This window comes from Acidobacteriota bacterium, assembly GCA_039030395.1.
In the GTDB taxonomy this organism is placed as follows: Bacteria; Acidobacteriota; Thermoanaerobaculia; order Multivoradales; family JBCCEF01; genus JBCCEF01.
In genome coordinates, this window is record JBCCEF010000010.1 from 1 (window position 1) to 57,671 (window position 57,671).

A 57,671-nucleotide genomic window follows, 5' to 3' on the forward strand; every position below is an offset into this window, starting at 1 on the left:
TGCTCGCGGCACACATCCTTCACCGACTTGTCCGACTCCACCTCCTGGAGCACCCGGATGATCTTCTCCTCGCTGTAGCGACTCTTGCGCATATTGCCCTCCTCCTTTCAGCCCAGATTGCTCAAAGTCTACTGGGCCGAATTACGGGGAGCACGTCACGAGTGCCTCAGATCACTTCGCAAATCTGGTGCTGTTTTGACGCGACGACTATCGAAACTTCTCCAATAGTACTTGTGAGTACGTAGAGGATTCCGAGGCTCTTGCTGTCGTAAGGTGACGCCACCCAAACCTCTTTGCATAGTCTAGGAAGCTGCGAATCGTGTACCGGGTTGAGCTTGCCAGGATGACTTCTTTCGAGTCTCTTCCATTGTCGACATTTGTGAAGAAGACTGCCGTTCGAGAATGAGGAACTTCGCTGAGAGGATTCTCATGATGTTCTCCAATCAGCTTGACTTCTACAGCGCAATCATTGTTCTTGTCTGTTTCCTCAAGTCGTCCTAGGAGTGGCGTCAGAAGGAGGGAGTCTAGTTCCTTGCTTTTGTACTGGGACACCATGCGATCTGCTAGTTCTTCATCTGTTTCCTCGGAAAAGGTGTCGATGCCGACAATAAGTAGGTCTCCAGTTCTTGAGGGGCCATTAATGGAGCGAAAGAAGTCGCGCTCATTCGGCACGTTACCCATCGAACCACCCACCAGTACCCAAATTACTGACTCCCAGCTCTCGGCTCGAGGCATTTGCTCATCTAGCTTTAGGAAATCGTATATTTTGTACTGAGGTATTAGGCGATCTTCAAGGCTCATTTTGGAAATACGGCGTTGCAAGACTCGTGCTGAGTCTTTGAGCATGTATAAGCTTATGTCAGTAATGTAGAGGTCGAGTCGATCCGTCGCTCGAAGTAGACTTTTGGCAATGATCCAGTCCTTTTCAGGTGATCCTCCACCGCCCAGGACAATAGCGACGTTGTGTCTCCCATCGCTAATCCTCTCAAGCCAAATGTCAGACTCGCTCACCATTTCGAGGGACACCAGGCAGTCTAGATACAATCGGTAGTTCTCGGAGTCGACTAGCTTCTTCCAGGCCATGGCAGCCTCAGGGACGGTGTAGAATTGGAAATGCTGTATCTGTCCCTTGGGTATTCCTGTATGTGGTCCTTCGAAGGTAACGTTCTCGCTGAGATTGAATGTGTATTCTGGAAAGAGCTGAGCGTTATAGAGACCTTTCCCTTCGAAGTCCTCTATGAATCGTTTTCTGAGTATTCTCCGCGTCTGATTGTCAAGTTCAGATCTTGGGTCATCAATGAGTTGTCCTACAGCGATTCCGACGTCAGCCTCAGAGGGTGGAAAGTAAGATATGAACTGAGAAATTGAGCAGGTCCAGAGCTGTGGTGCGCGAACGTTCAAGCAGTGATTCTTAATAATCCAGTCCCAAAAGTCTTGGGATCTCCTCGATGTCGGTCGACTATCTCCCCACCGGCGGAAGGTGTCGTAGAATTGGTTGGTGACATCTTTCTTCTCATGCTTCTCGACCCAGTTGTCTACTACGCTGGCAACAAGTCCGGTGTCAGTGACTTCATTGTAGATTCCTCGCAAGAATGACCTTTTTGCCGGCCAGTCACGAATACCCTCTCTAATCCTATTGTTGGACGATCGTTTCATACGGCAATCCTTGATCTCGATGAGGCAGCTATACTTCGCGTCGGCGCTTAGCTGGTGAATTCGAGGGCGAAAATAGGTAGTTGGTCAGGAGGCCTACAGAGAAGCCGATGGCTGCCTCATTCAGATTTTCCGAGAGTCCGCTGATCTTCCAGAGAATGGCTGAGCTGAGGCCTAGGGCAATAGATAGTGAAACAGAGGAAGTCGAGTGTGGCCATCGGAGCACTTTAATTGCGACAACTGGTGCTAGTCCCGCAGCCATCAGAGAAACCGACGAGATCGCGATCTCAAAGACCGAGGCGTTGGATCCAAGTTGGCTGGAGAGAAAGACTGTCACTATGCCGAAGCCCATTGTTAGAGCCGAGAAGGGTACTTTGAGGCTGAGCCTTGGTCCAAGAAGTCCCCTCGCGGCTTGAGCCATTGCTACCAGCAGGCTGTTGGCGGTACTGGCAATGGCACCGAAGATGTCTCCAATGATAATTCCTGCTAAGAGCGGGGGTAGAGCAGAGACCAAGAAGATAGTCAGTCCTTTCTCCGGGTCGGGAATATCGGGCGAGACACCTCTTAGGATGACACCAAAGATCGTCATGGTGGCCCAAGTGCTTTGCACGTAGAGGATGTAGATCCATCGTGCAGCTCTGGTTTCTGCCGGGCTCTGTCCGGCTAGGTACCTGCTTGTGACTTGGGGTTGTCCGAGTCCGAAACCTAGGGAGGCCGCAGCGTAGCCAACAACCACGCCTATGGCTGTTGTGAGGCTCCCTGTTCCGAGGATACTCAGAAATCCGCTTCCGGCAGACGTAATGTTGAGTGAAAAGATGTCTGGTTTGCTAAAGGCAGCCCAGGAAACCGTAACCAGTGCGATGGCTGTACCAGCCAGTCGTGTGATTGCCTGGAATGAGTCTGCATACACAGACCCACGGAATCGCCCAATCGTGGTGTAGGCGATGATAAGAGCCGCGAAGACAAGCAGGGATATGGTATTAGAAGCGCCGAATGCTCCTTCGAGGAATTTTTGGCCAGCGACCCATTGTGCCAGAGTGTAACCTCCTAAACAGAGTAGGACCAACAATGTTGTCACAACTACTAGCGGGTGCAGGCGAGAGATTCCTAGTTGGTGGGAGATTAGATCTGAGAGTGTACTGGCTTTCGCTGCTCTGCCGAAATCATTGATTCTATGAGGGAAAGAGTGCCAGAAAAGTAGGTCGCCGACGAACCAACCCAGAGGTAGGAGTAGCCAGTAGACGCCTTGAGAGTAGCCTAGGCCTACTGCTCCTGTGACAACGAATCCGCTGTTCGCTGTTGCACCTGCACTCAGTCCGATCAACCAGCGGTTTAGGCCTTGCTCAGACAGATTGCGCTCGGCACTTTCATTGGAGTGCTTCCTTCCTAGGTATGCGGCAAGGAAGCTGCCTATGACTACTACGCAGAACCCTAGTACCGACGCGTTGTCCAACTCGGAGTTCATGACCCGTCTCCCGTTTGAAGTATACGAAATACGCTTTTACTACTGTAAACCGTCGCAGCGTTGCGGTGTTTGCGTCAAGGGAGACGATCGGCTTCGGCCGGAAAGTACGTGAAAGTCCGTGTCGGGTTTGGGAACGGACCTTCCGTTTCGAGTCACCTCTCTCCATCGCCTGGATGGTGCAGCGCATTCTAGGGTTGGCGCAGTGACCGCCTGATGGGGAAGCTTTTGGTGAGAAACGGGGGTAAGAGATGCAGATTAGCGAATCGTTCTTTTGGGGGTTTGGTGGAAGTGTCGCCGTTGAGATGGTTCGATACTCATGGTATGCAGGGCGAGGCGAGGTGCCTCGTCGCTATCGGAGTGCGTCATTCTGGGTTACGCGAATGGTTTTGGCACTCATTGCCGGCGCGATGGTATACGCATACGGTATTGAGAGCCGTATGCTCGCGATCAATATTGGTGCTTTGGCGCCAATGATTGTCTATGCCGTTCATCTAGTCGACGGCGCGGAAACATTGAGAATGCGGAGCCATTCAGTCGAGTCCATGCAGCAGGACTCATTGCACTTCCCAGCGCTGGGTTTGGTTTGGAGGTGTAGTTGCGGATCTTCTCTACTAGTACTCGTTCGAGATCAGAATCTAGAGCAAGATGAGTGCCTCCGCTCGGAGAATTTTCAAGCTCGAAGCTTCGCCGAAGCCGAGCCGAGAGGTCACCGCCGTGCTCAATCTAGGCATTTCGATGGCGGAGCTGGATTTGATACTCGCTGCCTAGTGGTCTTCTAGGCTAGGGAGGGCGGTGAGGTTGCGGGCAGGAGCTGGCGCTAGAGATGCAGGGCTGACATCTGGCCGAGATGGCTCAATGGAGGTGGCTGTAGATGGGGTTGAAGGCTCAGAAGTTGGGAGCAAGGACAGTGCTGTCGGCTCCCACGAGCCTAGGGGAACAGGCGCAGCCAGGGGGCTGCTGATGCCCAATCTGCCGCTGTCCTTCGAATTCGGCACCATGCCCGTTCCTCGGCTGCGCCGGCGGGCGATTCCGCAGGCGGCGGCGAGCTCGCGTTCGCGTTTGTGATCTATTACGACATGTCGCCTTGCCGATATGTCGTCCTCGCTAAACTTTTCCGAGAGACGGACGTACTACGGCTGCGGTAGAAGCACGGGGCTGTCCCGTGACCACCCTGTCCAGCGACAAGGAGAATGACCATGAAAACCAATTGGAGAATCGTGGGTTTCGCAGCGACCGTCTTCTGTCTGCTACTGCTCTTCTCGGCGGCTCCGAGTCTCGCCCAGTGTGGTCCCGGGGGCGCCGGATGCGAAGGATGCGCTGGTACCTGCACCGGGCTCGCTTGCGCGGTTCCCTACCAGTCCCCTCCGAGTCCGGGCGCATGCACTCCGGCGCAGCAAGCGGCGGGGGGATGGGAAATCTCCACCGTCAGCAACTGTGCGGGGAGCCTCGCGGGCGTGTGCAAATGCTATCTGCCTTCGTTCTACCAGATCACTCAGTCGAATTGCGTCCGGGTTTACTACTCGTCGCTACCCTGGGAAGAACCGACGGCGATCGCCACTTCGGCCACGTGCGCGACGTCCGAGGCCCCAATGTCGTCGGCGACGCCTGCCAAGCTCACCGAAGCGCCCGACGAGAACCAGGCAGAGGCCCTCTGAGGGACGCCGATCAGGGCAGGTCGGTTCTGCTCGAGGTGCTCGTTCTCGGCGAATCAGCGCCCGAGGGCTAGGCCCCCGCAATCACCCGCAAGATCTGCCCGCACATCCACGCCGCGTAGGTGCCCAGGGCGTAGCCGAAGACGGCCAGCAGCACGCCCACCGTCGCGAGGGCCGGGTGGAACGCCGAGGCCACCACCGGCGCCGAGGCGGCGCCGCCGACGTTGGCTTGGCTGCCGACGGCTAGGAAGAACACCGGTGCCTTGATGATCTTCGCCACCACGATCATCAGGGTGGCGTGGATCAGCATCCACAGGCCGCCGACGGCGAAGAGCTGTGGGTACTCGAGGATCGCCTTGAGGTCCATCTTCATGCCGATGGAAGCGATCAGGAAGTAGAGAAACACGGTGCCGATGCGCGAGGCGCCGGCGCCTTCGAGGTTTTTGAGCTTGGTGTTCGAGAGGATCAGCCCGGCGGTGGTGGCGAACACTACCAGCCAGAAGAAAGTGCTGGTCAAGCTGAAGCGGGCGAGGATCGGCGCGACTTCGCCGAGCCACGGGGCGATGCGTTCCGCCAGGAAGTGCGAGGCGCCAGTCACTCCGACGCCGACGGCGACGATCATCATCGTCTCGGTGGTGGTGGGAATGCGGGCGTGCTTTTTCTGGAAGGCCGAGACGCGCTCTTTCAAATCCTCGATCGCCGAGGCGTCGGCGCCGGTCTTGGCGTCGATTTCCTTCGAGCGGCCGGCGGCGATCAGCAGACAGGCCATCCAGATGTTGGCGACGATCACGTCCACCGCCACCCACACCGAAAAGATGCGGTCGCCTACGCCGAAGACCTCTTTCATCGCCGCCTGATTGGCGCCGCCACCGATCCAGCTACCGGCGACGGTGGTCATGCCGCGCCACACGGCGTCCGGGCCGTCCACTCCGAGGAGGTCCGGCGAGATCCAGGAGAAGAGCAGCAGCGCCAGCGGACCGCCGACTACGATACCGACGGTGCCGGTGAAGAACATGATCAGCGCTTTCGGTCCCAGGCGGATGATGCCGGGAATGTCGATGGACAAGGTCAGCAGCACCAGGCTCGCCGGCAGCAGGTAGCGCGAGGCGACGAAGTAGAGGTTCGAGGTCTCGCCGGAGATGATGCCCAGGGTGCTCAGCACCGACGGCAGAAAGTAGCAGGCGAGGACCGACGGGAAGAAGACGTAGAATTTCTTCCAGAACGGACTGTCGCTCGAAGAGGTCTTGAAGACGAAGGCCAGAATGACGCTCAGAATGCCGAGCACCACGGCGTCATTGGTGATCAAAGGGGTCGATTCCATCGCTACCTCCCGATAGTCCACAGCGGGGTCACCGCAGCGGAGTGGCTGATTCGAGTCGCCTGACTTCATCACGCCTCGCCGCCGGAGACAAATCCAGGCCGCGCCGGGGTCCGCAAAGGCTTCCCCTGCGGGCCTCGGCCCGGTCTCCGCAACCTGGTACCATCACCGCATCATCGAGTCGTCGGACTCACTTCGAATCAACTCTCCAAAGTAGGTTTTTCATGAATACTCCTCCTGATTTGTCATCTATGAACCCGTCCCATCTCAAACCTTCCGATCGGCGGCCACAGCGCATTGCGATCATTCCCGGCGACGGCATCGGCAAGGACGTCACGGCCGAGGCCGTCAAGGTGCTCGATGCGGTGAAAGGGCGCTGGGATCTGCCGCTCGAGCTGGTCCACCTGCCGTGGGATGCGGACCGCTATCTGGACACCGGCGAAACCCTGCCGGAAGGCGCTCTCGAAGACTTCCGGGACCACTACTCGGCCATCTTCATCGGCGCCTACGGCGACCCCCGGGTGCCGGACATGAAGCACGCGGCGGACATCCTGCTGGGCATCCGCTTCGGCCTGGATCTGTTCATCAACCTGCGGCCGATCAAGCTGTTCGACGAGCGCCTCTGCCCGCTCAAAGCCAAGGGTGTGGCGGACATCGACATGGTGGTCTTCCGGGAGAATACGGAGGGGGCCTACGTCAACGTCGGCGGCAACTTCAAGCGCGGTACCGCCGACGAAGTGGCGCTGCAAGAAGAGGTGCACACCCGCAAGGGCGTTGAGCGCATCATCCGGGCGGCCTTCGACTACGCCGTTGCGCACGGCCGGCGGGAGGTCTGCATGGCGGACAAATCGAACGTCATGCGCTACGGCCACGACCTCTGGCAGCGCGCCTTCGCCGAAGTGGCGGAGGAGTACCCCTCGATCGAGACCAGCCACTACTTCGTTGACGCCTTGACCATGCAGATGATCCGCAAGCCGGAGTCCTTCGACGTGATCGTCACCAACAACATGTTCGGGGACATCATCACCGACCTTGGAGCGGCCCTCCAGGGCGGCCTGGGTGTCGCCGCTTCGGCCAACCTCCACCCGGGCCAGACCTCGATGTTCGAACCGGTCCACGGATCCGCGCCCAAATACGCCGGCACCGACCGCGCCAACCCCTTCGGCGCCGTCCTCTCGGCGGCCCTGATGCTCGACTCGATCGGTCACGGCGAGGCCGCCCAGGCGATGGAGAACGCTGTCAAAGAGATGATCGCCAGCGGCCGCACCACGGCGGACCTCGGCGGGTCGATGGGGACGAAAGCGGTGGGGGATGCGCTGGCCGAGGCGCTGGCGGTGGGGGAGGCGGTTCTGGGCTGAGGAGAACGGGTAGCTGGAATCGCAACGAAAAAGGCCGTCGGGTAGCTACCCGACGGCCTTTGAACGTTTGGTGGATTCCTTGCGACCTCAGTCGAGGTCGAAGCGATCCAGGTTCATCACCTTGCCCCAGGCCGCCACGAACTCTTGGACGAAGATCTCCTTCGCGTCGTCCGAGGCGTAGACCTCGGCCAGGGCGCGAAGCTGGGAGTTTGAGCCGAAGACGAGATCGACCCGCGTGCCGGTCCATCGGACGGCGCCGGTGTGGCGATCGCGGCCTTCGAACACGCCCTCGTCGGTCGCGGACGGCGCCCACTGGGTGTTCATGTCCAGCAGGTGGATGAAGAAGTCGTTGGTCAGCGTCTCGGGCCGGTCGGTGAAGACCCCGTGGCCGTCCGGCTCGGTATTGGCATTCAAAACTCGCATGCCGCCGACCAGCACCGTCATCTCCGGAGCGCTCAAGGTCAGCATCTGGGCTCGGTCGACCAGCAGTTCCTCGGCCGGCCGAGTATTGCCGTTGCCGAGGTAGTTGCGGAAGCCGTCCGCCGTCGGTTCGAGGTAGGAGAAGGATTCGGCGTCGGTCTCTTCCGCTGAGGCGTCGGTACGACCCGGTGAGAAAGGCACCGCTACATCGTGTCCGGCATTCTTCGCCGCCTGCTCGACGGCGGCACAGCCGCCCAGCACAATCAGGTCGGCGAGGGAGACTCGCGTGCCGCCGGTCTGCGAGTTGTTGAATTCGCTTTGTATTTTTGCCAGGGCGGACAAGGCATCCAGCAGTTCTTTCGGGTCGTTGACCTCCCAATCCTTCTGCGGGGCCAAGCGGATGCGGCCGCCGTTGGCGCCGCCGCGCAGGTCGGTACCGCGGAAGGTGGCCGCCGACGCCCAGGCGGTCAACACCAGACGCGAGATGGAGAGACCCGAGTCGAGGATCTTCGCCTTCAGGGTGGCGATGTCGTGGTCGTCGATCGACTCATGGTCCACCGCGGGGATGGGGTCCTGCCAGAGCTGCTGTTCCTGCGGCACCCAGGGGCCGAGGTAGCGGGAAACGGGACCCATGTCGCGGTGGGTCAGCTTGAACCAGGCCTTGGCGTAGGCGTCGGCGAATTCGTCCGGATTCTCGTGGAAACGGCGCGAGATCGGCTCGTAGATCGGGTCGAAGCGCAGGGCGAGGTCGGTCGTGAGCATCATCGGCGCGTGGGTCTTCGACGGATCGTGGGCGTCCGGCACGGTGCCCTGGGCCTCCGGATTCTTCGGCGTCCACTGGTGGGCGCCGGAGGGGCTCTTGGTCAACTCCCACTCAAAGTTAAACAGGTTGTCGAAGAAGCCGTGGTCCCACTTCGCCGGCTGGCTGGTCCAGGCGCCCTCCAGGCCGCTGGTGATGGTGTCGGCGCCCTTGCCGGTGCCGTGGCTGTTCTTCCAGCCAAGGCCCTGCTCCGCTAGATCCGCGCCTTCCGGTTCGCGGCCGACGTGAGCGTCCGCATCGGCGGCGCCGTGCACCTTGCCGAAAGTGTGACCGCCGGCGATCAGGGCAACCGTCTCCTCGTCGTTCATCGCCATACGGCCAAAGGTCTCCCGGATGTCCCGGGCGGCGGCCACCGGGTCCGGCTTGCCGTTCGGTCCCTCGGGGTTGACGTAAATCAGGCCCATCTGCACCGCGCCGAGGGGCTTCTGCAGGTCGCGGTCGCCACTGTAGCGCTGGTCTCCGAGCCACTCCGTTTCGGGTCCCCAGTCGATGTCCTCTTCCGGTCCCCAGACGTCTTCGCGACCGCCGGCGAAGCCAAACATCTTCAAGCCCATCGACTCATGGGCGCAGTTGCCGGTGAGGATCATCAGGTCGGCCCAGGAGAGCTTGCGGCCGTACTTCTGTTTGATCGGCCACAGCAGGCGACGGGCCTTGTCGAGGTTGGCGTTGTCCGGCCAGCTATTGAGGGGTGCGAAGCGAAGGGTGCCGGAGCCCGCGCCGCCGCGGCCGTCGCCGAGGCGGTAGGTGCCGGCAGCGTGCCAGGCCATCCGGATGAAGAGCGGCCCGTAGTGACCGTAGTCCGCCGGCCACCAGTCCTGCGAATCGGTCATCACCGCCATAACGTCCGCTTTGACGGCGTCCAGGTCGAGGGTCTTGAACTCCGCGGCGTAGTCGAAATCGTCGCTCGTCGGACAGCACTGAGGCGGGTTCTGATGCAGCACGTTCAGATTCAACAGCTTCGGCCACCAGCGCTGGTTGGCGGCGGTGCCGCGCGCCTGCGCACCGTGTGTCACGGGACACTTCATCTCGGACTCGTTGCCTTCAAATACATCAGGATCGGTCATGTCACTCCTCGTCTGGGATCGGTGGAAACGGTGAAAGATCGCGGTGCGGGCTCGCTTGGCTCAGGTGCTTGTAGACGCCTCTCGGCAAGCTGGACAGTAGCCCCAGAAGATGATCTCGGCCTCATCGATCTCGAAGCCGTGGTCGTCCTTCGCGACGAGACAAGGCGCCGATCCCACGGCACAGTCGATATCGAAGGTCTTGCGGCAACCTCGGCAGATCAAGTGGTGGTGGTTGTCGTCCACCCGGTCCTCATAGCGAGCCGCGGATCCCGCCGGCTGAATCCGGCGGATCAGATTCTTTTCGACCAGCACGTTGAGGGTGTCGTACACCGACTGGCGGGAAATCGCACCGATGACCTCTCGCACGTCGCAGATCAGCTCATCAACGGTTGCGTGGGGGTGCGACGAAACGGCTCGCAGGACGGCGATCCGCTGCGCGGTGACCTGCAGGCCGTTGGCGCGGAGAAGGTGGTCGGAAGGGTTTGTCATACCCCTCATGAGATCATGAACTCTGTACTGAGTCAAAAATTTGTAGATGACCAGACAGGCCGTGAGCTGATTCGAGCTTCCCGAGTGATCCTAGCCGGGCGGCGGTTATGCTCGGCGGACCACGACGAGCGACGACAAGATCGACCGTTCCGCCGCCTACTGGGACTCCCACAACCTGCGGCCGGAGGAGGACATCCGCTATTGGCTGGCGGTGATGGCGGTCCGCCGGGAGGTCAATCGCCAGCTCACCGGCGATCCCGACCAACTGTTTATCGCTCGATTCCTTGAACGACTCTCCGCTCCCGCGGAGAGAGCGCTGTCGGTGGGCTGTGGCACCGGCGAGCTGGAGCGCGGCGTGGCGAATCTCGGAGCGGCTCGGCAGGTGGAGGGCGTCGACGTTAGCGCGGCCTCCTTGGCGGAGGCTCGCCGCCAGGCCGAGGTAGAGGGGTTGGCCGATCGAGTGACCTACCACCAGGCCAGCGCCGGCGACTGGCTCGGTCGGTGCGCGCCTGGCTCCTACGGCCTGATCTTCTTTCACGGCAGCCTGCACCACATCGAGGACCTGGAAGTCGTGCTCGCTGGTGCGGCGCGGGCGCTTGCCGGAGCGTCGCCGGGCCTGCTCTATGTGGATGAGTACGTGGGACCGTCGAGAGATGAGTGGCGAGACGAGCACTTGGCGGCTGCGCGCCGCCTCTTCGAGAGGATCCCAAAACGCTTGCGCCGGACCCCGGCGGTCTGGCCGCCGATCGCGATGGAAGATCCCACCGAGATGGTTCGCTCCTCGGAAATCCCCGAACTGCTCCGTGAGCGGTTCGAAGTCCTCGAAGAACACCCTTACGGCGGGCCGGCGCTGCTGCCGCTGGTTTCGGCGATTCGTGGCAGCGCCCTCGAGCATCCTGAAGTCGCTCCGGTACTACGCGAAGCGCTCACGGCTGATCCTGCTCTTTCTTTCTACTCGATCTTCGTAGCGCGGCCCCGAGCAATGAAAAAGCCGACAGGGCCATAGCCTCCTACGGTACGTCCTGCTCATCCACCGCCATCATCGCGCCCAAACCGCGGATGCGGCGCTGTACTTTGCGGCCGTCTTTTTCGTAGATGATGTAGGTGATGTCGTCGTCGCCGTGGACTTTGGCGAGGATGGTGTATTTGCGCAGCTCGACGGGGGTTTCGATGGACTCGTCGATAGTCCATTCGGACGGGTCGAGGATCTTGGGGGTGCGGGGGGCCGCGGGCTCGGCGTCATCTGGGTCTGGACGAACCGCCTGGGCGGAAACGTTGGCCGGGGTGTCGTCGGTTTCGGGAGCTTGGGGCTCTGTGTCGTTGCCGCTGGTGCCGCAGGCGGCGAGCAGGAAGCAGATCGCGAGTAGGATCAGGAACCTCATCTTGGCATCTCCACTTGTTGCTGTCGGAGCAGTCCGGCCGGCGCGCGGCGGAAGAATTCACGTTAGAAACTGACAGATGCTAGCAGGTTGCCGAGGAGGCCTTCGGTCGGCCGGCGATGCTCCGGTCATCGGACTTCAGAGACTCGGAGGAACCTCAAGGCCGGAAAGGAACGCGAAGAGGCTTGGCTCTCGAAGATTCTCGCCGCACCGGATCGGCAGACTTCGCCCAAGAGAGGCATCTACATGTGGTAGTGTCCGCAGCCGGAGCCCCAACATGTGGGGCTCTCGAGCGTCGGCGGCCTGACAGGGCCGCACGCGTCCGCGACGGGGGAAGCCGGTGGAATTCCGGCGCTGTCCCGCAACGGTGAAAGCCCGAGTACCCGAGGCGCTCGTTCGACCGCTGGCCCCCGCGGTAGGGGCAAGGTGGACGTGCCCGGAGCGAATCCCCGCACCCTCCAATCCCCCGCCTACACCCTGATCGGCCGCATCCGGTGGCGCTCAGCCATCGATTGCTGTGCCTGCACCTATTGATTGGAGAGCAATGACACCCACGCGAGTCGTCAAGAGGACCGGAGAGGTCGCGAGCTTCGACGCCGCTCGTATCCACCGTGCGATCTCGAAGGCGGTCGAAGCCACCGGCGAGGCACTGACGGACGACCATGTCGCCCGCGTCGTCGGCGATGTGGTGGCGGAGATCGACCGCCGCTTCGACGAGTTCTTCCCCAACGTCGAGAACATCCAGGATCTGGTGGAGAAGCACCTCGTGCTGGCTGGCCACTACCCGGTGGCCAAGGCGTACATCCTTTACCGGGCCGATCGCCAGCAGGCGCGTGAGGCGGCGCGCGAGCGGCGGGTCGAGGATGCCCGGTTGGGCAAGCTGACGGTTCGCAAACGCGATGGCCGTGTCGAGCTGCTCAATGTGCGCAAGGTGGAGCGAACCCTCGAGCATCACGGCAGCCTCGCAGAGACGGCGGTGGATGCCGACCTGCTGATCCAAGGGGTGGTTCGGGGCGTCTACGACGCGATCGACACGGACGCTCTGGAGCGGGCGATGGTCCTTGCGGCGACGGCGCTGATCGAGCGCCACCCGGACTACGATCGCCTGGCGGCGCGGCTGCTGCTGCAGCGCATCTATCGCGCCGTCTTCGGCCGCTCGCTGGCCGGCGAGGATCTCGACGGCGCCTACCGTCGCGCCTTCGTTGCCGGCATCGGGCAGGGGATCGAAGAGCAACTACTCGATCCGCGGCTGGCGGACTACGACCTCGACCTGCTGGCCGCCAGCCTGCGTCCGGAGCGCGATCGAGAGTTTCTCTACCTCGGCGTCCAGACCCTACACGACCGCTATCTGGTGCGCAGCGGCAAGCGATTGCTCGAGACGCCGCAGGCGTTCTGGATGCGGGTAGCGATGGGACTGGCGGTGGATGAAGATCATCGCGAAGAGCGAGCCCTCGAATTCTACGACCTGATGTCGCGGCTGCTGTATGTGCCCTCGACGCCGACGCTGTTCCATTCTGGGACGCCGCGGCCGCAGCTCTCGTCGTGTTATCTGACCACCGTCTCTGACGATCTGGCGCACATCTTCAAGTCACTTTCCGACAACGCCCAGCTCTCGAAATGGTCCGGCGGCCTGGGGAATGACTGGACCTCCATTCGGGCTACCGGCGCGCCGATCAAGAGCACCCATGTCGAAAGTCAGGGGGTGATTCCGTTCCTCAAAATCGCCAACGATGTGACGATGGCGATCAATCGCTCCGGCAAACGGCGCGGTGCCACCTGCGCCTACCTGGAGACCTGGCACTACGACTTCGAGGATTTCCTCGATCTGCGCCGCAACACCGGTGACGAGCGGCGTCGTACCCACGACATGAACACCGCTGCCTGGGTGCCCGACCTGTTCATGAAACGGGTTGCCGACGACGCCACCTGGACTCTTTTCTCGCCCGACGAGGTGCCCGACCTCCACGACCTTTACGGACGGCGCTTCGAGGAACGCTACCTGGAGTATGAACGGTTCGCCGAGCGCGGCGAGATCCGGCTCTCGAAGCGGGTGGAGGCGCGGGCTCTGTGGCGCCGGATGCTGACCATGCTGTTCGAGACCGGGCACCCTTGGATCACCTTCAAGGACGCCTGCAATGTGCGCTCGCCGCAGGACCACTGCGGAGTGGTGCATTCGTCGAACCTCTGCACCGAGATCACCCTCAACACCTCGCGCGAGGAGACGGCGGTGTGCAACCTCGGCTCGGTCAACCTCGCTCGGCACGTAGCCGATGGCGGGGTCGACGAGGAGGCGCTGACGCGCACCGTGGCGACGGCGATACGGATGCTCGACAATGTCGTCGACCTGAACTTCTATCCGACTCCGGAAGCGAAGGCATCGAACCTGCGCCACCGGCCCGTGGGGCTGGGGGTGATGGGCTTCCAGGATGTGCTCTTCCAGCTCGACCTGCCGTTCGAGTCCGAGGCTGCCCTCGAACTGGCCGACCGCATTCAGGAATCCATTTCCTACCAGGCGATTCTCGCCTCGTCGCGGCTCGCGGCCGAACGCGGTGCGTACCCCTCCTGCCCGGGCTCGAAGTGGGACCGCGGCATCCTGCCCCTCGACACCCTCGACCTACTCGCGGCCGAGCGCGGCGTGCCGATCGAAGTGTCGCGCTCCTCGCATCTCGACTGGACAGCGGTGCGCGAGCAGCTGGCGACCCACGGAATGCGCAACTCCAATGTGATGGCGGTGGCACCGACGGCAACGATCTCGAACATCGCCGGTTGCTTTCCCTGCATCGAGCCGATCTTCAAGAACCTCTACGTCAAGGCCAACATCAGCGGCGAATTCACGGTCGTCAACCGTTACCTGGTCGAAGAACTCGAGGGGCTCGGTCTGTGGAGCGAGGATCTGCTCGAACGGCTCAAGGCCTACGATGGCGATCTGTCGCGGCTCCCGGAGATCCCCGACACCCTGCGCGAGAAGTACCGCGAGGCGTTCGCCATGGACCCGCTGCGGCTCCTTCGCATCACCGCGGTACGCGGCAAGTGGATCGACCAGAGTCAGTCCCACAACGTCTTCCTGCGCGGTACTTCGGGAAAGCTGCTCGACGAGATCTACTCCACCGCCTGGCGGCTTGGTCTCAAGACCACCTACTACCTGCGGACGCTGGCGGCCTCGCAGATCGAAAAGTCGACGGTCGACGCCGGCCGCTACGGCTTCACCCAGAAGCGGGCGGAGGCACCGGAGGTGGCGGCCGCCATCGCGCCCACCGCGCCGGCGGACAACCTCTGCCGCATCGACGATCCCGAGTGCGAAGCCTGTCAGTGACCCGGAGACCACGATCATGACCATCATCAACAGTTCGAAAACCGACCCCAACAAGATTCTGCCAATGCGCTACCTGTGGGCACGAGAGCACTACCGTGCCGGTGTCGCCAACAACTGGACCCCTGAAGAGGTCGCGATGCAGAAGGACATCGAGCAGTGGAAGTCCGACAGTGCATTGACCGCCAGCGAGCGCCGGTTGATTCTCTGGAATCTCGGTTTCTTCTCGACCGCGGAATCGCTCACCGCCAACAACCTCGTGCTCTGCGTTTATCACCACGTGACCAACCCGGAGTCGCGCCAGTATCTGTTGCGTCAGGCCTACGAAGAGGCGATCCACACCGACACTTTCATCTATTGCTGCGACAGCCTCGGCCTCGATCCCGACGAGATTTACAACATGTACCTAACGATTCCGTCGATCCAGGAGAAAGACGACTTCGTGGTCGAGATCACCCGATCGGTTCTCGATCCGACGTTCACCACAGAGGGTGTCGAGAATGTCCGCCGCTTTCTGCGCGACCTGATCGGCTTCTACGTGATCATGGAGGGAGTCTTCTTCTACGCCGGCTTCGCCATGATGCTGGCTCTCAAGCGGCAGAACAAGATGATCGGAATCGGTGAGCAATTCGAGTACATCATGCGGGACGAAAGTCTCCACCTCGCCTTCGGCTGTGACCTGATCAACACCATCCGAGCCGAGAACCCGGAAGCCTGGACCGCCGGTTTTGCCGACGAGGTGCGGAGCCTGGTCGAGCGTGCGGTGGAGCTGGAAAAGCGCTATGCCCTCGACGCCTGTCCGGAGGGCTTGCTCGGAATCAACGCCGAGCAATTCGGCCACTACGTCGAGCATGTCGCCGATCGCCGCCTCGAGCGCCTGCGTCTGCCGCGGATCTACGACCGGGCGAATCCGTTTCCCTGGATGTCCCAAGCCACCGATCTCACCAAGGAGAAAAACTTCTTCGAGACCCGTGTCACCGAGTACCAGACCGGCGCGTCGCTGGTCTGGGACTGACGCCGCCGCGCCTATAATCTAGGAGCACACCCTGGTTCGAACGCGCTGCTGGGAAAGGAACGGCATACGGTATGACCCTCAACGAATCCGATCTGATCTACGACTGGAACCGCGCCGAGGGCGGCGAGTTGACCCCGGCGCGGCCGAAGCTGGAATTGGACGACGAGACTCTGCGCGATGGGCTGCAGTCGCCGTCGGTGGACACGCCTTCGATCGAGGAGAAGCTGGAGTTGCTCCATTTCATGGCAGGTCTGGGCATCGAATCGGCCAATATCGGCTTGCCCGGCGCTGGTCCGCACGTGGTAGCGGATGTGTTGCGGCTGGCGCAAGAGATCGTCGATCAGAAGTTGCCGATCGAGCCCAACTGCGCCGCTCGCACGGTGCGTCAGGACATCGAGCCGATCGTCGAGATCAGTCAGTCCACCGGTCTCGCCATCGAGGCGGCATGTTTTATCGGCTCGAGCCCGATCCGCCAGTTCGCAGAGGCCTGGGAGCTGGACAAGATGCTGCGGTTGACCCGCGAGGCGGTGGCCTTTGCGACCTCCGAGGGCCTGCCGGTGATGTTTGTGACGGAAGACACCACCCGTGCCCATCCGGACGATCTGCGGCGCCTCTACACGGAGGCGGTCGAGGCGGGTGCCCGGCGGGTGTGCATTGCCGACACGGTGGGTCACGCCACGCCGGCCGGGGCAACCCATCTGGTGCGCTTCGTCCGCGGAGTGGTGGACGCGACCGGCGAGGATGTGAAGGTGGACTGGCACGGGCACAAGGATCGCGGCCTGTCGGTGATCAATGCCCTGACCGCCGCCGCCGCCGGCGCCGATCGCCTGCACGGCACGGCCATCGGTATCGGCGAGCGGGTGGGCAACGCGCCGATCGACCAATTGTTGATCAACATGCAGCTCCTCGGCTGGATCGACCGCGACCTCTCGCGCCTCGGCGAGTACTGCCAGCGGGTGTCCGAAACCACCGGCGTGGCGCTACCGGACAATTACCCGGTGCTCGGCCGCGATGCCTTCCGCACCGGCACCGGGGTGCACGCGGCGGCGATCATCAAGGCGCGGGCGAAGGGCGACGATTGGCTGGCGGATCGCATTTACTCGGGAGTGCCGGCGAGCATGGTGGGGCGCCACCAGGAGATCGAGATCGGGCCGATGTGCGGCGAGTCGAATGTCGTCTACTGGCTCGAAGAGCGCGGTATCGCCGCCGAGGCGGATCTAGTGCAGGAGATCTTCCAGCAGGCCAAGAACGCCTCTCGCACGATGGAAGAGGCCGAGATCCTGGCGATTCTGAAGGCGCGGGGTGTCGAAGCCTCCGCCTGAGCCCGCTGATTCCACCGCCCCTTCCGTTCCCATGTGGCGCCGCGAGGTGGAGCGGTGGGTGGAGTCCCTGGCTGTGGAACGGGGGCTTTCGGACCACACCGTCGCCGCCTATCGGCGCGATCTGAAGCGGCTCGGCCAGGAGTTGGCCGACGGCGGTGGCGATTTACGCGCCGCGACCCAGGAACAACTCGCCTCCCACCTGCGTGGCCTCCGCCGGGGCGGCCTGGCGCCGCGCTCGATTCGGCGGGCGCTTTCCACTCTGCGCGGTTTCTATGCCTACCTGCTGGCGGAAGGGGAACGCAGCGATGATCCCTCTCTCCATCTGGTGGCGCCCCGGCTGATCGAGCGGCTGCCGAAGGTGCTCTCCGAAGACGATGTCGAGCGGCTGCTCCAGGCGCCGGATCCGGCCACGCCTCTCGGGGTGCGCGACCGGGCGATGATCGAGGTGCTCTATGCCACCGGCCTGCGGGTGAGTGAGCTGGTGGGGCTGGAGCTGTCGCAGATCCGGCGCGATCCGGCGGGCCGCCTCGATACCGGGTTTCTGGTGGTCTTCGGCAAGGGCGGCAAAGAGCGGGTGGTGCCGGTAGGGGAGCAGGCCGAGGGTTGCCTTGGCGAATACCTGGCCACCTCCCGCCCAGCGCTGGTGCGCGGGCGCCACGGCAAGGTGTTCGTCAACCGGTTGGGAGATCCCCTGACCCGCCAGGGCTGCTGGAAGATCCTGAAGGGTCACGCCTTGAAGGCCGGCGTGGCGCAAGTTTCGCCCCACGTGCTGCGGCACAGCTTCGCCACCCATCTGTTGGAGCACGGCGCCGATTTGCGGGCGGTGCAGTCGATGCTCGGCCACTCGGACATCTCGACCACCGAGATCTACACCCACATTCACCAGGCGCGCCTGCGCAATCTCTATGATGATTTCCATCCGCGGGCGTGACGGAACGGTTGTCGAATCCGTACCGGCAGCGATGAAGCGGTTTGTCTCTTGCGCTCTCCTCGCCGCTGGGTGCCTGGCATGGTCTCCGGCGGCGGCGGAACTGGTGGTGTTCGTCGACGGCGGATTCCTCAAGGTGGAGGACTACCGGGTGCGCGGCAAGCGCATGCACCTGGAACTGGCCGGAGGCGGCACCATGAAGGTGGCGATGAGCCGCATCGCCCGGGTGGTGGACGATGAGGTGATTCCGGTCCCGCCGGCGCCCGAAGCGGCCGAGCCGGCAGCGCGGACCTGGCGCTTTGAAGAGGGCGATCCGGTGCCGCCGACGCCCTACGGGGCAGAAATCTTCGAGACCGCCAAGCGTCACGAATTGAGCCCTACGTTGGTGGCCGCGGTGGTGCGGGCGGAATCGGCCTACGATCCGCAGGCCGTGTCCCGCGCCGGCGCCCGCGGCCTGATGCAGTTGATGCCGGCCACCGGCCGGCGCTACGGCCTCCAGCCGCACCAGCTCTTCGAGCCGGCGCGCAATCTCGAGGCGGGAACGCGCTACCTGAGTTGGCTGCTCGATCGCTTCGATGGCGATCTCGACCTTGCCCTGGCCGGCTACAACGCCGGTGAGGGCACGGTGGACCGCTACGGCGGGGTGCCGCCCTACCGGGAGACTCAGAACTACATCAAGCGAATCTACAGGTTCCTGGGAATCTAATCGCCGGACGTCGTTTCCAGCTTCTGGTGGTAGCGCATCACGACCACGGTGCGGTCGTCGTCGACCGGACGGCCGCCGGTATGGTCTTCGATCGCCGCCAGCAAGCGATCCCGCACCTGGGTGGCGCTGGCCGCCGGTCCGGTGAGGGACTTGCGGACGGCTTCGTAGCCGAACGGCTTGTTGTCCGCGTCGACCGCCTCGATCAAGCCGTCCGACAGCCACAGCAGCACTTCCCCCGGGGCTAGCTCCAGCCGACGGTGGCCGTAGTTCCGGCCGAGGCCGCCGAGGGGCGAACCCGGCAGCAGAATCTCGTCGACCTCACCATCCCGCAGTCGGTAGGTGGGTGGGTGACCGGCGTTGGTGATCTCGACTACTCCCAGGTGCAGGTCGATCACCGCGATGGTCGCCGTCACGAACACCCGGCGATCCTGGCGCACCAGCTCGTCGAGGCGGTGGAAGATCTCGACCGGCGACTTTCCGTCGGCACTGAGGATGGTGAGGGCCGCCTTGACCATCGCCATGCGCAGGCCCGTCGGCAGGCCGTGGCCGGAGACGTCGGCCACCACCACTGCCAGGCGTCCGGCGCCGAGGGAAAGCACGTCGAAATAGTCGCCGCCGATGGCGGCGCTGGGAGCGAAGAGGGTCGAAAACTCGACGCTTTCGCCGCCCGGCAGATCGCGCGGTAGAAGGCTCTGCTGAAGCTGCCGGGCGATCTCCAGTTCCTTTTCGAGCAGCTCCTTTTCAGTGGCCGTGGAAACCAGTTCTTCGAGGTGCTCGGTCATCGAGTTGAAGGAACGCTGGAGTTCGCCCACCTGGTCCTTGCGTTTGACCGGGATGCGGGTGGAAAAGTCGCCGCCGGAAACCGCCCGGGTGGCGCTCGACAGGCGCCCGACGGCCTGGCTGAGGGTGAAGATCATCACCGCCGCGACGATCGCCGCGATCACGTACACATCGAACAGCAGGAAGGCGAAGACGAAGAGCGCCATCCATAGGCTGGCGTCCAATTCGGCACTGGTGGAGAGCAGTTCGCGGCGTACCGTGCGCAGGGTGCCGCGGACGGTGACCGCGTAGTAGGGCGCCACCTCGGCGCCGCTGGTGAGGTCGATCACCGGCCCCGGCGCTTCCGCCCACATCAGCAGCGGCTGGTCCCACAGCGGCGGCTCTTCACCTTGCGCCAGAGGAGCGGTCTGAGCGAGGAAGAACTTGCGCGCGTCTTGCCAATCCTGCTGGCCCGGCGGCCGGAAGCGGAAGGTGATGGTGCCGATCTGGAGGCGCAGCATGGAATCCTCGTTGTCCTCCCTGGCGAGCGGATGGATGACCGTCCAGACGCCGGCGCGGCGGCTGATCTCGGCATCCAGGTCCTTCGCCCAGGCGGCCAGAACTCCTTCGCGCCCTGCCGCCACGTGGGCGACGAGGGTGGGCTCGCCGTCGAGATAGAACAGACCCGGCTGCGGGGCATCCGGCGGGGACTCGCCGCGCGGCCGGTCGGCGAAGTCGGCCTCGGGAATCGGCCCCGATTCCGGCGGCAGCGCCCAGTCCGGCCAGGTCGCCGGGAGCCGCTTGTCGCCGGCCAGGCGCTTGCCGTCCAGGTAGTAGGCGAAGATGCCGGGTTCGCCTTCGCCGACGGCATCCAGGGGATCACGTCCCTGGCGCACCTCCGCCAGGCGCTGGCCGGCAGTATTCTCCAGTTGCTGGTGGGTGGCGATGATGCCGTCGTCGAACAAGTGGCCGAGGAGGAAGCCGCAGAGCAGGTAGCCGACGGCGCCGAGCACCAACATCAGCAGGGGGATCGGCAGCACCCCGGTCAAGAAATAGGAGAAGGCGAGGCGGCGGCCGACGGTCCACAGAGCCCGTCGGTAGAATCGCCAGGCCGCCCACAGGAAGAGCAACAGAAGGATCGCCGGCAGCAGCAGCCGCATGGTGAGGCTCAGCACCGGCAGGTCCAGCAGCGCGATGATCGCCGCCAGAACAATGGCGGCCAGCGCCGCCAGCTTGGCCACACGGAGGGTCTTGCGGTCGAGGGAGAGGCGGGTCACGGACTTCCCTACGGAAGAATCGGCGCGCTGTTTCCCTTGCCCGTTGGGTTGGTCCTTGCTTCCTTCTTGCATAGAATCGGTTGAGTGTCGCCTGCCGTATACGTCTTCGGAGAGTTTAGCGCGGGCGACGGGAAGGCGAGTCATCTGCCGCCCCACCCAGGAGAACCGTTCCAATGACCACCATGGAAGTCCGGCCGCCGAAGCCGATCGAACACGAGAAACAACACGATGTGGTGATTCGCTTCTCGGGCGATTCCGGTGACGGCATGCAGTTGACCGGCACCCAGTTCACCAATACCTCGGCCCTGCTGGGAAACGACCTGTCCACGCTACCGGACTTCCCGGCGGAGATCCGTGCCCCGGCCGGCACCCTACCGGGAGTTTCGGCCTTCCAGGTGCGCATCGCCGATCACGACATCCACACTCCCGGCGACGCGCCGGACGTGCTGGTGGCGATGAACCCGGCGGCCCTCAAGAAAGACCTGCCGGATCTCAAGGCCAGCGGTGTGGTGATCGTCAACACGGACGAGTTCTCGGACCGCAATCTCGCCAAGGCGGCCTACGACAGCAATCCGCTGGAGGACGGCAGTCTGACCGACTACCGGGTGCACGAGGCGGCGCTCACCACCATGACCCGGCGCACCCTGGAGGATTCCGGCCTTACCACCAAGGCCCAGGACCGCTGCAAGAACGTCTTCGCTCTGGGGATGGTGTACTGGCTGTTCAGCCGGCCGCTGGACCCCACCATCGAATGGCTGGAGAAGAAATTCGCCAAGAAGCCCGAGATCGCCGACGCCAACGTCCGGGTGCTCAAGGCCGGCTGGAACTTTGCCGAGACGACGGAGATCTTCCAGACCCGCTACGAAGTGGAGCCGGCGACCCTGGAGCCGGGCACCTATCGCAATATCCTCGGCAACACGGCCCTCGCTCTGGGGATGGTGGCGGCGTCCGAGAAGAGCGGTTTGCCGCTGTTTCTCGGCGCCTACCCAATCACCCCGGCGAGCGGCTTGCTGCACGAGCTGGCGGCCTTCAAGGAGTTCGGCGTCACCACTTTCCAGGCGGAGGACGAGATCGCCGCCGTCTGCGCCGCCATCGGTGCCGCCTTCGGCGGTTCCCTGGCGGTCACCGCGTCGAGCGGTCCGGGAATTGCTCTCAAAGCCGAGGCGATGAACTTGGCGGTGATGGTAGAGCTGCCGCTGGTGGTGGTGGACATCCAGCGCGGCGGTCCCTCCACCGGCCTGCCCACCAAGACGGAACAGTCGGATCTCCTACAGGTGCTCTTTGGCCGCAACGGCGAGTCGCCGGTGCCGGTGATCGCCGCCTCGTCGCCGAAGGACTGTTTCGATTCGGCCCTTGAGGCCTGCCGCATTGCGGTGCACGCCATGGTTCCGGTGGTGCTGCTGTCCGATGGCTACATCGCCAACGGCTCGGAGCCCTGGAAGCTGCCGGAGGTCGACGCGATTCCGCCGATCCCCGTTGATCACCCGCGGGACGCCGAATCCTTCGAGCCCTATCGGCGCGATTTTGACACCTTGGCGCGCCCCTGGGCGCTTCCCGGCACGCCGGGCTTGGAGCATCGGGTGGGCGGTCTGGAAAAGGAGGAAGGCTCCGGCAACGTCTCCTACGACCCGGAGAATCACGAGCTGATGACCCGCCTGCGGTCGGACAAGGTGAATCGGCTGGTGTCGATGATTCCGGCAGTCGAAGTGGAGGGCGATCCGGAGGGCGGCGAGCTGCTGGTGCTCGGTTGGGGCTCGACCGCCGGTGCGATCACCGGCGCCGTCGCCCAGGCACGGGCCGAAGGCTTGCCGGTGAGCCGCGCCCACCTGCGCCACCTGAATCCCTTCCCCAAGAACCTCGGCGACGTCCTGGCGCGCTTCCGGCAAGTGCTGGTGCCGGAGATGAACAGCGGCCAGCTCTCGATGCTGCTGCGGGCGCGCTACCTCAAGGACGTTCGCAGCTACAACAAGGTGCAGGGGAAACCGTTTTTCCGGTCGGAGATCCACGGCGCCATCCGCCAACTCCTCGAGGAGGCTTCCGATGCCAACTGATGCTCCCGCGTTGACTTTCAAGGACTTCCAGAGCGACCAGGAGGTGCGCTGGTGCCCGGGTTGCGGCGACTACGCCATTCTGAAGGCGGTGCAGATGGTGTTTCCGACCCTGGGCATCCCGAAGGAGAACTTCGTGGTGGTTTCCGGTATCGGTTGCTCCAGCCGTTTCCCGTACTACATGGACACTTTCGGATTTCACACCATCCACGGTCGCGCGCCAGCCGTCGCTTCAGGTCTCAAGATGAGCCGGCCGGAGCTGGAAGTGTGGGTGGCGACCGGCGATGGCGACGCCATGTCGATCGGCGGCAATCATCTGATCCACACTCTGCGGCGCAACGTGGGCTTGAAGATCCTGATGTTCAACAATCAGATCTACGGCTTGACCAAGGGCCAGTACTCACCGACCAGCGAGCGCGGCAAGCGCACCGTCTCGACGCCGGTGGGTTCCCTCGACATGCCTTTCAACCCGCTGGCCCTGGCCTTGGGTGCCGGCGCCACCTTCGTGGCGCGCAGCGTGGACATTTTCATACCGCACTTGAAGGGTGTGCTGGAGCGGGCCCACCAGCACCAGGGCTCGGCGTTCATCGAGATCTTCCAGAACTGCAACATCTTCAACGACAAGGCCTTTGTTCACCTGACGGAGAAGACCGCCCGCACCGAAGAGGTGCTGTACCTGGAACAGGGTCAGCCGATGGTCTACGGCAAGGAGAAGGACCGCGGCATCCGGCTGGTCGGCACTCGCCTGGAGAAAATTCACCTCGATGACGGCCTCACCGCCGACGACTGCTTGGTGTGGGACGAGACGGATGCCACTCTCTCGTTCCTTGCTTCACAGATGCAGGCGCCGGAGTTTCCGACCCCGGTGGGGGTGATCCGCGCCGCCGATCGGTCGGTGTACGAGGACGATGTCAACGCCCAGATTACGCAGCAGATCGAAGCGAAGGGGCGTGGGGATCTGGCGGCGGTGGTGCGCGGCGATGACGTCTGGACGGTGAACGACGATCGGTCCGTTTCTCGCTAGCTTCTACTGCGGCAGTGGCGCCGGGCGACCCGTTCCGCTGCGCGCGGTGCTCGAACTCGCCGGATCGCTCTCCCAGCGTCAAAGGCTGTCGCGGTTGAAGCGGCGTCTCCGATTCCGATGCGTTGCCAGCTCGGACAACTGCGCTCCGTGCTCGTCGGAACGGGTCGCCCTCCGGGGTTCTTGCTCCGAACCTTCTGCACCTATGGGCAGGAAACTCGTAGGCAGGATCCTCCTCTCGATTCAGGGGCCTGTTTCCTCAGGCGTCTTTCTTCAGAAATCGATCGCCCACTACTGCGGGGTTCAGGGCGAAGCGGTATAGGTTGATGCCGCCGTAGAGGGCGCGAATGTTGCCGGCCTCTTCTCGCGCGCGGTCCGTTGCTTCGGTGCCGTCGTCGTCGATCAGAATCGCCCCCGGCAGAGGGTGGTCGTTGGGTCGGAGGGCGTGCGCTCCGCGCAGGGTGAAACTGGGTTTTTCCCGTAGGTCGTATATCGCCAGTTCTTCTCCGTCCGCCAACCGGCGGAAGAGCTCGGTGGGGGCGATGTGGAGGTCCGGCTCGAAGGCGGGGACGTCCAGGTCGTCAGGTGCGCTACTCAGATCTCGTTCCACAGGAATTTGGCCTTGCCCATGCGTCGCTCGATGAGGGCGATGCGGTGGCTGTAGCCGCGGCTGCTCCGGCTCGGGTTCCAGGTGGAGGGGCGCGAGAGGGAGGCGGCGAGCATGGCGCCTTGGCGCGGGGAGAGGGCGGCGGCACTCATGCCGAAGTAGTGCCGGGCGGCGGCTTCGGCGCCGTAGATGCCCGGCCCGAACTCCACCACATTGAGGTACAGCTCCAAGATGCGGTGCTTGCCGAGGGCGCCTTCGAGTTGCCGGGTCAGCAGCGCCTCTTTGATCTTGCGTAGGGGATTGCGGCTGGGGGAGAGGTAAAGGTTCTTGACCAGTTGTTGGCTGATGGTGGAGGCGCCGCGCGGCATCGCTTTTTCCTGCCAAGCCTGCTCCAGGGCGGCGGCGATCTCCCGGTGAGCGAATCCGTTGTGGGAGAAGAACTCGATGTCTTCCGCCACCAGCACGGCGCGCTTCAAATGGGGCGAGATGGCGGCGTAGGGCACCGGCGTCCATTGGGCTTCGGCGTCGTGGTTGGTCTCGTAGCGCTCGATGAAGGCGGTGGTGGTGGGGGTTTTCTCGACCAGCGAGCCGACCTTCGGCCAGGCAGCGAGCTGCCAGAGGCCATAGAGCGCAAGGGCTGCGCCGACGAGGACGAGGATTCGCCGCCCGCGCTTCTTTTTCTTTTTGCTTTTGGACCGGTTCACCGGAGAATCTTACTGCCCCGGAAGGCGGTCCTGAAGGGCTCCGGGTGGGTGGGTATACTGCGCGCCATGAGCCCTTCCAAGTCTTCTCCGGCCGGCCGCCGAGTCCGCAAGCCCCTGCGCAGCCCAACGCTGGCGCGCTTCATCCTCGATCAGCTCGCGGAGATCGGCGTCGATACGGTGTTCGGCATCCCCGGAGACTTCATTTTGCGCCTCTGTGAGGTGATCGAGGACGATCCGAAGATCGCCCTGCGCACCATGTCCCATGAGCCGGCGGTGGGTTTCGCCGCCTGCGGCGCGGCGCGCGGCCAGCAGTCCATCGGCGTGGCCTGCGTCACCTATGGCGCCGGCGCCCTAAACATGGTCAACCCGGTGGCGGCGGCCTATGCGGAGAAGACGCCGGTGCTGGTGCTCACCGGTGGTCCGGGCGAGGACGAACGCTCGCGCGGCATTCTGGTGCATCACCAGGTCAAGACCTTCGAGTCGCAGCTCAAGGTGTTCCGGGAGGTGACGCACTACCAAGCGGTCTTGAACGATCCGGAGACGGCGGCGGACCAGGTGCGCTATGCCCTCGATGCCTGCCTCAAGTTCTCGCTGCCGGTGTACCTGGAGGTGCCGCGGGACATGGTGGACCGCAAGATTCGGGTGGGGGAGGCCCGGCGCCTGACGGTGCCGACCTCTGCCGGCGCCGTTGCCGAGGCGGCAGAGGAGACTGTGCGCAAGCTCTCGGTGGCGGAGCGGCCGGTGCTGGTGGTGGGGGTGGAGGTGCACCGCTTCGGTCTGACGGATCGGGTGGTGAGCCTGGCTGAGCGGTTGGGTATCCCGGTGGTGTCGAGCTTCATGGGCCGCGGCACCTTCCCGGACGACCATCCGCGCTTCGCCGGTGTGTACCTCGGACCGGCGTCGATGCCCGGCGTGCGGGAGCTGGTGGAGGAGTCCGATGCGGTGCTGCTGTTGGGCGCCCTGTTGTCCGACACCAACATGGGGGTGCGGTTGTCGGCAATCGACCCGCGGCGTATGGTCTGCGCCGTTTCGCGGCGGGTGGACATCGGATACCACGGCTATCAGGACGTGCCGCTGGAGGATCTGGTCGACGCCCTCCTCGACTCACCGGATCTGCCGCCGCCTCCGGCTCGACCGGCGGAGTTCCACAAGGCGACGGTCGAGACGGCGGTGGGCGCGGCCTCCCGTGAACCCATCCGGGTGGCGGACATGATCTCGGAGATCAACCGCTTCTTTGCCGAGCGCGGCAGCATGCCGTTGGTTACGGACACCGGCGACTGTCTGTTCTGCGCCCACCAGATCGACACCCAGATCGTGCTGTCGTCGGCCTACTACGCGACGATGGGATTCGGCGTGCCGGCGGCCCTCGGCTTCGAAGCGGTGACCGGCGAGCGGCCTTTGATTCTGGTGGGCGACGGAGGCTTTCAGATGACCGGCATGGAGCTGATCCACGCCCTCGCCTGGGACCTGAAGCCAATCGTGGTGCTGATGAACAACAATTCCTGGGAGATGCTCCAGTCCTTCCTGCCCGCCGGCTACAACCACTTGACGGACTGGCGATATGCGGACCTCGCCAGCCTGTGGGGTGCCGCCTCCTGGCGGGTGCGGACCCCGGCGGACCTGCGCCGGGCGCTGCGGGCGGCAAATGGCGAGGAGCGCACGTCGCTGATCGAGGTGGTGCTCGAGAAAGGCGATATTTCGGAGACTCTGTCGGTCTTCACCCGGAGCGTGGGAACCACCCCTCCTCCGAAAGACTGAGTCCTACCCTGAAATCCTCCCTGCGGCGCAGGGCAGTTTCTCTATATCTCGATTTCATTGTTGACACTAAGGTAATTAAAAAATTAACCTTCTTCCGTTTGTTGGCTGATTTTTTCTGCCCGGAGGAGGTTGATGATGATCCGAACGGTTGCTCTGTCCGTCTTTGCCTTTCTAATCACCGTCCCGATCGGCGCTCAGACCATCGACGGCAAAGTCTTCTACGATGCGAACGGCGATGGCGCTCACGCGGCCGGAGAGGCCGGCGCTCCGCGGGTAGTGGTCAGCGCCTTCGATGGCACCGGCACCTTGGTGTCGCAGACCGCCTCCTGCGATTTTGTGGCGGTTTCCCTACCGGCGAATCCGCCGACCGTGCCGGTGGCGATCAATATCCCGGCCTGTGCAGCGACTGAGATGGGTGACTACAGCTTGAGCGGCTTGGCCGCCGCTACGGACTATCGTCTCGAGCTGACCTGGGCCGACGCTTTCCTCTTCGAGGGAGCGCAGGGCGCGACCTCCGTCGCCTTCGCGGCGAGCGGCGCTACGGGAGTTGACTTCGGAGTTCTGCATCCGGAGGATTACTGCCAGGACGATCCTCGCATCATCGCCGGCTGCTTTGTTTTTCCGCCTGTTCCCTGGAGTGCTGCGGCGACCGATCCGCTGGTGGTTTCGTGGCCCTACAACAGCCGCTTCACCAGCGCCGCCGACGCCGAGATCCACCCTCACGCCGACGACCTCGACTACGGCGATGTTGGGCACCTGCTGGGCGTTGCTACGCATCGATCCACCAAGAGGGTGTTCTTCTCGGCCATCGCCACGCCCCTGTGGCCGGCCGGCGGTGCCGGCATTGGCGGTATTTACTCCGCTGATTACTCGGGCATTGGTAACAGCTACGTGGGCGGATCGGTCGGATTGTTCCTGGATCTGGCAGCGGTGGTGGACTTGACTGCGCAGAACCCGGTGACGGCAGGTGTGCTTGATCGATTCGGTGAATTCGGATTGGGCGGCATCGACTTTTCCGCCGACGATCAGGTGCTGTGGGCGGTCAATATGGGCGGCGGCGAGCTGATCCGGATCCCCGTCGGCGACCCACCGGTGACGCCAGCAGCATCGGCGATCACCGAGATCACTCCCACGGGTCACGGATGTACGAACGGTAGCTTCCGACCGGGGGCAGTGGCGACTCATCGGGGCAAGGTTTTCCTGGGCGGAGTCTGTGACGCGGCCAGTGGCTCGACGGCGGACCTGCGGCTGGTGGTGCTCGAATACGACGGTGCTACCTTTACCAACCGCCTCTCAGCTTCTCTCGGTTTCCTGGTCAACTCGATCTTCCCGCAGCCGGCGAGCATCAACATGTTCCCTTGGAGCGGCATCGATGATGTGGCCGAGCCCCAGCCGTTCCTCACCAATCTGGCCTTCGAGGAAGATGGTTCTCTGGTGCTCGGGGTCATGCCGCGCATCATGTACACCACCTTCGCCCAGACGGCCGGTTTCATGGTCCGGGCGCAACGTTCGGCAACGGGCGATTTCGTACTCGAGTCGGCGGGCGGGACCGGTCCCTACTCCACCGCTGCGCGAACCGGTTGGTCGGGCGCTGGCTTTGATCCATCCAATCCGAACGCGGGAGAAGGCCCCGGTGGGAGTTGGTTCTACGAGCAGGGCATGTCCTATGGGTCGACCGTCGCCCAGACCCATCCCGTCTTGTTTTCGGCCGGCATCACCGTCGTACCCGGCACCGGTGAGGTGGCTGCGGGCTACACCGATCCGTTGTCGATCAACTCTTTCGGAGTACGTTACTTCGACGCTCAGAATGGTCGCACCGTCGCGGGACTTCAATTCGGGGGCTTGAAAGTGGCTCTGGTCACCGATGTCGACACCATTTGTGAACAGTCGCCGCTTGAGATTGGCAACCGCATCTGGTGCGATGCCGATGCCGATGGTATTCAAGATCCGGGCTCCGCGGAAGGCGGCATTCCGGGTGTCGACGTGGTTCTGACCTGCGGCGCCGACAACCCGGTCACCGCGACCACCGACGCTTTCGGCCAATACTTGTTCACGGATGCTCTCTACGCAACGGCCAACGGTGGCGACCCGCTGCCACGGGAGACCGCCTGCACCTTACGGATCGCTCTGACCGGCGGCAATGCCACGGCGATCAACGGCAGTTGTGGTTCGTTGGCCTTGTCGCCGCAAGACAACGGTGGTGTCGACGATGGTGCCGAGCTTCGTGACTCGGATGGTTCGCTCGTTTCCGGCCAGGTAGAAATCCCTCTCAACACCGGCAAGAACGGCGAACACGACCATCGCTACGACCAAGGTTTCAAGAGCCCCGACATGGGCGACGCACCGGACACCTACGGCACGACCGTAGGGGCCGGCGGCCCGCAGCACGTTCTGACTGCGGGTTACTCCCTCGGTTCGACGGTCGATGGCGAGCTCGATGGGCAACCGTCTGTCGGCGCGATCGGGGACGGTGCCGACGAGGACGGCGTAGTCTTCGCCGGCGGCATGGCGATGGCCCTGGGCTGTACGACGGGCAATAACCTGACTGTGACCCTGACCAACTCAGCGGGTGTCTCCGGTGCCGATCTGGACGGTTGGATCGACTTCAACGGCGATGGCGACTTCGACCATCCGGCGGAACATCTGTTCGGCGGCATCAGCCAGTCGCTGTCGAGCGGCTCCAACGCTCTGACCTATGACGTCCCATGCGACGCCGTCTCTCAGGCGGTGAGCTATGCCCGTTTCCGCCTGTCGTCGGCCGGCAGCCTCACCCCGCTGGGGGCCGCTGCGGATGGCGAGATCGAGGACTACGCTTTTCAGATCAAGGGATTGGACTTCGGCGACGCGCCGGACACCTACGGCACCACTCTCGCGGCCAACGGCCCGCGCCATGCGGTGGTGCCGGGTTACTCCCTGGGGGCATCTGAGGACACCGAATCCGACGGCCAGCCTTCGGTGGGTGCGGTGGGCGATGGTGTGGATGAAGACGGCGTGGTCTTTGGCGGCGGCATGGCGATGGCTCCGGCCTGTTCGACGGACAACGGTCTGACGGTGACTTTGGTCAACTCGGCTGGCATCTCCGGTGCCAGCCTGGATGCCTGGATCGACTTCAACGGTGACGGTGATTTCGACCACCCGGCCGAGCATCTGTTCGGCGGCACAAGTCGGACCCTCGCAGCAGGCGCCAACGCTGCCACCTACGACGTGCCCTGCGAGGCGGTGGCCCAGGCCACCAGCTATGCCCGGTTCCGTCTTTCCTCGACCGGTGGCCTGACGCCCGTGGGCGCCGCAACGGACGGTGAAATCGAAGACTACGTTCTCCAGATCAAGGGGATCGACCTGGGCGATGCGCCGGACACCTATGGCACGACCATCGCCGCTAATGGACCCCGACACGGTATTGTTTCGGGCTACTCGCTCGGTGCCACGGAGGATGCCGAATTCGACGGCCAGCCCTCCGTGGGCGCCGACGGCGATGGGGCCGACGAAGACGGCATCGCTTTCGCGGGCGGTATGGCAATGGCTGCGGCCTGCGACGACGACAATGCACTGACGGCAACCCTCTCCAATTCGGCTGGTGTGCGTGCGGCGCTGCTCGACGCCTGGATCGATTGGAACGGTGACGGGAACTTCGACCATCCGGCGGAGCACCTGTTCGGCGGCACCAGCCAGCCGTTAGCAAACGGCGCCAATGCCCTGACCTTCAACGTACCGTGCGATGCGGTCGCTCAGGCCACCGGCTATGCGCGCTTCCGGCTCTCGTCCGTCGGTAGCCTGACGCCCCTGGGTTCCGCCGCGGACGGTGAGGTCGAGGATTACCCCTTTACGCTCAAGGGAGTCGACCTCGGCGACGCGCCCGACAGCTATGGCACGACGGTGGCGGCGGACGGTCCTCGGCATGTTCTGGTCGGTGGCTTTTCGCTGGGTCCGTTGGAGGACGGCGAGTCCGATGGACAACCTTCGGCCGGAGCCGACGGCGATGGCGCCGATGAGGACGGCATCGCCTTTGCCGACGGTATGGCGATGGCCGTCTCCTGCTCAACGGACAACGCTCTGACGGCGAATCTCACCAACTCGGCCGGCATCTCCCCAGCGCTGCTCGACGTTTGGATCGATTTCAACGGCGACGGTGACTTCGATCACCCGGCGGAGCACCTCTTTGGCGGCACCAGCGAAGGGCTGTCGAGCGGCGCCAACGCGCTGACCTTCGATGTGCCCTGCAATGCGGTAGTGCAGAGTTCCAGCTATGCGCGCTTCCGCCTGTCGTCGGCCGGCAGCTTGTCGCCGACCGGTGCCGCAGCGGATGGTGAAGTCGAGGACTATCTCGTGCAGGTGAAGGGCGCGGATCTGGGAGACGCGCCGGACACCTATGGCACGACGGTTGCGGCGAACGGTGCCCTGCACGGCGTGGTGCCGGGCTATTCCTTGGGTTCGACGGAAGATTCTGAGACCGATGGTCAACCTTCCGTCGGTGCCGACGGTGATGGGGTAGACGAGGATGGTGTCGCCTTCGCCGGAGGTATGGCGATGGCTGGCGCCTGCTCGACGGACAACGGACTGACCGTCGACTTGCTCAATTCCGCAGGGCTTTCCGGAGCCCTATTGGACGCCTGGATCGACTGGAATGGCGACGGCGACTTCGACCACCCGGCAGAGCATCTGTTTGGCGGCACCAGTCAGGCGTTGGCGGAGGGGGCCAACGCTCTCAGCTACGACGTGCCCTGCATGGCGGTGCCCCAGGCGGTGAGCTATGGGCGCTTTCGCCTTTCCTCTGGGGGTGCGTTAGCACCGACCGGTAGTACCGGCGACGGCGAGGTGGAGGACTACACCTTCCAGGTCAAGGGTGTGGATTTCGGTGATGCGCCGGATACTTACGGCACCACCCAAGGAGCCAACGGACCGGCGCACACCATCGTGCCCGGCTTTGCCCTCGGTAACGGTGAAGATTCCGAATCGGATGGTCAGCCGACGGCCGGCGCGGATGGCGACGGGGCGGACGAAGACGGCATCGTCTTCGCGAAGGGTATGGCGATGGCGGCCGCCTGCGAGGCATCGATCCTCGATGCCTCGTTGACCAACTCCTCGACGATCTCCACCGCTTTCCTCGACGCCTGGATCGATTGGAACGGCGACGGCGATTTCGACCACCCGGCGGAGCACCTGTTCGGCGGCACCAGCGCCGGCCTGGTGACCGGCGCCAACTCGCTGCCCTTCGATGTGCCCTGCGATCTGGAAGCGGGAAATTCATACGCCCGCTTCCGGTTGAGTTCCACCGGCGGCCTGACTCCGACGGACACCGCCGCTCCGGCGCCGGACGGCGAAGTGGAGGACTACACCTTCCTCCTCAAGGGCCTGGACTGGGGCGACGCTCCGGCACCCTACGCAACTCTGCTAGCGAACGATGGTCCGCGCCACGCGGTGCTGCCGGTCGACAATCCCACCCTCGGCACTCTGGTCGACGAAGAAGTCGACGGTCAACCGGATGCAGCCCACGGTGGCGACGACAACGGCGGCGTCGACGACGAGGATGGCGTCGTGTTGCCGGCCATGGTGGTGCCGTCAAGCACCATCGATGTCGTGATCGAAGCGGCCAATGGCGCTGTGCTCAACGGCTGGATCGACTGGAACGGTAACGGTGTTTTCGGTGATCTGGCGAACGAGGCGGTGGCCATCGATGTGGCCCTGGCGGCGGGTTCGACCACCTTGGCGGTCGATGTGCCGGCGGTGACCGTCGTCGGGCCGGTCTGCGCGCGTTTCCGCTACAGCTCCCAGGCCGGCCTTGCACCCACCGGGCCAGCGCCGGACGGCGAGATCGAAGACTACGGCCTCGAACTGTTGCCGGAAGACGTGATGATCGGTGTCGCCAAGGAAGCCACCGATGTGCTGGACAATGGCGATGGCTCCTGGCTCATCACCTACGAGATTCAAATAGAGAACTTCGGCAATGTGCCGCTCGAGTCGGTGCAGGTGTCGTCTGACCTGTCCGTCGCCTTCGCTGAGGCGGTGTCCTTCGCCGTCGAGTCGCTGGTGGCGAGCGCCAACCTCACGGCCAACGGCGCCTTCGACGGGTCCGGCGATACAGACCTGCTGGCCGGGTTGGACACTTTGGCGATCGGTGAGCTGGGGAGCCTGGAGTTGATCGTCCGGCTGGTGCCGGGCGACTTCGCGGGGCCCTATGTCTGCTCGGCGACGGGCGCAGGCACCAGCCCGCAGGGCACAACGGTGACCGACAAGTCCCAGGACGGGCCTTCACCGGACCCCGACGGAAACGACAATCCGACGGACAACGAGGAGCCGACGGAAGTGACGCTCGACCTCGGGAGCCTTCTCGAGATTCCCGCTCTGGGACCCATGGGATTGGCAATGCTAGGGCTACTGCTCGCCTTCGCGGCGGGCCGGATTCTGCGCCTCAAACAGAGCACTTGAGGCCGGAGGGTAGGACTGGCAGATTCAGCGGGCCACGATTGAAGAACCCGTGGCCCGCTCTTTTTCCCTAAATTCTTGTTCGGGAGGTTGACTTCGGAGCGACGGTTCAGTCTTTGAGCAGGGCTTCGGTGAAGTGCAGGGTGAGCCGCGTCGCCAGTTTGCGGGTGAACTCCGACAGCTTCACCCGGTAGCGGGTTTGGAGCAGCACCACCCCTTCGAAATCCACCCGGATCTGGTCCGCCGGATCGTCGAGCAGCCGAAAGCGCAACACTCCGATTTTGGGGTTCACCCCCTTCACGCCGACGGTGAAGGTCACCGTGCTGCCTTCGTTCCGAACCTTGGGGTGGTGGCCGCGGCGTTCGAGTTCCCGGCCGACTTCTCCCAGGGCCGGCAGGATGGCTTGCTCCTGGACCTGCCGGAATCGTTCGCCGATCTGGCGCCGCTCCGAAACCGATTCGTGGAAGGACTCCTTCTGGCTCAGCCGCCGCTGTTCGAGGCGATCGAGAAAGTCTCTGACGGGAGGGTTTTCGTCGGAAGGCATGGTGTCGATTCTCGCTGGATCGGGCAGAATTCCGGCGTTTTCGCCGCGTAGATTTCTGGGGCCAAGCATAAACTAACGAGGCAGGGATTCTCCTAGAAAAAGGCCGGCGGGTCTTTGGTACCCTGGGTGAGCGCCGGTTGTCGATGCCCACGGCGCTCGTCTTCGATGATCCTGTCTACCGCTGCCGTATCGTACCGAGGCGGGCCGAGACGTCTACGATGCCCACCTATTTTGCTGTGGTTCGCTGCCGCGGCGGGCTTGGCCTGCGGCAGCCCGGCGATGAACGAACCTCCAGAGAAAGCGTTCAGCGAATCCCCGAGGGAGCCGTCCAGCATCTCCGCCCGCGCCGCCGGCTCACCCTACGTGCGGGTGATCGGAACCGCCCAGGACGGCGGTTTGCCCCATGCCGCCTGCGCCTGCGATCGCTGTGACCGAGCGCGTCGAGAGCCGTCCTTCCGGCGCGCCGTCACCTCCTTGGCGATCGTGCTGCCGGCGAGCGAACGGGTGTTCCTGGTAGACGTGTCGCCGGATGTCCGGCGCCAGCTCGACGGTTTGATGGACGTGCGCAACGATCCACCGGACCGGGTGGACCGCGAGCCGGTCGATGGAGCGCTTCTGACCCACGCCCACATCGGTCACTACCTGGGCCTGGCCTTTTTCGGCTTCGAGGCGGTGCACGCCCGGGATCTGCCGGTGTACTGCACGCCGCGTATGGCCGGTTTCCTGTCGGGCCACGGGCCGTGGGATCAGCTAGTTCGAATGGGCAACCTGTCCCTCCAGGAGACGGCGCCGGGCACCTCCCGCGAGCTGGGCGATGGGGTGACGGTGACACCCTTCGCGGTACCTCACCGCGACGAGTATTCGGACACCGTCGCCTGGAAAATCACCGGGCCGAACCGGTCGCTCCTCTACATGCCGGACACGGAACCCTGGGGACGGTGGAGCGCGCCGGTGGAAGAGATCCTCGATCAGGTCGATGTGGCGCTGCTGGACGGCACCTTCTACTCGGCGGATGAACTGCCCGGCCGGACGGTGGACTCCATCGGTCATCCGCTGATCGTCGACTCGATGGAGCGTTTCGCCGGTAGGGCATCGCCGGAGATTCTTTTCACCCACCTCAATCATTCGAACCCGGCCTTGGAGCCGGAGAGCGCGGCCGCCCGGCGGGTCGCCGAGCGCGGCTTTGCCGTCGCCGGCGAAGGCCAGGAGTTCGAGCTGTAGGCGATCATCGCTGCGGCCCGGGCTCGCTGTGTTAGTTTGATTGCTGCGCTTTCTATTCTTCGTGCTGAGGAGTTCCCAGATGCGACGCCTGATTCTCACCTGCCTGCTCGTGGCCCTGACTTCCGCGGCCGCCGCCCCTGGAGCGGAACGCCCGTTCTTCACCTGCGCCGTGGTCAATATCGATGGGGTCGGTTTTGAGCGCCTCGCGGACCTCAAGCGGATCGATGGCGTGGCCTGGTGGACGGAAGCCGGTACGGAGTTGCTTTTGTGCGGCGGTGTGGAACTTCCGGCGACGGTTTCCGGCGTCGCCGAAGTGCGCCTTCGCCACGACGACGTCGAGGAGGATCGGTTGCGCCTGTTGCGCCGGGCCCACGATAAGGATTTCGGCGTTCCGGGGGTGCGGGTGCTGCTCCGCGCCGGGCGCTCGGCGGTCGTGGAGGTGGGCGACGGGGCAGATCTCTCAGCGCCCTGGCACGCCATGCACGCCGCGGTGGAAGGCTCACCGGGGCCCACTTCCGTCGGCGCGGCGCTGCTCCCCTTCGAGCGCAATCGGGTGCTGTTGCGCCAGGCGGCGAATCAAGAGTCCCGTGCTTTGGGATCGCCGGATCCCTCGGTCCAGCAGGTGCTCGCTGCCATCGACGGGCCGCGCTGGTTGACCACCGGGACGACCCTGGCGGGGTTCCACCGCCACACCCACGGTTCGGGCATCGCCGCCGCGCGGGACTGGCTCGTCGGGCAGTTCGAGGATGTTGGGCTAACCGTAGAGACACCCAGCTTCCAGGTGAGCGGCACGACGGTCCAGAACGTCATCGCGACCCTGCCGGGCACTGTGCGGCCGGACGATTGGTGGATTGTCGGCGGGCACTACGATGCACGCACGTCCTTCATCACGGATTCGGCGACGACGGCGCCGGGCGCCGAGGACAACGCCAGCGGCTGCTCCGGGGTGGTGGAATTGGCGCGGGTGTTTTCGCAGTACCCGACGGAGGAGACCGTTTTCTTCGCCTGCTATGCGGGTGAGGAGCAGGGCCTCCACGGCAGTGCCTCCCATGCCCTTTCGCTGGTCAATGGCGGCCATGCCTCGAAGATCCAGGGCATGCTCAACATGGACATGATTAGCTGGTCCAACGATGCCCAGATGGACATCATCCTCGGCTATCGGCCTGTTTCCCTGGGCCTCGCCCAGCAGGTCGAGGATCTGGCGGGCATCTACACCGGGTTGACCGTGTTCACCACCTCGGCCACCTGCTGTTCGGACCATGTGCCCTACATCGACCGGAATATGCCGGCGGTCGCCATTTACTCGAACGACTGGGGTGCCTATCCGCACTACCACGAGGCGACCGACACCGCCGATAACCTCAATCCGACCCAGGCCGTCGAAGTGATGAAGGTCTACAGCGCGTTGCTTGCCATCGAGGCGGGCGCCTCGACGACGGTGATCTTCGACGACGGCTTCGAGAGCGGCGACGTGACCCGCTGGAGTTCTTCTCAAGGCTGATTTGGCGAGAGCGACCCTTGAGCGAACCGACCCTCTACTTCCGTCAGCTCCTCGCCGGCCAACAGGTGGCCACCGCCCATCCGGCGGCCGGCCAGATGCGCAACTTCATGTACCTGATCGGCGATCCGGTGAAGCGCGAGGCGGTCATCGTCGATCCGGCGTGGGATGTCTCCGGCCTGCTGCGGCTGGCCGAGGCGGATGGCTATCGGGTCACCGGCGCGCTGGTCACTCACTATCACCCGGATCACGTCGGCGGCGACCTCTTCGGTTTGTCGGTGGAGGGCGTATCGGCGCTGCTCGAAGCCCAGGGAGTGCCGATCTGGGTGAACAAGCACGAGGCGGACGGGTTGAAGAAGGTCACCGGCGTGTCGGACTCGGACCTGCGCAAGGTGGACGACGGCGACACCCTGGCGCTGGGTGAGTTCGAGGTCCGCTTTCTCCACACCCCCGGACATACCCCCGGTAGCCAGTGCTTTTTGATCGGCGACCGCCTGGTGGCCGGCGATACCCTCTTCGTGCAGGGCTGCGGCCGGGTGGATCTCCCCGGTGGCGATCCGGACGCCATGTACCACACCCTGACCGGCAAGCTCGCCAAACTGCCGGCTTCGACGGTGCTGTTCCCAGGGCACCACTACGGCCCCACCCCCACGTCGACCCTGGCCGACGAACTGGAGCACAACCACTATCTGCGAGTGCCGAGCCTGGATGCCTGGCGGCGTCTGATGGGCCGCTAGGCCCATCTCCGACACCATTCCACCATCGCTACCGCTGAGGCGGAGCCGGCGTTGATCGAGCGGGTGGAACCGTACTGCGGAATGGAGATCACCTGCTGGACCATGTCTCGCGCTCCTGCCGACAGACCGGGTCCCTCGCGGCCGAAGAGCAGCACGCACTCGCGAGGGATCTCCGCCCGGTGTAGGGGGAGCGAGCCGGGTAGATTGTCGATGCCCAGCACCGCTAGGTTCTCGCCGGCCGCCCAGGTGGCGAAGGCCTCCAAGCTGGCGTGCTTTTCGACGTGCTGGTAGACCTCCGTCATCATCGCGCCGCGGCGGTTCCAGCGGCGCTTCCCGATGATGTGGACGGCCCGCGCCAGAAAGGCGTTGGCGTTGCGCACGACGGTGCCGATATTGGGGTCGTGCAGCCAGTTCTCGATCGCCACGTGGAAGGGGTGCCGGCGGGTGTCGAGATCCGCGACGATCGCCTCCACCCGCCAGTAGCGGTAGCGGTCCACCACGTTGCGCCGGTCGCCGTGCTCCAGTAGATCCGGGTCGAGGCGAGGATCCTCGGGCCAGGGTTTCGGATGGGGGGCCACGCCGACCTTGGGTTCGTCGGGCGGTGGGCTCTGGTCGTCGTTCATCGGAGGGCGAGCATATCGGCCGCGGCGATCTGCCCGGCGTCGAGTTGATCAGCCGATATACTTGAGGAGCTATGGAAAATGCTTCTTCTTTCTTGAAGTTTTCGGTTCTTCTACTGTGCGGTGCCCTGTTCGCAACCACCGCCCTCTCCGCCGGCGGACCGGCCAGCTTGGAACAGCAGCTCCTCGAAGCGGTCAACCAGGCCCGCTGGGACAACGGCCAGCTAGCGCCGCTCAAGGGCAACGCCGCCCTCGACACCGCCTCCGAAAATCACTCCCAGGCGATGGCGCAGCGCAATTTCTTCGGCCACTGCGATCTCGACACGGGCACCGACCACGGCGACCGGGCGACGGCCGCCGGCTACCCGTGGTCGAGCGTCGCCGAGAACATCGCCGCCGGCCAGGACACCATTGCCGACCTGATGAGCGACTGGCTCGCCAGCCCGGGCCACCGCAACAACATTCTCTCCACCTCGTACCGGGAGGTCGGCACGGGGTACTTCTTCCAGGCCGGAGACCTGGGCAATGTGCGCTTCGACCCGGACACGGACTGCGTTCAGGAGCAGATCGTCGGGCCTTTTGGCGGCTACTGGACCCAGGTTTTCGGCCGCACCTCGACCGGCTACCCGGTGGTGATCGATCGCGAGGCCGCCTCGACACCGGATCGCAACGTCGATCTTTACCTGTACGGCAACGGCTGGGCGACGCAGATGCGCATCCGCAACGAGAACGGTTCGTTCACCGCCTGGCAGGCGTTTTCGTCGAACGTCGCCTGGCCGCTCTCGAACGGTGGCGGCACGAAGACGGTGTTTGTGGAGATCCGCAACGGTGCCGGCACCGTGCGCTTCGCTAACGACAGCATCGAGTTGGCGGGCGGCGCGCCGATCTTCAGCGATGGGTTCGAGTCCGGCAATACTTCCGTCTGGACCACTTCTTTCCCTTAGCCGTTCGCCGGTATCTCCCGTAGGCGGTCGAGCACTGGACTTCGCGGCCGATCCTCGTCCGCGAAGCGCACCACCACCGCAACGTCGGCGCCATCCGAGAAGCTGTGGAGGAGCCAGGTTCGGACAAAGGCTTCGACCTCCATGCGGGCGGTTTCCCGGACCAGCGGAAGGTGGTCGCGGGCGCGCCGCTCGGCGAGTTCGGCGAAGCGGTTCTTCAGTTCGTCGAGGGCCGGCTGTTCGTCCCGCAAGAGGCTCGATTCCCGCACCCGGTACTCGATCTCCGACGGATTGACCGCCGGCCGATTGTTGTCGATGGCCGGGGCGAGAAGCTGCACGACGTGGCCCACCTGCTCGATCCGCCAGTCTCCTTCGAGGTCCACAAAGTAGGTGTACTCGACCGGTGCCGAAACCTCGACCACCACCTCCGGCAACTCCAACTCCCCCCAGAAGAGGGCAGCGCGGTCGCGCAGATCGAAGGTCTCCATCTGCTCCAGGGTGGCGATTTGCAGGCGCGAAGTGCCCTCCAGGGAGACCAGGTAGCCGCGAAAGGAGGTCTCCACGGTGCCCTGGCGGAAGGCGGCGGCCACGGAGCGCACGTCTTCCAGCAATTCTCGTCCGGCGTCCACGGTCTTGCCCGGAATCTCGAGAATCGAGCGCACGAAATAGAGCGTTCCGCCGGTCAGAATCGCCACGAATACCAGGACGACGAGCAGCCACACCAGGAAGCCGCGCGAGGGCGAGCGCCGCTCCGGAGGGTTCGGCGGAGGAGGGGTGGTGTTCACGGGATGATCGTAACCCACCGCTCGGTGGCGGATGTGCGGTCCGCGGGTGTTAGTGTCCCGGGCTATGACGCCGTCCGCCTTCACTCCTGCCCAACCCGGCGACGATCCGCTGCAGGCCTTTCGGCCGGTTCCCCGTACGGGGGTGATCTACGTCACCAACCAGGCCCAGGCTCACGGCTTCCGGGCGGGCGATCCGGAGTGGTGCAACCTGGGCCAGGGACAACCGGAGACCGGCGAGCTACCCGGCGCGCCGCCGCGGGTCGAGGCGGTACCGATCGACCCGCGGGATCGCGACTACGCGCCGGTCCCTGGACTTTGGGAGCTACGCGATGCGGTGGCGCAGCTCTACAACCGCCTGTATCGGCGCGGGCGGAAGTCGCAGTATGCGGCGGAAAACGTCGGCATCTCGGGCGGCGGTCGGGCGGCTCTCACCCGCACGGCGGCAGCCCTCGGGCGGGTCAACCTGGGCCATTTCTTGCCGGACTACACGGCCTACGAAGAGCTGCTTGACATCTTTCGGCGGGTGACGGCGATTCCCATTCTCTTGAGCCGCGAGCGGGCTTACGAGTTCTCGCCGCAGGATCTGCGTCGGGAAGTCTCTGGCCGCGGCCTGTCGGCGTTGCTGTTGTCGAACCCCTCCAACCCGATGGGAAAGGTGGTTTGCGGACCGGAGCTGGACCGCTGGGTGGCGGTGGGCCGGGAACTCGACTGCACCTTGCTACTCGACGAGTTCTATTCGCACTATGTGTGGCGTGACCACCCGGAAGAGCCGCTGCCGGTGGTGAGCGCCGCCCGCTATGTCGAGGACGTCGACCGCGATCCGGTGGTGATCTTCGACGGCTTGACCAAGAACTGGCGCTATCCCGGCTGGCGGGTGACCTGGGCTCTGGGGCCGCGGTCGGTGATCGAGGCGATGGAGAGCGCCGGCTCGTTCTTGGACGGCGGCGGTTCGTGCCCCCTGCAGCGCGCCGCCGTCGACCTCCTCGAACCGGACGTGGTGCTGGCCGAGACGGAGGCGATTCGGCGAGCCTTCCTGCCCAAGCGGGAACTGATGATTCGCCGGGTGCGCGAACTCGGCATGCGCCTCGACCGGGAGCCTGACGGCACCTTTTACGCCTTCGTCTCCCTCGATGCCTTGCCGGAGACCCTGTCCGACGGCCCGACCTTTTTCCAGGCGGCCCTCGGTCGGAAGGTGATCTGCGTTCCGGGGGTGTTCTTCGACATCAATCCGGGGCGGCGGCGCTCCCGCCGGGTGTCGCGCTTTCGCAATCACGTGCGGCTGTCCTTCGGTCCTCCGATCGACGAGATCGCCCGCGGCCTCGACCGCCTGGAAGAGCTGATTCGAGACGTCCGCTAGCCTGGCTCTGTCCCTTCGGCGAATCCTTGGTCGCACATTCTCCTTTCCACTAAACCTCTCGGCGTTGGGCCGGCACCTCTCCGGCAGAATGGCTCGCTTCGTGCCATCAAGCCTGCCTTCCTCACCGGCGACCCCAAGCGAGAGGCCGTAGGTCGTAAGAAGACGCAAGGCATCCGCGGGTTCTGTGACGAAGGCGTACTTTCAGTACGTCGAGGAGCAGATTCAGCGGATCACGCAGCAGATTCAGTGGCATACGGACTCGCAGTAGGTTGACGGTGAGAAGGGCAGGCTAGGAGCCCGGTCGTCGGGCCCACCTTCGCTGCGCTGCAAACGCGGCATCACCCTTGTGGAAAGGAGCCTCACCCCGATGAAGAAGACCCTCACGATTCTGCTCGCCGCCCTGTTGGCCTTCGGTCTCGCCCTGGCGACCTCCGCCGAGGAACCGGCCGCGCAGCTCCAGGACCTGGTCCAGGAAGAGACGCTCCAGAGCGAGCGGGTGGTCGATCTGGACACCCTCCTCGGCACTCAGCAGGCCGCGTCGGCGTTGCCCACGTCCACCCACTTCATGTGTATCGAAGGCATCCAGTGTGAAGAAGACTTCGAGTGTGGCGCCAACGGTTGTTGCCTGGGCCGCGAATGCCACTGTGACTAGCAGACTGCTGAAGGTGCGCTTCTCGCATCTTTGCAGCAGCACCGCTAGTTTGTTTTTTTGAGGGGGGCTAGGCGCCCCCTCGCCCTTGGGGTTCACCCCATCCTCGGCGCTTCCGGCGCCGCCTCGCCGGGGGCGCCTCGCCCTGGGGGCTCCGGGCCGTTCGCAGGGCCGGTGCTCAGATGGAGCCTTCCGCACGGAAGAGTGAAAGGCCCGAGATGAAAATCTCTGGCCTTTTCTCGTTTGCGTTGCGGATTCCGCCAGGTGGTTGTTTCTCCGCAAATCAGGGGTGATAGGTTGTTCCCACCGATGTTCTCCCCGACCTTCCCTCCGCCGCTTTCCGCGTGAGAATTCAGGATCCCGTACCCGGCCCGGAAGGGCTGCCGGCGATCGGCTGGTTGGAGCGAGTGGCGTTGCCGCTTTGGGGGATTCCCGGCATCCGCGCGAAGTCAGACACCGGAGCGCGGTCGAGCGCCATCGACGTGGCCAATCTGGTGGAGTTGCCCGGCGGGCGAGTGAGCTTCGAGGTGATCCTCGACCGCCGCACACCGGAGGACCACCGCGTGGTGGAGGCGTCCATCGTGCGCAAGGCGCGGGTGCGTTCCAGCAATGGTCAAGCCCACGACCGTTTGTTCGTGCGTACCGAGATGGAGATCGGCAGCCACCGGGTGGAGGTGGAGCTCGGCCTGGTGCGCCGACCGAAGTTGGTCTGCCGCATGCTCCTTGGGCGTCGCGCCTTGGAGGGACATTTCCTGGTCGATGCCGGCCGCAGCTATCTCATTTCAATGCGTCGGCCCCGGCGTCGGAGATCTCGATGAAGATTGGCATTCTCTCCCGTTCGCCGCAGAGCTATAGCACCCGCCGGCTGGTCCAGGCGGTGCGCCGTCGCAGGCACGAGGTGGTGCTCCTCGACGTGCTGCAGATGTCGATTTCGCTCGAAGAGGAGTCGCCGGATCTCTTCTACCGCGGCAAACCGCTGGCGGATTTGGATGCGGTGATCCCTCGCGTCGGCGCCTCGGTGACGTTCTACGGCACCGCCGTGGTCCGCCAGTTCGAGCAAATGCAGGTGTTCACGGCCAATCCCTCCATCGGCATCTCCAGCTCCCGCGACAAACTGCGCTCGCTGCAGAAACTGAGCCGCCACAAGATCGGAATCCCGGCCACCGAGTTCGTCAAACGCCGGCAGGACGTCCTGCCGGCCATCGAGCGGGTGGGCGGCGCGCCGGTGATCATCAAGCTGCTGGAAGGCACGCAAGGCATCGGCGTGATCCTCGCCGAGACGATCGACAGCGCCCAGGCGATCATCGAGACCCTGCAGAGCACCTCGCAAAACGTGTTGATCCAGAAGTTCGTAGCCGAGAGCCGGGGGCGCGACATCCGGGCGCTGGTGGTGGGCGATCGGGTGGTGGCGGCGATGCGCCGGCGGGCGGCGGGTGACGAATTTCGCTCCAATGTGCATCGTGGTGGATCGGCCATGGCGGTGGAACTCGACGACCAGTACGAGGCGACGGCGGTGCAGGCGGCCCAGATCCTGGGGCTGCGCATTGCCGGCGTGGACATGCTCGAAGGCGCCGAGGGACCGCAGGTGATGGAGGTCAATTCGTCGCCCGGGCTACAGGGCATCGAGGCTGCCTCGCAGATCGACGTCGCCGGGGCGATCGTCGAGTACGTTATCGATCAGGTGCGCTTTCCGGACGTGGATCTTCGCCAGCGGCTGATGCTGAGCCGGGGCTACGGGGTCGCCGAGGTGCCCATCCCGGAAGATTCGGAGCTCGTCGGCAAGACCCTGGCCGAAACCGGCTTGCGGGATCGCGACGTTTCGGTCCTGACCCTGCACCGGGAAAGCAAGGCGATCGCCAACCCCAGATCTTCCCGGGTGCTCGAAGTGGGCGATCGCCTGCTGTGCTTCGGCAAGCTCGACACCTTGCGCGGCCTGATGCCCGAGCATGCACCGCCGCGGTTGCGCCGGTTGCGCAAGGGCACCGTCGCGGCGGCGGAGCCAAGGAAAGCATGATGGGGAAAGCTGCCGCCGAGGCACTGGTGATCGCCGGAAGAAAGATCCCTCCGGGTCGCAGCCGCAGTCTTTCCGTTGCGGTCACCGAGAGCTACAGTGGCGGGAAAGTCGTTCTGCCGGTGCGGGTGGAGCGCGCTGTGCAGCCGGGACCGGTGGTGCTGGTGGTGGGTGCGGTCCACGGTGACGAGATCAACGGCACCGGCATCGTGCGGCGGTTGATTCTCCATCGGCCCTTCGAGCTGGCCGCCGGCTCCCTGGTGCTGGTGCCGGTGGTCAACATTCTCGGCTTCGAACGACTGTCCCGCTACCTGCCGGACCGTCGGGACCTGAACCGCTACTTCCCGGGTTCGAGGAGCGGTAGTTTGGCGAGCCGGTTCGCCCGCAAGGTGTTCGATCAGCTCATCGCGCCTTGCGACTTCTGCCTGGACTTCCACTCGGCGGCGGTGCGGCGAACCAACTTTCCGAACATCCGAGCCGACCTCTCCCAGCCGGCGGTACGGCGCCTGGCCCAAGCCGTCGGCTGGCCGGTGACGGTGGACACCAAAGGGCCGGCGGGTACGCTCCGCCGCGCCGCCTGCGCCGCCGACGTGCCGACGGTGACCCTGGAGGCCGGCGAGGTGTGGAAGATCGAACCGGGGATCGTGGAGCTCGGGGTGCGGGCGGTGCGCAACGTGCTGATCGACCTCGGCATGGTGGAGGGCGAGCCGGAGAAGCCCGCTTACCGGGCGGAGGCGGAGAAGACCGAGTGGTTGCGCTCCGATGAAGGCGGTATGTTGACCTTCCACACGGCGCCCGGCGATGTTCTTCGCAAGGGACAACCGGTGGCCGCCGTGACCAACCTGATCGGCGAGGAGAAATCCGTCATGGCGGCACCGAAGGGCGCGGTGGTGCTCGGCCTGACCACCCTGCCGGCGGTCAAGCCGGGCGATCCGGTGTGCCACCTGGCCTACCCGCGCGGCGGCATTGCCCGCATCCGCCGGGTCCTCAATCGGTTGCCGGAAGAGAGCCTGCACCAGCGGGTGCGGGATGACCTGGCGGCCAACGTCGCCGTCACCGAGCCGGAGGCCGGAGACTGGCAGGGTTCGCTGCGCAAAGTGAAGACCCGCAAGCGCAAGGCGCCGTCGAAGGGGAGAGCTCCTAGGACCAAGCCCGTGAAGGCGAAAGCCCCGGCGAAAAAGCCCTCGAAGACAAAGCCTTCGGCGACATAGCGACTCCGTCCTTCATGCGACCGAGACCGTGAAGTCGAGGCGGCGGCCTAGCCGCCGATGATCGGGGTGAGCCCGTGAGGGCGAGGAACGGACCGCGGGCGGGGCGCCAAGCTCCCCTGAAAACGAACAGCTAGCAGGAGCGCTGAGAGACTCGGCGAAGCCGATTCAGCGCCCTGCTAGCTCTACGAGCATGGCGGTGTACATCTCCAGGTTCAGGAGAAGCTGCTCGCGGGTCAGGAATTCATGTTCCGTGTGGCCGGTGTAGACCTCGCCGGGCATCGACGGCCCGAAATTGACGCCGTTTGGCATCAGCCGAGCGTGGGTGCCGCCGCCGATGGAGAGCGGCTGGGGGTTCTCCTGGCCGGTGAAGTGCTCGAAGACGGAAAGGAGGACCGGAACCTGTGGCGCGCCCTGCGGGTAGTAGGGCTCGCCGATCCGCATCTCCATCGCCACCGGAATCTTCCACTCCTCGCTCCAGGCGTTCACCGCGTCGCGGATCGCTCCCTCCACCTCTTCGTTGCTGCGCCCCGCCGGCCGCCGGATGTTGATGCCGGCGGTCAACAGACCTTCGTCGTTCGCTTCCAGGGTGGTGAGGGAAAGGGTGAGGGGTCCCATGAAGTCGTGCGCGTAGGCGAGGTCGCCGAACTTTTCTGCCTCGTCGCCCAGGCCCACCAGATCGTTGATCAGGCGCACCGTCCGGGTGGCCTGGGTTTCCTGCCACGGGATGTTGTCGAGGATTGCCGCCAGGTGGGTGATGGCATTTTTGCCGTTCCAGGGAGTGGAGGAGTGTGCCGCGACGCCCTTCGCGCGCAGGGTGAGCTTGTCGGTCTCGCCCTTCATCTCGATCTCGACGTCGGCGCCGGCGGCTTGACGGACGCGGAGGCGATCCCCCAGCACTCCGACTAGACCCGGCACCGGTCCAAGGATGACCGCTTCGGCGCGGCCGGGGATCTGCGACAGGAAGGCGCCACCGGTGATCGACTCGAGGCGCGGCCCCGCAGGGGTGGCTTCCTCACCGGGCGCGGCGACTTCCGGTTCCGGTGCGGCGGGGGTGAGGTGAATCGAGCCCCAGCCCTTTTCGGCCACCACCACCGGGTAGGAGGCATCGATCACCACGTTCAGGGCCGGCGGTTCCCAGCCGGCGAGGAACTCGCGATAGGGAGTCCAATCGCTCTCTTCGGTGTAGGAGACGATCAGCTCGATCCGCCGGTCGAGGGGGACGTCGAGATCCTTCAGGGTCTTCATGGCGTAGAGGGCGGTGGCGATGGGGCCTTTGTCGTCCTCGGTACCGCGGGCGATCAACTTGCCCGGGTCGCTCTCGGTGTCGAGGACGAAGGGGTCCTTGGCCCACTCGCCCGGATCCGCCGGCTGGACGTCGCCGTGGGTGACGATGCCCAGGCGCTTGGCCGGTCCCTTGCCCTTGCCAAGAGCGATGATCGCCACGGCGCCGTGGTCTTCGAATTCGAGGCCCAGTTCTTCTGCTTTGGCGGCGAGGTATTCGCTCATTCCGTGGACTTCGGGGTTGTCCGCGTTCTCGACGCCCTCCTCTTTGAAGGTGCGGAAGGTGACCAGCCGGCCGAGGGCTTCTTCCGTCGCCGCGCCGTAGGTGGCGCGAGCGTGCTCGGCGGCGGCGAGGGCCTCTCGGGACGGTGCGTCGGCGGCGGTGGTCCCGGAGACGAGAGCGGCCAGAAGGGCGAGAGCGGTGAGCGTTCGATATCGCATGGCTAGTTTGATCCTCGATGTTCGGCTGGGTTGTTGGAGCGAGTCGGGGGCCACGCAGAAGGTCCGGCGGCCGAGGCGGGAAGCCTGCAAGCTTCCTGCCTCGAAACGCAGTCTAGCGCTCAGCCGGTCGCTGTGTAAGGGCCATTGCTATGATGCGCCGCGCAATGGGAGGAGGGCCGATGGATCGGAACGAGGGCTGGAACATCGTGCGGGAATATGTTGCCGACCATGGTTTGCGTCGGCACATGCTGGCAGTGGAGGCGGTGATGCGCCTCTATGCGGAGCGCTTGGGGGGCGATCCGGAGGCATGGGGTCTGGCGGGGTTGCTGCACGATTTCGACTGGGAGGTTCACCCGACTCTGGAGTCTCATCCGGCAAACGGGGCGCCGATCTTGCGCGACCGCGGCTGCCCGGAGGAGGTGGTGCGTGCCATCCTGTCTCACAATACGGCCGGTACCGGGGTGGAGCGCACGATGCCGATGGAGTTTGCCCTGCTGGCGAGCGATGAGATCACCGGCTTGATCATTGCGGCGGTTTTGGTGAGGCCGCACAAGGATGTGCGTCAGCTCAGGCTCAAGTCGGTGAAGAAGTCTTGGAAGGAGAAGAGTTTTGCGGCCGGGGTGGACCGGGAGCATGTGCGGGCGGCGACGGAGGATTTCTCTCGCGAGTGCTACGACGGTGGGCTTGAACTCTGGGAGCACGTTGGAAATGTTCTTGCGGCCATGCAGGGGGCGGCTGAGATTCTGGAACTGGATGGTCGGGCGGCTGCCGGGTGACCCGACCGTCCCTTGGGGCCGGGCGACCCTGACCGGCTGTGCGCGGTGCTCGAACTCGCCGGGTCACCTGGGTGCCGTTTTAGATCTTCGCTCATCGCGCCGCGATTTTTCGCTTCGTCGTTCATCTCAGCTCAGACAAGTTGCGCTCCGTGCTCGCTCGGTCAGAGTCGCCCTCCGGTGAGAGCGACGGCCAGGGGATCCCATGGAGAAGCAGGCTTGGAGTTACGACCGAGTCCTTGTGGGCGAGGCGGCAGCAGAGCTGTCGAGGACGAGGGTGAAACCCGAACAATGACACTTTGTCGGGTTGAGGGGGGCGCCCAGCCCCCCTGAAACTACCCTGCCCACTCCATGGGTTTCGCGAGCATTGGCAGGGTGGTACTGCTTTGGTGTTCGAAGATCAGGTTGGTCTCCAGGTGGGCGACTTCGGGGCGGGTGGTGAAGGCGGAGAGGGCGAAGTCTCTCAGGGTGTTGGAGTCCTGGACGGCGACGTGCACCAGGAAGTCGTTGGCGCCGGCGAGGTGGTAGATGGCGATGACTTCCGGCAGGGTGAGGGCGTGGCGGCGGAAGCTGTCCACCCGGTCGCGGGAATGGCGGGTGAGGCGGATGGCGATCAAGGCCTGGATGCCGATGCCAAGGGCTTTCGGCGAGACTTCCGCGTGGTAGCCGGTGATGGCGCCGCCGCGTTCCAACCGCCGTACCCGTTCGAGGCAGGTGGAGGGCGCGAGGCCCACCTGAACTGCCAACTCCTTGTTGGTGATCCGTGCATTCTTCTGCAAAGCCGTCAGCAGGGCGTGGTCTGTTCGGTCGAGGGCGCGCATGGGATCGATATCCGAATTTTATTCGGTCAATAGCGTCTGAGTGCGAATCTGATTCTATTCTGGGTTCACCATGCGACGCAACGAACCATCTTACCCGTCTTCCATCGATACTCGTGCGGTCCACTCCGGGCGTGGTGACCTGGCCGAGCTGGGTGTACATGCTCCTCCTCTCGACTTCTCCACGACGAATCCGCTGATGGATCTCGGCGCCGGCACGTCGAGTCTCGATGCGATGGTGGCCGGCGGAGAGCCGCGGGGCAGCTCCGTGTACTCCCGCCTGCACAATCCGACGGTGGCTCGCTTCGAGGAGGCTCTGGCGACCCTTGAAGGCGCGGAGGTGGCGGTGGCCTTTGCTAGCGGCATGGCGGCGTTGACCGCCTGCCTGCTCGCCCACGTCGGTCCCGGTGGGCACGTGGTCGCTTGCCGTCCTCTCTACGGCGGCAGCGATCATCTGTTGACCAGCGGTCTGCTCGGTATCGAGGTCACCTGGACGACGCCGGACGAGGTACACGCGGCGGTGCGGCCGGACACCGCCATGGTACTGATCGAGACCCCCGCCAATCCCACCCTCGATCTGTGGGACATCGCCTCGCTGGTGGAGCAGGCGGGTCGCGTACCGGTGCTGGTGGACTCGACCTTCGCGACGCCGGTGCTACAGCAGCCGCTTTCCCACGGCGCCCGATGGGTTCTGCACAGCGGTACCAAATTCCTCGGCGGTCACGGCGACGTGCTGGCCGGGGTGGTGGCAACGGACCGCGAGGCCGCCGCGGCGCTGCGCCAGGTCCGGCTGGTGACCGGCGGCGTGCTCCACCCCCTCGCCGGCTATTTGCTACACCGCGGACTCCAGACCCTGCCGGTGCGGGTGCGCGCGGCGCAGGCCGGGGCCCAGGCGCTGGCCGAACGTCTGACGGCGGATCCGGCGGTGGCGCGGGTGTGGTTTCCTGGATTGGACGGGGCCGATCCTCAGGGTCTCCTGGGGCGCCAGTTGGCGGGTCCCGGTTGCGTGCTTTCCTTCGAGCTGTCCGGCGGCTACGAGGCGGCAAACCGCCTGGTGCAGGCGCTCCGCCTGATCACCCCGGCGGTGAGCCTCGGTTCGACGGACACTTTGATCCAGCATCCGGCGGCCCTCACCCACCGGGTGTTGTCCGACGAGGCGCGTGCCGAGGCCGGGATCCGCCCCGGCATGCTTCGCCTGTCGGTAGGGCTTGAAGCGGTGGACGACCTGTGGGCCGATCTCTCCGTTGGCCTGGCGGCGGTGCGCCGGAGAGCTCCGAGCATCGCCCGTCCCGTCGCTTGAGGTCGGCGGGCACAGCGGCGGAAGGGCATGGATTCCGCCCGCTCCTTTCGATAGCGTCGCCGCCATGCGCCGCTCGAAGCACCGTGTGCCCACTCCGTCGAACCCGTCGCCGGTTCGCAGCTATGAGATCGAGCTGCTGATGCGCCTGGCGCGGGCACTTCATACCTACGGCAGCCCGGCGCACATCCTGGAAGAGGCGCTGGAGCGGGTGGCGGAGAAGCTTGGCCAGACGGCGCAGTTCTTCGCCACGCCGACTTCGGTGTTCGCGGCCTTCGGCGTCGGTGCCGATCAACGCCTGGTGCTGGAGCGTTTGTCCCCCGGTCGTCTCAACCTGGAGAAGTTGTCTCAGCTCGACGAACTGCTCGACGGGCTGCTCCTCGATCGCGTGTCGCCGGGCTCGGCGGGGTCCCGCCTGCGGGCCATCGTCGAGGCGCCGCGGCGCTACGGGGAGTGGATTTCGACCCTCGCCTTCGGTGCCGCCTCCGGCGCCGCGGCGCGCTTCTTCGGCGGATCCTGGTGGGAGATGCTGGCCGCCGGGACGGTGGGGTTGGTGCTGGGAGCGATGGCCGTGCTGGCGGATCGCCATCCCACCACCGGCCGCCTCTACGACTTCGGCGCCGCGGCGTCGGCGTCGGCGCTGGCCGCTTGCGGGGCCATCTTCACCGGCCAGGTTTCCTTCTTTGTTGTGGTGTTGGCCGGCCTGATCGTCTTGCTGCCGGGCCTCACCCTGACCGTGGCGATGCGGGAACTCGCCACCGGCAATCTGGTGTCCGGCAGTTCGCGGCTGGCCGGCACGGTGGTGCTCTTCGTCACCATGGCCTTCGGCGTGGCGCTGGGCAACGGTGCCGTCGAGGCGGTCCTGGGAGCGGTGCCGACGGTGTTGCCGGCGCCGATGCCCTGGTGGTCCGATCCGCTGGCGTTGGTGATCTCGGCTCTGGGTTTGACGGTGATCTTTCGCGCCCGGCCCAGGGACTTTCCCTGGTTGCTGCTGGCCGGAGTGCTGGCGCTTTACAGCGGGCGCGAGGGAGCGCGGCTGTTCGGTCCGGAGCTGGGAGCGCTCCAGGCGGCGCTGGTGGTCGGCCTCGCCAGCAATCTGTTCGCCCGCCTCCGGCATCGCCCGGCCGGGGTGATGCAGCTTCCCGGATTGCTGATGTTGGTGCCCGGCTCGATCGGCTTCCGCGGCATGTCGATGTTGGTGGACCGCGACACCGTCGGCGGGATTCAGTCAGCTTTTTCGATGGTGCTGGTGGCGACGGCAATTGTCACCGGGCTGCTGCTGGCGAACGCGCTCCTGCCGCCCAAGAGGACCCTCTAGCGTCCCACGAGCTGCCGCTCGTCGCCGACTCGGCGAGTAACGCCGATGGAGTCCAGATGTTCGAGCAGCGGCAGGGCGGTCTTGCGGGAGAGGCCGTAGCGCTCTTTGAACTGCGGCACCGAGAAGCGCTCCCAGCCGCTGGCGACGAGATCTTGCCGCAGGTCGTTCAAGGCCGCGGCGGTGTGGATCATGCCGCCCGGTAGGCGCACAACGGTGCCCTCGTCGAGCAGGAAGCGGAGGGCCGTTTCGAACGGGGAATCCTCGGCTTCGAGAGCGCTCGCGACCAGCGCCGGATTCTCCGGCGCCGGACCCTTGCCGCGGTTCAAGAATTCCACCAGGGAGTCTGCCAGCGCTTTGGCGTCGCCTTCGAGGGTGACCTCACGGCCCGGCTGTAGAATCAAGCCGCCGGCGGCCGTCAACACCCCACGCTTGTCCAGGCGATCGAGCAGGAAGGCGGCCACCGTCGGCGCCACTCCCGGCAGAATCCGCTTCAGCGCCTCGGCCTTTGGCAGGCCGCGGGCCATCGGATCGCGGGCGAAATAGGTGTCGAGCACCCGCCGGGCGCGCTCTTCGGCCCGGTCGAGGCAGCCGGGATCGAGCCAGGCGCTTTCCCTGCCGCCGGTTCCCACCACCTCCAGCAAGCGGCCCTCCGCCGCCATTCCGCGCAGGTCCTCGGTGACGGCGACGGCCGGCTGGCCCAGGCGGCGCGCCAGGCGATCCGTTTCGATGCCGCGCTCGCGCTCGCCGGCGACCCAGGCGAGAAGGGCGTTTCGGTGGTTCCCGGCCAGCCCTTCGAGGGTCGCCAACATCTCGGCCCGGCGGCGCCGGCGCCACTGCGGGTCGAGGATCATGCCGCCGCCAAGGGTGGCGGCGGGGGAGGGGCGGCGGGCGATGAAGCGATCCCCCCGAATGGCGGCCACCGGCGCCGCCAGCCGCAGTTCCACGATACCGGCTTCACCCGGCTGCAAGGTCCGCGGTTCCAACGGTCGCATGCGGCCGACCACTTCCTGGGCATAGAGATGGATCCGTACCGGCATGGTGCCGTCGAGGGGGGCGGGCGCATCGGCCAGCAGGGTGAACCGGGCGACCAGGGAACGGGTGCTCTCGAAGGTCTCCGGAGTCGCGAGTTGGGTGCCCCGGGGGACCTTCTCCAGGCCGACGCCGGTGAGCTGTAGGGAGGTGCGTTCGCCGGCGACCGCTTCTTCCCGCCCTTCGCCGTGTACCTGGATCCCCCGGACCCGCGCCGAAAGGCCACCGGGCAGGGTCTCGAGGGTATCTCCCGGCTGGATGCGGCCGCTGGTCAGGGTGCCGGTGACTACCACTCCCAGGCCGGTGAGGAGGAAGGCGCGATCCACCGGCAGGCGGGCCGGTGCGTCCTCCGCCGGTGGCTCCACCGCGTGGCGCCGTCCGAGGAGGAGAATGGCCAGCCGTAGTTCCTCGACCCCGTCGCCGGTGAGGCTCGACACCCGGTGGACCGGCGCGCCGGCGAAGGGCGTCGATTCCAGCAGTTCTTCGACCTCCAGTTCCGCCAGTTCGAGGACATCTTCGCTCGCCAGGTCGGCTTTGGTCAGCACCACCAGGGCCGCCGGGATGCCGAGGAGGGAGCAGATCGCCACGTGCTCGCGGGTCTGCGGCATCACCCCCTCGTCGGCGGCGACCACCAGCAGCAGCAGGCGGATGCCGCCCATCCCCGCCAGCGCGTTGTGCAGGAACCGCTGATGCCCCGGCACGTCGACGAAACCGACCTGCAGGTCCCCCTCGCCCGGTCCTTGATCGCGCAGGTGGGCGAAGCCGAGGTCGATGGTGATGCCGCGCTCTTTCTCTTCCGCCCAGCGGTCGCAATCGATCCCCGTCAGGGCCTCGACCAGGCGGGTCTTGCCGTGGTCGACGTGGCCGGCGGTTCCTACGACGACGCGCCGCATCCTCACAGCCTCAGGGGGCCTCGACGCTGGCGCGGCAGCGAGCGACGAGGGTGGAGATTTCGCCCGCGCCGACGGTGGAGAGGTCGAGCCACAGGGCGCCGTCGTGCAGGCGACCGAAGATCGCCGGGTGGCCGGTGCGCAGGCGATGGGCGAGAGCCTTGAGATCGTAGCCTTCGGCGGACAGGCGAACCGCCCAGCTCGGCAGGTCGCGGGCGGGCAGCGAGCCGCTGCCGGCCCGGGCGACGCTGGGCGCGGCTTCGGCCCGCAGACCGATGAGATTCGAGAGTTCGCCGGCGAGGCTTCTGGCCCGCTCTTCGAGAACGGCCAGATCGGCCACGAGGCGCCGCAGCACGGGCAACTCCGCCAGGGCCGCCTGGTCGCCCGCCCGGAAGATGCGGAGGGTTTCCTCCAAGGCCGCATAGACCAGCCGTCCCGGCCGCAGAGCGCGAAACAGCGGGTGACGCCGGCAGCGCTCCACCGCTTCGCGCCGGCCGGCGATGATCCCCGCTTGCGGACCGCCGACGAGCTTGTCGCCGCTAAAGCACACCAGGTCCGCGCCGGCGGCGAGCGAGTGCTGGACCCGCGGTTCTCCGGCCAATGCCGCCCGCCGCGCCGGTTCCGCGCTGTGGACGGCGAGATCGATCAGGCTGCCGGATCCCAGGTCGTGAACCACCGGCACGCCGGCGTCGCGCCCGATGGCGGCGAGTTCCTCGATGTCCACTTCGCCGGTGAACCCTTCGACGCGGTAGTTGGAGGTATGCACCTTGAGCAGCAGACCGGTGTTGTCGCCGATCGCCCGGCGGTAGTCGTCGCCGTGGGTGCGGTTGGTGGTGCCCACGCCGGCGAGCATGGCACCGCTTTCTTCCATGATGTCCGGCACACGGTAGGAGCCGCCGATTTCGACCATCTCGCCGCGCGACAGCACCACGTCCCGGCCGCGGGCGAGGGCGGCGAGGATCAATAGGGTGGCACCGGCGTTGTTGTTGACGACGGTGGCCGCCTCGCAGCCGGTCAACTCCCGCAGGAGCCGGGCGCAGCCCTCGTCGCGGCCCCCTCGCTCGCCGGTGTCGGGATCGATCTCCAGGCGTTGGGCACGACCGGCGACGGCGGCCAGACGTTCCGCTGCGGCATCTGCCAGCGGGGCGCGGCCGAGGCCGGTGTGGAGGATCACGCCGGTGGCGTTGATCACCTCGCCATAGTAGCGGTGGGCCAGACGCAGCCCCAGGCGGTCCGCCAGTGCTTCCGGCCGCAGGTGGTCGGCCTCCAGGTCTGCCGCAGCTCGCAATTCCGTCAACAGGCTACGCAGCTCGGCCCGCACCGCGCCGCGCCCGTGGTCCGCCAACAGGCTTTCCAAAGCGGGTTCCGCCAGCAGGCGGTCGACGGAGGGGATGGCGCGCAGGAGGTCGGCTCGGGTCATGCTAGGCAGAGGTTACTGGAAGAGATTGGTGAGGATCTCCCAGCCGCCGACCACCGATCCGAGCATGCTGCCCAGGCCGGTCAGGATAAAGACCAGGAGGATGCGCAGCAACTTGTTGCCCCACCAGCGCTTGGGGCGCATGAAGTCGTCCCCCACGGACTGGAATTCCTTGACCTTTGGCGGCCGAAAGTAGGCCTGGACGAAGGCCACCACGTAGCCGGCGCCGATCACCGGCGTCAGGCTGGTGAGCGGCGCCGACAGGAAGGCCGAGGCGATGGCGAGGGGGTGCGCCAGGGCGAGGGCCGCGCCGATGGCGCTGGGGATGCCGTTGGCGAGAATCCAGTAGACGATGTTGTCGCCGGCGGCGGCGCCGCCCTGCTGGAATCCGATGTAGACGATAGCGCCGACGATCATCGCCGGTATGCCCCAGCCGATCCATTTCCAGATCGGAGAGATCGGCGGGATCACCTCCAGCTCTTCCAGATCCGCCTCGGCCGTGGCTTGCAGTACTTCGACCATGCCCGCCACATGGCCGGCGCCGACCACCGCCACCAGCTTGTCGCCGGGGGTGTCGCGGATCTTCTCGGCCAGGTAGACGTCGCGCTCGTCGATCAGCACCTCTTTCAGGGCCGGCATCGCCTGGCCCAGCTCCGCCATCATCTCGTTGAGAACGTCCTTCTGGCGGATCTCGCGGAGCTGCTCCTCGGAGATCTCCATGTCGTCCAGCAGGCCGGTGACGATGGAGGCCATCAGCCACAGTTTCTTGAAAAAGCCCACCCGGCGCCAAGCCCGCCGCAGGGTGATCCGGATGTCGCGGTCGCACAGGGCGACCGGAATGCCCAAGGCTTGGGCGGTCTTCGCCGCGGCCAGCAGCTCGCTACCCGGGGTGACCCCGATCTGGCCGCCGAGTTTCTTCTGGTAGGCCCCGAGCAGCAGATTGACCAGCAGGGTGCTGAGCTGCTTGTTGCGGATGACCTCTTTGATGTCTAGGTTTTCCCAGCGTGTTTCCTGGGAGAGGGACTCGAAACGCCGTTCGTCCAGTTCCACGCACACCCGGTCCGGCCGTTCGTCTTCGATCACCTGGTGGACCAGGTCGGCAGACTCCTGAGAGATATGCGCGGTTCCGATCAGGATGATCTGGCGGCCGTCCGATGCGAGGCGATGGACGTCCTGGGAGGGTTCTTCGGTGGCTTGGTCTTCGGTCATGGGGCAGGCTCCGGGTCGCCGCGGATCCTAGCAGGGTGTGAGGTCGGACTGGACACCGTGGTAACCTCCCTCTCGCCATATGTACGCTACGCAAGATCTTGCCCGCCACTGAGTGATCCACGACTCCCGTGCGAGTCGTCCGATCGCTCCGGAGCCGTGCCGCGACATCATCCCGGCAGTCCGCTCCGCCATTCTTTCGCGACCTTCTAGCGTCGCCTGAGGGAGTTTCTTGATCCCCTGGGCGCAGGAATATCGCCGGAATCTCCCTTGGGGAATCCGGGGCAAGAGATGATTGTGTAGGAGAGATGGAACATGGGCGCAGAGAATCTAGGCTGGGACTCCACATGGGCTGAGGCCTTGGCGCAACACGGCGAGGCCGGGATGGACTTCGGCCGGATCTTGACGGAAAGCAACGGGATCTATCGTCTGTGGACTCCCTCCGGAGAGCGTTGGGGCGAAATCGCCGGCAGGTTTCGCCACCGCATCGAGCGCCGCGAGGAACGGCCGTCCGTGGGCGATTGGGTGGTCCTGCGGGGCGACGGCGCCGGCCCGGCGCTGATCCAGGCGGTTTTGCCGCGGCGCAACCGGGTGGCTCGGCGGGCGCCCGGCGACAAGACCGAGAACCAGGTGGTGGGGGCCAATCTCGATGCGGTGCTGATCGTGACCTCCCTCAACGGCGACCTGAACGAGCGCCGGCTGGAGCGCTATCTGCAGCTCGTGTGGAACGGCGGTTGCCGGCCGGTGGTGGTGTTGTCGAAGGCCGACCTGGTGGCGGATCCGCAGCCGATGGTCCAGCGCGTCGAGGACATCGCACCGGGCGTGCCGGTCCACGTGGTGAGCGTGCTCGAAGACCGCGGCCTGGAAGCGATCCGCGGATATCTCGGCGCCGGTCGCACGGTGGCACTCCTCGGTTCTTCTGGAGTTGGGAAGTCCACGCTGATCAACGCCTTGACGGACGGGGCGCGGCAGGCGGTGCGGGAGATCCGCGAAAGTGACGGTCGCGGCCGCCACACCACCACCCGGCGGCAACTGCTGGCGGCGCGCGACGGCGGCTGGCTACTCGACACGCCGGGGATGCGCGAGATCGGGATGCTGGCGCCGGACGAGGCGGCGGGTAAGGACGCCGTTCCGGAGGACGTATTCGAGGACATAGAGCGCCTGGCGGAAGAGTGCCGTTTTCGGGACTGCGCCCATCAGGGGGAGCCGGGCTGCGCCGTGGCCGCTGCCCTCGCCAGCGAAGAACTTGACCACGATCGTCTGCGTAGTTACGAAAAGCTGCAACGCGAGGCGACCTTCCAGCGATTGCGCGAGGAGGGCCGCGGTGCGCTGGCCGAAAAACAGAAGTGGCTGGCCCACCGCATCAAGGAGGCGAAAGCGACCAAGGGGAATCGCCACAAACGATAGGTGGAATGCCAGGTTTCGAGCCCATCCAGACCGTTCTCCGGCGCTGGCATAGAGGAAGGTCCCGGGCCGAATCGTACAATGGCGGAGGGCATGTATTCCTCACGACAAGTCATGTCCCATGGACAACGGAAGCGAACAGGAGAAGCGATGAACCATCTGAAGGCTGGAATTCACAAGGCGCTGATCGTGCTGGCCCTTGCCGCGCTCGCCGTCAGCGTGCCGGTGCTGGCGGACCATCACGCCGGCGCGAGCGAAGTCGAGCGGATCGAGAAGGGCAATCTGGTGATCGAGGGAATTCCGGAGATTCCGGAAGAACTGACGGATCGTCTGCGGCGCTACCAGAACACCCGTTCCGCGGGCCTCCAGGGCTGGCATCCGGACGGCAAGGGGATCTTGGTCTCCACCCGTTTCGGCGAGACCAGCCAGATCCACTGGGTCCGGGAGCCCGGAGGGGCACGGCGCCAACTCACATTCTTCGACGAGCCGGTGGGCGGCGCCTCCCTGAGTTCCGACGCCGAAGTCAACGGCTTCCTGTTCCAGAAGGACGTCGGTGGTTCGGAGTTCTTCCAGCTCTTCTTCTTCGATCTGGCGACCGGCGACTACCGCATGCTGTCCGACGGCAAGTCGCGCAATGGCGGTGCGGTGTGGTCCGACGATGGCCAGCGCTACGCCTACTTCACCACCCGCCGCAACGGCACCGACTGGGACATCTATCTCGGAGACA

The 57,671-nt window shown here is 65.0% G+C and carries 41 protein-coding genes, 1 pseudogene and 1 riboswitch (1 of these 43 running past the window's edge); of the genes and pseudogenes, 25 read left to right on the forward strand and 17 right to left on the reverse strand.

What is annotated here, in order from left to right; translation table 11 throughout:
* Positions 1-207 precede the first annotated feature (207 nt).
* From AAF481_11270 to AAF481_11280, 3 genes are all read right to left on the reverse strand, one after another.
* On the reverse strand, positions 208-1,656 hold the full coding sequence (locus tag AAF481_11270) for an L-histidine N(alpha)-methyltransferase (GenBank protein ID MEM7481745.1): 1,449 nt from the start codon (positions 1,654-1,656) through the stop codon (positions 208-210).
* A 28-nt stretch (positions 1,657-1,684) separates the two neighbouring features.
* Positions 1,685-3,118, reverse strand: coding sequence for a hypothetical protein (locus AAF481_11275; GenBank protein ID MEM7481746.1), 1,434 nt, complete (start codon positions 3,116-3,118; stop codon positions 1,685-1,687).
* Between the two features lie 1,722 nt (positions 3,119-4,840).
* Positions 4,841-6,091 carry a DUF819 family protein gene (locus AAF481_11280; protein MEM7481747.1) on the reverse strand — a complete coding sequence of 417 codons (1,251 nt, stop codon included), beginning with the start codon at positions 6,089-6,091 and terminating at the stop codon, positions 4,841-4,843.
* A gap of 248 nt (positions 6,092-6,339) precedes the next feature.
* On the opposite strand from AAF481_11280, the gene AAF481_11285 reads away from it, so the two are divergent.
* Positions 6,340-7,446, forward strand: coding sequence for a 3-isopropylmalate dehydrogenase (locus AAF481_11285; GenBank protein MEM7481748.1), 1,107 nt, complete (start codon positions 6,340-6,342; stop codon positions 7,444-7,446).
* A gap of 87 nt (positions 7,447-7,533) precedes the next feature.
* On the opposite strand, the gene katG is transcribed toward AAF481_11285, so the two are convergent.
* Positions 7,534-9,711 carry a catalase/peroxidase HPI gene (gene katG / locus AAF481_11290; protein MEM7481749.1) on the reverse strand — a complete coding sequence of 726 codons (2,178 nt, stop codon included), beginning with the start codon at positions 9,709-9,711 and terminating at the stop codon, positions 7,534-7,536.
* 99 nt (positions 9,712-9,810) lie between these two features.
* On the reverse strand, positions 9,811-10,239 hold the full coding sequence (locus tag AAF481_11295; GenBank protein MEM7481750.1) for a Fur family transcriptional regulator: 429 nt from the start codon (positions 10,237-10,239) through the stop codon (positions 9,811-9,813).
* 214 nt (positions 10,240-10,453) lie between these two features.
* Here AAF481_11295 and AAF481_11300 point away from each other — a divergent pair, with 214 nt between their 5' ends.
* Positions 10,454-11,245, forward strand: a complete 792-nt coding sequence (locus tag AAF481_11300) for a class I SAM-dependent methyltransferase (protein MEM7481751.1) — start codon at positions 10,454-10,456, stop codon at positions 11,243-11,245.
* A 4-nt stretch (positions 11,246-11,249) separates the two neighbouring features.
* On the opposite strand, the gene AAF481_11305 is transcribed toward AAF481_11300, so the two are convergent.
* Positions 11,250-11,621 (reverse strand): hypothetical protein, encoded by a 372-nt coding sequence (locus AAF481_11305; protein ID MEM7481752.1) that lies wholly within the window; start codon positions 11,619-11,621, stop codon positions 11,250-11,252.
* A 327-nt stretch (positions 11,622-11,948) separates the two neighbouring features.
* A riboswitch (cobalamin riboswitch) is annotated at positions 11,949-12,003 on the forward strand.
* 159 nt (positions 12,004-12,162) lie between these two features.
* On the opposite strand from AAF481_11305, the gene AAF481_11310 reads away from it, so the two are divergent.
* The 5 genes and pseudogenes from AAF481_11310 (at position 12,163) to AAF481_11330 (ending at position 18,899) form a co-directional block, all read left to right on the forward strand.
* The gene (locus tag AAF481_11310; protein ID MEM7481753.1) at positions 12,163-14,931 is read left to right on the forward strand and encodes a ribonucleoside-diphosphate reductase subunit alpha; all 2,769 of its coding nucleotides are present in this window, start codon (positions 12,163-12,165) and stop codon (positions 14,929-14,931) included.
* A 16-nt stretch (positions 14,932-14,947) separates the two neighbouring features.
* Positions 14,948-15,943, forward strand: a complete 996-nt coding sequence (locus tag AAF481_11315; protein ID MEM7481754.1) for a ribonucleotide-diphosphate reductase subunit beta — start codon at positions 14,948-14,950, stop codon at positions 15,941-15,943.
* A 71-nt stretch (positions 15,944-16,014) separates the two neighbouring features.
* Positions 16,015-17,265: a 2-isopropylmalate synthase gene (locus AAF481_11320; protein MEM7481755.1), complete on the forward strand. Its 1,251-nt coding sequence runs from the start codon at positions 16,015-16,017 to the stop codon at positions 17,263-17,265.
* Between the two features lie 31 nt (positions 17,266-17,296).
* The gene (gene xerD, locus AAF481_11325) at positions 17,297-18,196 is read left to right on the forward strand and encodes a site-specific tyrosine recombinase XerD (protein MEM7481756.1); all 900 of its coding nucleotides are present in this window, start codon (positions 17,297-17,299) and stop codon (positions 18,194-18,196) included.
* 352 nt (positions 18,197-18,548) lie between these two features.
* Positions 18,549-18,899, forward strand: a pseudogene (locus AAF481_11330) (lytic transglycosylase domain-containing protein).
* Here AAF481_11330 and AAF481_11335 read toward each other — a convergent pair.
* Entirely contained in the window at positions 18,896-20,935 is a 2,040-nt protein-coding gene (locus AAF481_11335) for a SpoIIE family protein phosphatase (protein ID MEM7481757.1), read from the reverse strand. The pseudogene AAF481_11330 and the gene AAF481_11335 sit on opposite strands and share 4 nt — an antisense overlap.
* A gap of 173 nt (positions 20,936-21,108) precedes the next feature.
* Between AAF481_11335 and AAF481_11340 the strand changes: the two genes are divergently transcribed.
* Positions 21,109-22,986: a 2-oxoacid:acceptor oxidoreductase subunit alpha gene (locus AAF481_11340; protein ID MEM7481758.1), complete on the forward strand. Its 1,878-nt coding sequence runs from the start codon at positions 21,109-21,111 to the stop codon at positions 22,984-22,986.
* Positions 22,976-24,007 carry a 2-oxoacid:ferredoxin oxidoreductase subunit beta gene (locus AAF481_11345; GenBank protein ID MEM7481759.1) on the forward strand — a complete coding sequence of 344 codons (1,032 nt, stop codon included), beginning with the start codon at positions 22,976-22,978 and terminating at the stop codon, positions 24,005-24,007. Before AAF481_11340 ends, AAF481_11345 begins: the two co-directional genes overlap by 11 nt.
* A gap of 256 nt (positions 24,008-24,263) precedes the next feature.
* Here AAF481_11345 and AAF481_11350 read toward each other — a convergent pair whose 3' ends face one another.
* Positions 24,264-24,614 (reverse strand): hypothetical protein, encoded by a 351-nt coding sequence (locus tag AAF481_11350; protein MEM7481760.1) that lies wholly within the window; start codon positions 24,612-24,614, stop codon positions 24,264-24,266.
* Positions 24,599-25,315: a monofunctional biosynthetic peptidoglycan transglycosylase gene (mtgA, locus tag AAF481_11355; protein ID MEM7481761.1), complete on the reverse strand. Its 717-nt coding sequence runs from the start codon at positions 25,313-25,315 to the stop codon at positions 24,599-24,601. Before mtgA ends, AAF481_11350 begins: the two co-directional genes overlap by 16 nt.
* 66 nt (positions 25,316-25,381) lie before the next feature.
* Here mtgA and ipdC point away from each other — a divergent pair, with 66 nt between their 5' ends.
* The gene (gene ipdC / locus AAF481_11360) at positions 25,382-27,073 is read left to right on the forward strand and encodes an indolepyruvate/phenylpyruvate decarboxylase (protein MEM7481762.1); all 1,692 of its coding nucleotides are present in this window, start codon (positions 25,382-25,384) and stop codon (positions 27,071-27,073) included.
* 135 nt (positions 27,074-27,208) lie between these two features.
* Positions 27,209-33,499, forward strand: a complete 6,291-nt coding sequence (locus AAF481_11365) for a GEVED domain-containing protein (protein MEM7481763.1) — start codon at positions 27,209-27,211, stop codon at positions 33,497-33,499.
* A gap of 106 nt (positions 33,500-33,605) precedes the next feature.
* Here the strand turns inward: AAF481_11365 and AAF481_11370 are convergent, their stop codons facing one another.
* Positions 33,606-34,040 (reverse strand): hypothetical protein, encoded by a 435-nt coding sequence (locus tag AAF481_11370; protein MEM7481764.1) that lies wholly within the window; start codon positions 34,038-34,040, stop codon positions 33,606-33,608.
* A 279-nt stretch (positions 34,041-34,319) separates the two neighbouring features.
* On the opposite strand from AAF481_11370, the gene AAF481_11375 reads away from it, so the two are divergent.
* From AAF481_11375 to AAF481_11385, 3 genes are all read left to right on the forward strand, one after another.
* The gene (locus tag AAF481_11375; protein MEM7481765.1) at positions 34,320-35,261 is read left to right on the forward strand and encodes an MBL fold metallo-hydrolase; all 942 of its coding nucleotides are present in this window, start codon (positions 34,320-34,322) and stop codon (positions 35,259-35,261) included.
* Between the two features lie 79 nt (positions 35,262-35,340).
* The gene (locus AAF481_11380) at positions 35,341-36,762 is read left to right on the forward strand and encodes a M28 family peptidase (GenBank protein MEM7481766.1); all 1,422 of its coding nucleotides are present in this window, start codon (positions 35,341-35,343) and stop codon (positions 36,760-36,762) included.
* Positions 36,763-36,779: 17 nt separating this feature from the next.
* Positions 36,780-37,496 carry an MBL fold metallo-hydrolase gene (locus AAF481_11385; GenBank protein MEM7481767.1) on the forward strand — a complete coding sequence of 239 codons (717 nt, stop codon included), beginning with the start codon at positions 36,780-36,782 and terminating at the stop codon, positions 37,494-37,496.
* Here AAF481_11385 and AAF481_11390 read toward each other — a convergent pair.
* Positions 37,493-38,119 (reverse strand): TrmH family RNA methyltransferase, encoded by a 627-nt coding sequence (locus AAF481_11390; GenBank protein ID MEM7481768.1) that lies wholly within the window; start codon positions 38,117-38,119, stop codon positions 37,493-37,495. The two genes, AAF481_11385 and AAF481_11390, sit on opposite strands and share 4 nt — an antisense overlap.
* 92 nt (positions 38,120-38,211) lie before the next feature.
* On the opposite strand from AAF481_11390, the gene AAF481_11395 reads away from it, so the two are divergent.
* Entirely contained in the window at positions 38,212-39,060 is an 849-nt protein-coding gene (locus AAF481_11395) for a CAP domain-containing protein (GenBank protein MEM7481769.1), read from the forward strand.
* Here the strand turns inward: AAF481_11395 and AAF481_11400 are convergent.
* Positions 39,057-39,842, reverse strand: a complete 786-nt coding sequence (locus AAF481_11400; protein ID MEM7481770.1) for a hypothetical protein — start codon at positions 39,840-39,842, stop codon at positions 39,057-39,059. The genes AAF481_11395 and AAF481_11400 overlap by 4 nt on opposite strands.
* Before the next feature lie 64 nt (positions 39,843-39,906).
* Between AAF481_11400 and AAF481_11405 the strand changes: the two genes are divergently transcribed.
* From AAF481_11405 to AAF481_11425, 5 genes are all read left to right on the forward strand, one after another.
* Positions 39,907-41,199 (forward strand): pyridoxal phosphate-dependent aminotransferase, encoded by a 1,293-nt coding sequence (locus AAF481_11405; protein ID MEM7481771.1) that lies wholly within the window; start codon positions 39,907-39,909, stop codon positions 41,197-41,199.
* Between the two features lie 367 nt (positions 41,200-41,566).
* Positions 41,567-41,851, forward strand: a complete 285-nt coding sequence (locus tag AAF481_11410; GenBank protein ID MEM7481772.1) for a hypothetical protein — start codon at positions 41,567-41,569, stop codon at positions 41,849-41,851.
* Positions 41,852-42,192: 341 nt separating this feature from the next.
* A complete protein-coding gene (locus AAF481_11415) occupies positions 42,193-42,666 on the forward strand; it encodes a RimK/LysX family protein (GenBank protein ID MEM7481773.1) in 474 nt (157 codons plus the stop codon).
* On the forward strand, positions 42,663-43,862 hold the full coding sequence (locus AAF481_11420) for a RimK family alpha-L-glutamate ligase (GenBank protein MEM7481774.1): 1,200 nt from the start codon (positions 42,663-42,665) through the stop codon (positions 43,860-43,862). The genes AAF481_11415 and AAF481_11420 overlap by 4 nt, the downstream gene beginning before the upstream one ends.
* Entirely contained in the window at positions 43,862-45,070 is a 1,209-nt protein-coding gene (locus AAF481_11425; GenBank protein ID MEM7481775.1) for a succinylglutamate desuccinylase/aspartoacylase family protein, read from the forward strand. The genes AAF481_11420 and AAF481_11425 overlap by 1 nt, the downstream gene beginning before the upstream one ends.
* A 165-nt stretch (positions 45,071-45,235) precedes the next feature.
* On the opposite strand, the gene AAF481_11430 is transcribed toward AAF481_11425, so the two are convergent.
* A complete protein-coding gene (locus AAF481_11430; protein ID MEM7481776.1) occupies positions 45,236-46,792 on the reverse strand; it encodes a dipeptidase in 1,557 nt (518 codons plus the stop codon).
* Positions 46,793-46,971: 179 nt separating this feature from the next.
* Between AAF481_11430 and AAF481_11435 the strand changes: the two genes are divergently transcribed.
* On the forward strand, positions 46,972-47,568 hold the full coding sequence (locus tag AAF481_11435; GenBank protein MEM7481777.1) for an HD domain-containing protein: 597 nt from the start codon (positions 46,972-46,974) through the stop codon (positions 47,566-47,568).
* 332 nt (positions 47,569-47,900) lie between these two features.
* Here AAF481_11435 and AAF481_11440 read toward each other — a convergent pair whose 3' ends face one another.
* Complete coding sequence (locus AAF481_11440; protein ID MEM7481778.1) at positions 47,901-48,386, reverse strand: Lrp/AsnC family transcriptional regulator; 486 nt, start codon at positions 48,384-48,386, stop codon at positions 47,901-47,903.
* Positions 48,387-48,456: 70 nt separating this feature from the next.
* Between AAF481_11440 and AAF481_11445 the strand changes: the two genes are divergently transcribed.
* On the forward strand, positions 48,457-49,683 hold the full coding sequence (locus AAF481_11445) for an aminotransferase class I/II-fold pyridoxal phosphate-dependent enzyme (protein MEM7481779.1): 1,227 nt from the start codon (positions 48,457-48,459) through the stop codon (positions 49,681-49,683).
* A 64-nt stretch (positions 49,684-49,747) separates the two neighbouring features.
* On the forward strand, positions 49,748-50,998 hold the full coding sequence (locus AAF481_11450; protein MEM7481780.1) for a threonine/serine exporter family protein: 1,251 nt from the start codon (positions 49,748-49,750) through the stop codon (positions 50,996-50,998).
* Here AAF481_11450 and selB read toward each other — a convergent pair.
* Genes selB through AAF481_11465 form a run of 3 tightly spaced genes read right to left on the reverse strand, consistent with a single transcriptional unit; the run spans position 50,995 to position 55,543 of the window.
* The gene (selB, locus tag AAF481_11455) at positions 50,995-52,920 is read right to left on the reverse strand and encodes a selenocysteine-specific translation elongation factor (protein MEM7481781.1); all 1,926 of its coding nucleotides are present in this window, start codon (positions 52,918-52,920) and stop codon (positions 50,995-50,997) included. The genes AAF481_11450 and selB overlap by 4 nt on opposite strands.
* A gap of 10 nt (positions 52,921-52,930) precedes the next feature.
* Positions 52,931-54,337, reverse strand: a complete 1,407-nt coding sequence (gene selA, locus AAF481_11460) for an L-seryl-tRNA(Sec) selenium transferase (protein MEM7481782.1) — start codon at positions 54,335-54,337, stop codon at positions 52,931-52,933.
* Between the two features lie 12 nt (positions 54,338-54,349).
* The gene (locus AAF481_11465) at positions 54,350-55,543 is read right to left on the reverse strand and encodes a TraB/GumN family protein (protein MEM7481783.1); all 1,194 of its coding nucleotides are present in this window, start codon (positions 55,541-55,543) and stop codon (positions 54,350-54,352) included.
* A gap of 312 nt (positions 55,544-55,855) precedes the next feature.
* Between AAF481_11465 and rsgA the strand changes: the two genes are divergently transcribed.
* Together rsgA and AAF481_11475 are read left to right on the forward strand one after the other, a co-directional pair.
* Positions 55,856-56,947: a ribosome small subunit-dependent GTPase A gene (gene rsgA, locus AAF481_11470; GenBank protein ID MEM7481784.1), complete on the forward strand. Its 1,092-nt coding sequence runs from the start codon at positions 55,856-55,858 to the stop codon at positions 56,945-56,947.
* A gap of 147 nt (positions 56,948-57,094) precedes the next feature.
* Positions 57,095-57,671 carry the beginning of a S9 family peptidase gene (locus AAF481_11475; protein ID MEM7481785.1) on the forward strand. Its footprint extends 1,448 nt past the window's final position, so the window shows 577 of its 2,025 coding nt (coding positions 1-577); it begins with the start codon at positions 57,095-57,097; its stop codon lies off the right edge, out of view.

Excerpts from the sequence above, each read along its gene's own strand:
- AAF481_11345 (MEM7481759.1), top strand. The coding sequence starts at position 22,976 with ATGCCAACTGATGCTCCCGCGTTGACTTTCAAGGACTTCCAGAGCGAC.
- ipdC (MEM7481762.1), top strand. The coding sequence starts at position 25,382 with ATGAGCCCTTCCAAGTCTTCTCCGGCCGGCCGCCGAGTCCGCAAGCCC.
- AAF481_11280 (MEM7481747.1), bottom strand. The coding sequence starts at position 6,091 with ATGGAATCGACCCCTTTGATCACCAATGACGCCGTGGTGCTCGGCATT.
- AAF481_11465 (MEM7481783.1), bottom strand. The coding sequence starts at position 55,543 with ATGACCGAAGACCAAGCCACCGAAGAACCCTCCCAGGACGTCCATCGC.
- AAF481_11365 (MEM7481763.1), top strand. The coding sequence starts at position 27,209 with ATGATCCGAACGGTTGCTCTGTCCGTCTTTGCCTTTCTAATCACCGTC.
- AAF481_11430 (MEM7481776.1), bottom strand. The coding sequence starts at position 46,792 with ATGCGATATCGAACGCTCACCGCTCTCGCCCTTCTGGCCGCTCTCGTC.
- AAF481_11450 (MEM7481780.1), top strand. The coding sequence starts at position 49,748 with ATGCGCCGCTCGAAGCACCGTGTGCCCACTCCGTCGAACCCGTCGCCG.
- AAF481_11275 (MEM7481746.1), bottom strand. The coding sequence starts at position 3,118 with ATGAACTCCGAGTTGGACAACGCGTCGGTACTAGGGTTCTGCGTAGTA.
- rsgA (MEM7481784.1), top strand. The coding sequence starts at position 55,856 with ATGGGCGCAGAGAATCTAGGCTGGGACTCCACATGGGCTGAGGCCTTG.
- AAF481_11405 (MEM7481771.1), top strand. The coding sequence starts at position 39,907 with ATGACGCCGTCCGCCTTCACTCCTGCCCAACCCGGCGACGATCCGCTG.
- AAF481_11270 (MEM7481745.1), bottom strand. The coding sequence starts at position 1,656 with ATGAAACGATCGTCCAACAATAGGATTAGAGAGGGTATTCGTGACTGG.
- selB (MEM7481781.1), bottom strand. The coding sequence starts at position 52,920 with ATGCGGCGCGTCGTCGTAGGAACCGCCGGCCACGTCGACCACGGCAAG.
- AAF481_11410 (MEM7481772.1), top strand. The coding sequence starts at position 41,567 with ATGAAGAAGACCCTCACGATTCTGCTCGCCGCCCTGTTGGCCTTCGGT.
- AAF481_11320 (MEM7481755.1), top strand. The coding sequence starts at position 16,015 with ATGACCCTCAACGAATCCGATCTGATCTACGACTGGAACCGCGCCGAG.
- AAF481_11300 (MEM7481751.1), top strand. The coding sequence starts at position 10,454 with ATGGCGGTCCGCCGGGAGGTCAATCGCCAGCTCACCGGCGATCCCGAC.
- selA (MEM7481782.1), bottom strand. The coding sequence starts at position 54,337 with ATGACCCGAGCCGACCTCCTGCGCGCCATCCCCTCCGTCGACCGCCTG.
- AAF481_11310 (MEM7481753.1), top strand. The coding sequence starts at position 12,163 with ATGACACCCACGCGAGTCGTCAAGAGGACCGGAGAGGTCGCGAGCTTC.
- AAF481_11305 (MEM7481752.1), bottom strand. The coding sequence starts at position 11,621 with ATGAGGTTCCTGATCCTACTCGCGATCTGCTTCCTGCTCGCCGCCTGC.
- AAF481_11340 (MEM7481758.1), top strand. The coding sequence starts at position 21,109 with ATGACCACCATGGAAGTCCGGCCGCCGAAGCCGATCGAACACGAGAAA.
- xerD (MEM7481756.1), top strand. The coding sequence starts at position 17,297 with ATGTGGCGCCGCGAGGTGGAGCGGTGGGTGGAGTCCCTGGCTGTGGAA.
- AAF481_11390 (MEM7481768.1), bottom strand. The coding sequence starts at position 38,119 with ATGAACGACGACCAGAGCCCACCGCCCGACGAACCCAAGGTCGGCGTG.
- katG (MEM7481749.1), bottom strand. The coding sequence starts at position 9,711 with ATGAAGTGTCCCGTGACACACGGTGCGCAGGCGCGCGGCACCGCCGCC.
- AAF481_11370 (MEM7481764.1), bottom strand. The coding sequence starts at position 34,040 with ATGCCTTCCGACGAAAACCCTCCCGTCAGAGACTTTCTCGATCGCCTC.
- AAF481_11285 (MEM7481748.1), top strand. The coding sequence starts at position 6,340 with ATGAACCCGTCCCATCTCAAACCTTCCGATCGGCGGCCACAGCGCATT.
- AAF481_11425 (MEM7481775.1), top strand. The coding sequence starts at position 43,862 with ATGGGGAAAGCTGCCGCCGAGGCACTGGTGATCGCCGGAAGAAAGATC.
- AAF481_11375 (MEM7481765.1), top strand. The coding sequence starts at position 34,320 with ATGAACGAACCTCCAGAGAAAGCGTTCAGCGAATCCCCGAGGGAGCCG.
- AAF481_11295 (MEM7481750.1), bottom strand. The coding sequence starts at position 10,239 with ATGACAAACCCTTCCGACCACCTTCTCCGCGCCAACGGCCTGCAGGTC.
- AAF481_11445 (MEM7481779.1), top strand. The coding sequence starts at position 48,457 with ATGCGACGCAACGAACCATCTTACCCGTCTTCCATCGATACTCGTGCG.
- AAF481_11380 (MEM7481766.1), top strand. The coding sequence starts at position 35,341 with ATGCGACGCCTGATTCTCACCTGCCTGCTCGTGGCCCTGACTTCCGCG.
- AAF481_11440 (MEM7481778.1), bottom strand. The coding sequence starts at position 48,386 with ATGCGCGCCCTCGACCGAACAGACCACGCCCTGCTGACGGCTTTGCAG.
- AAF481_11435 (MEM7481777.1), top strand. The coding sequence starts at position 46,972 with ATGGATCGGAACGAGGGCTGGAACATCGTGCGGGAATATGTTGCCGAC.
- AAF481_11420 (MEM7481774.1), top strand. The coding sequence starts at position 42,663 with ATGAAGATTGGCATTCTCTCCCGTTCGCCGCAGAGCTATAGCACCCGC.
- AAF481_11315 (MEM7481754.1), top strand. The coding sequence starts at position 14,948 with ATGACCATCATCAACAGTTCGAAAACCGACCCCAACAAGATTCTGCCA.